This is a genomic window from Lachnospira hominis (ex Liu et al. 2021) (genome assembly GCF_014287955.1).
GTDB classification, from domain to species: Bacteria; Bacillota; Clostridia; order Lachnospirales; family Lachnospiraceae; genus Lachnospira; species Lachnospira hominis.
This window is the reverse complement of the sequence record NZ_JACOPD010000009.1, coordinates 1-57,671: the sequence shown is the minus strand read 5'-3', so window position 1 is coordinate 57,671 and position 57,671 is coordinate 1. Positions and strand designations below refer to the sequence as shown.

At 33.7% G+C, this 57,671-nt stretch carries 50 protein-coding genes and 1 other annotated feature (1 of these 51 running past the window's edge); of the genes, 3 read left to right on the top strand and 47 right to left on the bottom strand.

Features of this window, described 5'->3' with window-relative positions:
- From rpoC to rpmG, 9 genes are all read right to left on the bottom strand, one after another.
- A protein-coding gene (rpoC, locus tag H8S01_RS11820; RefSeq protein WP_186837299.1) for a DNA-directed RNA polymerase subunit beta' crosses the window boundary here: on the bottom strand, positions 1–121 show its start. 3,566 nt of this gene lie to the left of the window's left edge; 121 of the gene's 3,687 nt are visible here — the first part of the coding sequence; its start codon is at positions 119–121; its stop codon lies off the left edge, out of view.
- Between the two features lie 20 nt (positions 122–141).
- On the bottom strand, positions 142–4,038 hold the full coding sequence (locus H8S01_RS11815; protein ID WP_186837298.1) for a DNA-directed RNA polymerase subunit beta: 3,897 nt from the start codon (positions 4,036–4,038) through the stop codon (positions 142–144).
- 291 nt (positions 4,039–4,329) lie between these two features.
- Positions 4,330–4,695 carry a 50S ribosomal protein L7/L12 gene (gene rplL / locus H8S01_RS11810; protein ID WP_186837297.1) on the bottom strand — a complete coding sequence of 122 codons (366 nt, stop codon included), beginning with the start codon at positions 4,693–4,695 and terminating at the stop codon, positions 4,330–4,332.
- 72 nt (positions 4,696–4,767) lie between these two features.
- A complete protein-coding gene (gene rplJ, locus H8S01_RS11805) occupies positions 4,768–5,262 on the bottom strand; it encodes a 50S ribosomal protein L10 (protein ID WP_021865579.1) in 495 nt (164 codons plus the stop codon).
- A gap of 66 nt (positions 5,263–5,328) precedes the next feature.
- Positions 5,329–5,479, bottom strand: a sequence feature (ribosomal protein L10 leader region).
- 64 nt (positions 5,480–5,543) lie between these two features.
- Positions 5,544–6,239 carry a 50S ribosomal protein L1 gene (rplA, locus tag H8S01_RS11800; protein ID WP_186837296.1) on the bottom strand — a complete coding sequence of 232 codons (696 nt, stop codon included), beginning with the start codon at positions 6,237–6,239 and terminating at the stop codon, positions 5,544–5,546.
- A gap of 138 nt (positions 6,240–6,377) precedes the next feature.
- Positions 6,378–6,803 carry a 50S ribosomal protein L11 gene (rplK, locus tag H8S01_RS11795; RefSeq protein ID WP_021865796.1) on the bottom strand — a complete coding sequence of 142 codons (426 nt, stop codon included), beginning with the start codon at positions 6,801–6,803 and terminating at the stop codon, positions 6,378–6,380.
- Positions 6,804–6,893: 90 nt separating this feature from the next.
- Positions 6,894–7,433, bottom strand: a complete 540-nt coding sequence (nusG, locus tag H8S01_RS11790; RefSeq protein WP_021865797.1) for a transcription termination/antitermination protein NusG — start codon at positions 7,431–7,433, stop codon at positions 6,894–6,896.
- Between the two features lie 15 nt (positions 7,434–7,448).
- On the bottom strand, positions 7,449–7,652 hold the full coding sequence (gene secE / locus H8S01_RS11785) for a preprotein translocase subunit SecE (RefSeq protein ID WP_021865798.1): 204 nt from the start codon (positions 7,650–7,652) through the stop codon (positions 7,449–7,451).
- Between the two features lie 23 nt (positions 7,653–7,675).
- Entirely contained in the window at positions 7,676–7,825 is a 150-nt protein-coding gene (gene rpmG, locus H8S01_RS11780; RefSeq protein ID WP_022262710.1) for a 50S ribosomal protein L33, read from the bottom strand.
- Between the two features lie 338 nt (positions 7,826–8,163).
- Here rpmG and H8S01_RS11775 point away from each other — a divergent pair, with 338 nt between their 5' ends.
- Complete coding sequence (locus H8S01_RS11775) at positions 8,164–9,429, top strand: hypothetical protein (RefSeq protein ID WP_186837295.1); 1,266 nt, start codon at positions 8,164–8,166, stop codon at positions 9,427–9,429.
- Between the two features lie 76 nt (positions 9,430–9,505).
- Here the strand turns inward: H8S01_RS11775 and H8S01_RS11770 are convergent, their stop codons facing one another.
- The 4 genes from H8S01_RS11770 to H8S01_RS11755 form a co-directional block, all read right to left on the bottom strand.
- A complete protein-coding gene (locus H8S01_RS11770; protein WP_021865800.1) occupies positions 9,506–10,228 on the bottom strand; it encodes a hypothetical protein in 723 nt (240 codons plus the stop codon).
- Between the two features lie 74 nt (positions 10,229–10,302).
- On the bottom strand, positions 10,303–10,671 hold the full coding sequence (locus tag H8S01_RS11765) for a molecular chaperone (RefSeq protein WP_186837294.1): 369 nt from the start codon (positions 10,669–10,671) through the stop codon (positions 10,303–10,305).
- 92 nt (positions 10,672–10,763) lie between these two features.
- Complete coding sequence (locus H8S01_RS11760) at positions 10,764–12,155, bottom strand: AMP-binding protein (protein WP_186837293.1); 1,392 nt, start codon at positions 12,153–12,155, stop codon at positions 10,764–10,766.
- A 169-nt stretch (positions 12,156–12,324) separates the two neighbouring features.
- On the bottom strand, positions 12,325–13,011 hold the full coding sequence (locus H8S01_RS11755; protein ID WP_186837292.1) for an MgtC/SapB family protein: 687 nt from the start codon (positions 13,009–13,011) through the stop codon (positions 12,325–12,327).
- 115 nt (positions 13,012–13,126) lie between these two features.
- Between H8S01_RS11755 and H8S01_RS11750 the strand changes: the two genes are divergently transcribed.
- Both H8S01_RS11750 and H8S01_RS11745 read left to right on the top strand, forming a co-directional pair.
- Positions 13,127–14,302 carry a CgeB family protein gene (locus H8S01_RS11750; protein ID WP_186837291.1) on the top strand — a complete coding sequence of 392 codons (1,176 nt, stop codon included), beginning with the start codon at positions 13,127–13,129 and terminating at the stop codon, positions 14,300–14,302.
- A 75-nt stretch (positions 14,303–14,377) separates the two neighbouring features.
- On the top strand, positions 14,378–15,556 hold the full coding sequence (locus H8S01_RS11745; RefSeq protein ID WP_186837290.1) for a CgeB family protein: 1,179 nt from the start codon (positions 14,378–14,380) through the stop codon (positions 15,554–15,556).
- On the opposite strand, the gene H8S01_RS11740 is transcribed toward H8S01_RS11745, so the two are convergent.
- The 34 genes from H8S01_RS11740 to H8S01_RS14495 form a co-directional block, all read right to left on the bottom strand.
- Entirely contained in the window at positions 15,553–16,710 is a 1,158-nt protein-coding gene (locus H8S01_RS11740; RefSeq protein WP_186837289.1) for a CgeB family protein, read from the bottom strand. The two genes, H8S01_RS11745 and H8S01_RS11740, sit on opposite strands and share 4 nt — an antisense overlap.
- Positions 16,710–18,653, bottom strand: coding sequence for a glycosyltransferase (locus tag H8S01_RS11735; RefSeq protein WP_186837288.1), 1,944 nt, complete (start codon positions 18,651–18,653; stop codon positions 16,710–16,712). Before H8S01_RS11735 ends, H8S01_RS11740 begins: the two co-directional genes overlap by 1 nt.
- Positions 18,654–18,689: 36 nt before the next feature.
- Positions 18,690–20,204 (bottom strand): DUF4422 domain-containing protein, encoded by a 1,515-nt coding sequence (locus H8S01_RS11730; protein WP_186837287.1) that lies wholly within the window; start codon positions 20,202–20,204, stop codon positions 18,690–18,692.
- 7 nt (positions 20,205–20,211) lie between these two features.
- Positions 20,212–20,652: a hypothetical protein gene (locus H8S01_RS11725; RefSeq protein WP_186837286.1), complete on the bottom strand. Its 441-nt coding sequence runs from the start codon at positions 20,650–20,652 to the stop codon at positions 20,212–20,214.
- Position 20,653: 1 nt separating this feature from the next.
- Positions 20,654–21,685 carry a glycosyltransferase gene (locus tag H8S01_RS11720; RefSeq protein ID WP_186837285.1) on the bottom strand — a complete coding sequence of 344 codons (1,032 nt, stop codon included), beginning with the start codon at positions 21,683–21,685 and terminating at the stop codon, positions 20,654–20,656.
- Positions 21,675–22,760, bottom strand: a complete 1,086-nt coding sequence (locus tag H8S01_RS11715) for a glycosyltransferase (protein WP_186837284.1) — start codon at positions 22,758–22,760, stop codon at positions 21,675–21,677. Before H8S01_RS11715 ends, H8S01_RS11720 begins: the two co-directional genes overlap by 11 nt.
- Positions 22,761–22,778: 18 nt before the next feature.
- The gene (locus H8S01_RS11710; RefSeq protein WP_186837283.1) at positions 22,779–25,340 is read right to left on the bottom strand and encodes a hypothetical protein; all 2,562 of its coding nucleotides are present in this window, start codon (positions 25,338–25,340) and stop codon (positions 22,779–22,781) included.
- 61 nt (positions 25,341–25,401) lie between these two features.
- Positions 25,402–26,577 (bottom strand): glycosyltransferase, encoded by a 1,176-nt coding sequence (locus tag H8S01_RS11705; RefSeq protein ID WP_186837282.1) that lies wholly within the window; start codon positions 26,575–26,577, stop codon positions 25,402–25,404.
- A gap of 11 nt (positions 26,578–26,588) precedes the next feature.
- Positions 26,589–28,952: an adenylyltransferase/cytidyltransferase family protein gene (locus H8S01_RS14170; protein ID WP_243204367.1), complete on the bottom strand. Its 2,364-nt coding sequence runs from the start codon at positions 28,950–28,952 to the stop codon at positions 26,589–26,591.
- A gap of 89 nt (positions 28,953–29,041) precedes the next feature.
- Entirely contained in the window at positions 29,042–29,971 is a 930-nt protein-coding gene (locus H8S01_RS11695; protein ID WP_186837281.1) for a hypothetical protein, read from the bottom strand.
- 447 nt (positions 29,972–30,418) lie between these two features.
- Complete coding sequence (locus H8S01_RS14165) at positions 30,419–31,465, bottom strand: FkbM family methyltransferase (protein WP_186837280.1); 1,047 nt, start codon at positions 31,463–31,465, stop codon at positions 30,419–30,421.
- A gap of 28 nt (positions 31,466–31,493) precedes the next feature.
- The gene (locus tag H8S01_RS11685) at positions 31,494–32,816 is read right to left on the bottom strand and encodes a glycosyltransferase family 2 protein (RefSeq protein WP_186837279.1); all 1,323 of its coding nucleotides are present in this window, start codon (positions 32,814–32,816) and stop codon (positions 31,494–31,496) included.
- A gap of 3 nt (positions 32,817–32,819) precedes the next feature.
- Positions 32,820–33,842, bottom strand: coding sequence for a polysaccharide biosynthesis protein (locus H8S01_RS11680; protein WP_186837278.1), 1,023 nt, complete (start codon positions 33,840–33,842; stop codon positions 32,820–32,822).
- Position 33,843: 1 nt separating this feature from the next.
- On the bottom strand, positions 33,844–34,968 hold the full coding sequence (gene wecB / locus H8S01_RS11675) for a non-hydrolyzing UDP-N-acetylglucosamine 2-epimerase (protein ID WP_186837277.1): 1,125 nt from the start codon (positions 34,966–34,968) through the stop codon (positions 33,844–33,846).
- Between the two features lie 14 nt (positions 34,969–34,982).
- Complete coding sequence (locus tag H8S01_RS11670) at positions 34,983–35,834, bottom strand: dTDP-4-dehydrorhamnose reductase family protein (RefSeq protein ID WP_186837276.1); 852 nt, start codon at positions 35,832–35,834, stop codon at positions 34,983–34,985.
- Between the two features lie 2 nt (positions 35,835–35,836).
- A complete protein-coding gene (locus H8S01_RS11665) occupies positions 35,837–37,051 on the bottom strand; it encodes a glycosyltransferase (protein ID WP_186837275.1) in 1,215 nt (404 codons plus the stop codon).
- Positions 37,032–37,487 carry a hypothetical protein gene (locus H8S01_RS11660; protein WP_186837274.1) on the bottom strand — a complete coding sequence of 152 codons (456 nt, stop codon included), beginning with the start codon at positions 37,485–37,487 and terminating at the stop codon, positions 37,032–37,034. Before H8S01_RS11660 ends, H8S01_RS11665 begins: the two co-directional genes overlap by 20 nt.
- A 9-nt stretch (positions 37,488–37,496) precedes the next feature.
- Positions 37,497–38,687 (bottom strand): glycosyltransferase family 2 protein, encoded by a 1,191-nt coding sequence (locus tag H8S01_RS11655; RefSeq protein WP_186837273.1) that lies wholly within the window; start codon positions 38,685–38,687, stop codon positions 37,497–37,499.
- A gap of 23 nt (positions 38,688–38,710) precedes the next feature.
- On the bottom strand, positions 38,711–38,878 hold the full coding sequence (locus H8S01_RS14500) for a glycine radical domain-containing protein (RefSeq protein WP_186837331.1): 168 nt from the start codon (positions 38,876–38,878) through the stop codon (positions 38,711–38,713).
- Between the two features lie 126 nt (positions 38,879–39,004).
- A complete protein-coding gene (locus tag H8S01_RS11645; RefSeq protein ID WP_186837272.1) occupies positions 39,005–40,324 on the bottom strand; it encodes a glycosyltransferase family 2 protein in 1,320 nt (439 codons plus the stop codon).
- A 465-nt stretch (positions 40,325–40,789) separates the two neighbouring features.
- Positions 40,790–42,112 (bottom strand): nucleotide sugar dehydrogenase, encoded by a 1,323-nt coding sequence (locus H8S01_RS11640; RefSeq protein WP_186837271.1) that lies wholly within the window; start codon positions 42,110–42,112, stop codon positions 40,790–40,792.
- A gap of 26 nt (positions 42,113–42,138) precedes the next feature.
- Positions 42,139–43,320, bottom strand: a complete 1,182-nt coding sequence (locus tag H8S01_RS11635; RefSeq protein WP_186837270.1) for a glycosyltransferase family 2 protein — start codon at positions 43,318–43,320, stop codon at positions 42,139–42,141.
- 479 nt (positions 43,321–43,799) lie between these two features.
- Complete coding sequence (locus tag H8S01_RS11630) at positions 43,800–43,958, bottom strand: hypothetical protein (RefSeq protein WP_186837269.1); 159 nt, start codon at positions 43,956–43,958, stop codon at positions 43,800–43,802.
- Positions 43,959–43,966: 8 nt separating this feature from the next.
- Positions 43,967–45,859 carry an aminotransferase class I/II-fold pyridoxal phosphate-dependent enzyme gene (locus H8S01_RS11625; protein ID WP_186837268.1) on the bottom strand — a complete coding sequence of 631 codons (1,893 nt, stop codon included), beginning with the start codon at positions 45,857–45,859 and terminating at the stop codon, positions 43,967–43,969.
- A gap of 2 nt (positions 45,860–45,861) precedes the next feature.
- Entirely contained in the window at positions 45,862–46,683 is an 822-nt protein-coding gene (locus tag H8S01_RS11620) for a LicD family protein (protein WP_186837267.1), read from the bottom strand.
- 29 nt (positions 46,684–46,712) lie between these two features.
- Positions 46,713–48,920, bottom strand: a complete 2,208-nt coding sequence (locus tag H8S01_RS11615; protein ID WP_186837266.1) for a hypothetical protein — start codon at positions 48,918–48,920, stop codon at positions 46,713–46,715.
- 42 nt (positions 48,921–48,962) lie between these two features.
- Positions 48,963–50,090: a radical SAM protein gene (locus H8S01_RS11610; RefSeq protein ID WP_186837265.1), complete on the bottom strand. Its 1,128-nt coding sequence runs from the start codon at positions 50,088–50,090 to the stop codon at positions 48,963–48,965.
- A 244-nt stretch (positions 50,091–50,334) separates the two neighbouring features.
- The gene (locus tag H8S01_RS11605) at positions 50,335–51,231 is read right to left on the bottom strand and encodes a LicD family protein (protein ID WP_243204369.1); all 897 of its coding nucleotides are present in this window, start codon (positions 51,229–51,231) and stop codon (positions 50,335–50,337) included.
- Positions 51,221–53,014 carry a glycerophosphodiester phosphodiesterase family protein gene (locus tag H8S01_RS11600; protein WP_186837263.1) on the bottom strand — a complete coding sequence of 598 codons (1,794 nt, stop codon included), beginning with the start codon at positions 53,012–53,014 and terminating at the stop codon, positions 51,221–51,223. Before H8S01_RS11600 ends, H8S01_RS11605 begins: the two co-directional genes overlap by 11 nt.
- Before the next feature lie 31 nt (positions 53,015–53,045).
- Positions 53,046–53,978, bottom strand: coding sequence for a sugar phosphate isomerase/epimerase family protein (locus tag H8S01_RS11595; protein ID WP_186837262.1), 933 nt, complete (start codon positions 53,976–53,978; stop codon positions 53,046–53,048).
- A gap of 18 nt (positions 53,979–53,996) precedes the next feature.
- Entirely contained in the window at positions 53,997–55,091 is a 1,095-nt protein-coding gene (locus H8S01_RS11590) for a sugar phosphate isomerase/epimerase family protein (RefSeq protein WP_186837261.1), read from the bottom strand.
- The gene (locus H8S01_RS11585) at positions 55,088–56,461 is read right to left on the bottom strand and encodes a Gfo/Idh/MocA family oxidoreductase (protein ID WP_186837260.1); all 1,374 of its coding nucleotides are present in this window, start codon (positions 56,459–56,461) and stop codon (positions 55,088–55,090) included. Before H8S01_RS11585 ends, H8S01_RS11590 begins: the two co-directional genes overlap by 4 nt.
- Positions 56,458–57,369, bottom strand: coding sequence for a LicD family protein (locus tag H8S01_RS11580; protein WP_021866372.1), 912 nt, complete (start codon positions 57,367–57,369; stop codon positions 56,458–56,460). Before H8S01_RS11580 ends, H8S01_RS11585 begins: the two co-directional genes overlap by 4 nt.
- Before the next feature lie 128 nt (positions 57,370–57,497).
- On the bottom strand, positions 57,498–57,671 hold a 174-nt coding region (locus H8S01_RS14495), incomplete at its 5' end, for a flagellin (protein ID WP_279287882.1).

The following is a 57,671-nucleotide window of genomic DNA, read 5'->3' as shown; positions in this document are numbered from 1 at the left end:
CCGGCTTGGTAACCTCGCCGTGAGACCATTCTAAGATATTTTCTGGAGAAGCAAGTTTTATCTGAATCTTATCAAACTTCATAGAATTGTTTGATGGCTGCTTGTTTGATTCTTCTGTCATTTTCGTGCTCCCTTCTAAAATTAATACTGCTCTGAATTACCGTCGCCATAATCCTCATCAGCATCGAAAAGTTCATCGATATCATCATCGCTCTCTTCGTACTGAGCTTCACCATTATCATCGACAGTCTGAGTCATATATCCTGAACTCTTGAGTTCGTTCTCATCATCTTTGCTGTTTCTGTGGTATCCACCGTCATCAAGAACTTTCTTGAAATCTGTAACTTCATAATCTGCACTCTCAAGAAGTTTAACTTCGTTATTGTCATGGTCAAGTACACGAACATCAAGTGCAAGAGACTGAAGTTCTTTCAGAAGCACCTTGAATGATTCAGGAATACCTGGCTCAGGGATATTTTCACCCTTAATGATTGCTTCATATGTCTTAACACGTCCTACGACGTCATCAGACTTAACTGTAAGAATTTCCTGAAGTGTATATGAAGCACCATAAGCCTCGAGGGCCCAAACCTCCATCTCACCGAAACGCTGTCCACCGAACTGTGCTTTACCACCAAGTGGCTGCTGTGTAACAAGTGAGTAAGGACCAGTTGAACGTGCATGAATCTTATCATCAACAAGGTGATGGAGTTTGAGATAATGCATGAATCCGATTGTTACCGGATTATCAAAATATTCACCTGTACGTCCGTCACGAAGTCTTACTTTACCATCACGTCCAATCTGAACACCTTTCCATTCAGCTCTGTGAGCCTTATTCTTATCAAGGTAATCAAATACTTCAGGAACGAGCTGGCTCTTATATTTAGCTGCAAACTCATCCCATTCAAGGTTAGCATAATCATTAGCAAGATCAAGTGTATCCATGATATCATTCTCGTCTGCACCGTCGAATACAGGTGTCGAAATATTAAATCCGAGAACCTTTGCCGCAAGGCTTAAATGAATCTCAAGGACCTGACCAATGTTCATACGAGAAGGCACACCAAGTGGATTAAGGACGATATCCAAAGGACGTCCATTTGGAAGGAATGGCATATCTTCAACAGGAAGTACTCTTGAAACGACACCCTTGTTACCATGACGGCCGGCCATCTTATCACCAACTGAAATCTTTCTCTTCTGAGCTATATAAATACGAACTGACTTGTTAACACCTGGTGCTAACTCATCGCCATTTTCTCTTGTAAATGTCTTAACAGCAACTACGATACCGTATTCACCATGAGGTACTTTGAGTGATGTATCTCTTACTTCTCTTGCCTTTTCACCGAAAATAGCACGAAGAAGTCTCTCTTCTGCTGTAAGTTCTGTCTCTCCCTTAGGAGTAACTTTACCTACAAGTACATCACCGGCACGAACTTCTGCACCGATACGGATAATACCATCTTCATCAAGATCCTTAATTGCATCATTAGCAACTGAAGGAATATCTCTTGTGATTTCTTCTGGTCCGAGCTTAGTATCTCTTGCTTCTGTCTCATATTCTTCAATATGGATAGATGTATATACATCATCTCTTACAAGTCTTTCACTGAGAAGTACAGCATCCTCGTAGTTGTAACCTTCCCATGTCATGAAACCGATTAACGGATTCTTACCAAGTGCAATTTCACCATTAGAAGTTGAAGGACCATCTGCAATAACATCGCCCTTTACAACTCTGTCTCCCTTAAATACGATAGGACGCTGGTTGTAACAGTTGCTCTGGTTGCTTCGTGCAAACTTAGTAAGCTTGTATTCACGAACTTTGCCATCATCTTCTTTTACTGTAATCTTATTAGATTCTGCTGAAATAACTTCACCATCAGCTTCCGCAACAACACATACACCAGAGTCAATTGCTGCCTTATTTTCAATACCAGTTCCGATTACAGGAGCTTCTGTAGTAAGAAGTGGTACGGCCTGACGCTGCATGTTTGAACCCATGAGGGCACGGTTGGCATCATCATTCTGAAGGAACGGAATCATTGATGTAGCAACTGAGAATACCATCTTAGGCGAAACATCCATCAAATCAATAAGACTCTTATCAAATGCTGAAGTTTCTTCTCTGTAACGTCCTGAAACTGTGTTATTAACGAAATAACCATTTTCATCAATCTCAGCATTAGCCTGTGCTACATGGTAATCATCTTCCTCATCAGCTGTAAAGTAACGCACTTCATCTGTAACTCTAGGATTCTTAGGGTCAGACTTGTCTACAATACGGTAAGGTGCTTCTACAAAGCCATACTCATTGATTCTTGCATAAGAAGCAAGTGAGTTGATAAGACCGATGTTAGGTCCTTCAGGTGTCTCAATCGGACACATTCTTCCGTAATGTGTGTAATGTACATCTCGAACCTCGAAACCTGCACGGTCTCTTGAAAGACCACCAGGACCGAGTGCTGAAAGTCTTCTCTTGTGAGTAAGCTCACCGAGAGGGTTATTCTGATCCATGAACTGTGACAGCTGTGAACTTCCGAAGAATTCCTTAATAGCTGCTGTTACAGGCTTGATATTAATAAGTGACTGAGGTGAAACACCACTTAAATCCTGTGTTGACATTCTCTCACGAACTACACGTTCCATTCTTGAGATACCAATTCTGAACTGATTCTGTAAAAGTTCACCTACAGCACGAATACGTCTGTTTCCAAGGTGATCAATATCATCCTTTGAACCAACGCCATACTCAAGATGCATATTGTAGTTAATTGAAGCTAAAATATCTTCAACTGTGATATGTTTAGGAATTAAATCGCCGATATTCTTTGAAATTGCTTCCTTAATATCTTCAATATCACTGTTTTCAGCTAAAATCTGGCTTAATACAGGATAAAATACATATTCATTAACGCCGAGTTCTTTTGCTTCTTCATCGCTGATATCAACCCATTTTGTAATATCAACTGCCATATTAGAAAGGATCTTAACACGCTTATTTGTAATAGTGCCATCATTACCCTTAACTTCTACTGACAAAAATACTGCCGGAACAGCTGCATCCTGAATCATCTGTGCAGATTCTCTGTCAAGCTTGTCACCGGCTTTAGCAATAACCTTGCCATCTACAACAACATCATCTGCAAGAATCTGTCCTGCTATTCTATATTTAAATGAAAGCTTTTTATTAAACTTATATCTTCCGACCTTTGCAAGATCATATCTTCTTGGGTCAAAGAACATTCCTGAAATAAGTGACTCTGCACTATCAACTGATAATGGTTCACCAGGTCTTAATTTCTTATAGAGTTCAAGAATACCCTCCTGATAATTAGTAGTAGTATCTTTCTCCATAGTAGCAAGGAGCTTAGGCTCTTCGCCAAATATATCAATAATCTCAGCATTTGTGCCAAAGCCAAGTGCTCTGATTAATACTGTGATAGGGACTTTCTTATTTCTGTCAACCTTTACATAGAACACATCATTAGCATCTGTCTCATATTCAAGCCATGCACCACGGTTTGGAATAACCTGACTGCTGTAAAGGAAAATCTTACCATACTTATCTTTCTGTATATCATAATAAATACCAGGTGAACGAACTAACTGGCTTACAATTACTCTCTCTGCACCATTAATTACGAATGTACCAGTCTTTGTCATAATAGGAAGATCGCCCATGAAAATCTCATGTTCGCTAATGTCTTCACTTTCCTTGTTGTGGAGTCTGACTCTGACTTTAAGAGGTGCCGCATATGTAGCATCTCTTTCCTTACACTCTTCAATAGAATACTTGACTTCATCTTCACATAATGTGAAATCTACAAATTCCAGACTAAGTCTACCATTATAGTCTGCAATTGGAGAGATGTCATCAAAAACTTCTTTTAAACCTTCATCCAAAAACCACTGGTAAGAATCTTTCTGCACCTCAATGAGGTTAGGCATTTCAAGGACTTCTTTTTGTCTTGAATAGCTCATTCTAAAACTTTTACCCGACTTCACTGGACGTATTCTGTTTTTCTCCATTGACATTTTCACCCCTTGTGCTTATTTTTCCTAATTTTTTCACATTATAAGTATGCAGGCTAAGACTAAGCACAACATACCACAATAGTGCATTGTCCATAATACCATAACATGGTATTACTGTCAACAATATTTCAATAATTTTTTATAAGTTTTTAAGCAGCAGATATGCTGTATATACGCTTCATTTTAGTAAAAAGGAAAAAGCCCCGGAAAATGCAAGCATTTCCCGGAGCTTCCGCCTCTATACATGCACTGCAATATGCAGTTATTAATCCAATATGGTTATAATTACTTAAGAGTAACCTTAGCACCTTCAGCTTCAAGCTTCTTCTGGATTTCTTCAGCTTCTTCCTTAGAAGCACCTTCTTTAACAACCTTAGGAGCACCATCAACTACTTCCTTAGCTTCCTTTAAGCCAAGTCCTGTAATCTCACGAACAACCTTGATAACCTTAACTTTGTTTGCACCAGCTTCTGTAAGCTCTACGTCAAACTCTGTCTTCTCCTCAGCTGCTGCTGCACCAGCACCTGCTGCTGCAACTACAACGCCTGCTGCTGCAGAAACGCCGAATTCTTCTTCACATGCCTTAACTAAATCGTTAAGCTCTAATACTGATAAACCCTTAATAACTTCAATGATTTCCTGTGTAGTCATTGTAATAATCTCCTTTTTTTTAATTCTGTTTTTTGGTTTCAATGAACCTTAATTTAATATGTCCGCAATCAATTAAGCAACTTCTTCGTTCTTTTCAGCGATCTGCTTAATAACACGAGCAAAGTTTGTAATAGGTGACTGCATGCTTCCAAGTAACTTTGAAAGAAGTTCGTCTCTTGAAGGAATGCTTGCGATTGCATTGATTCCTGCAGCATCATAGTATGTGCCTTCAACAACACCACACTTTAATTCAAGTGCATCTGCAGTCTTAGCGAAGTTGCTAAGAATTCTTGCAGGAGCTGTTGCATCTGTTGCACAGATAGCGATTGCATTAGGTCCGTCAAGCTGTTCTGTCATTCCTTCGAACTGTGTACCAGCAATTGCTCTCTTAACTAAAGTATTCTTATAAACCTTGTATACGACACCTGCTTCTCTTAACTGCTTACGAAGCTGTGTATCCTGCTCTACAGTTAAGCCGCGATAGTTTACTAATACAACGCCTGCTGCGTCATTTAAGTATCCTGAAATCTCGTCTACGATTGGCTGTTTAAGTTCTACCTTTGCCATGAATAATTACCTCCTGTTAGATTTTTAAAGTATGCACAAAGCACACTTTTCTGCCCAAAAGGAATTAGTAAAATCTAAAAGTCCTTCCATCTTTTGCAAGACAGAAGGACTGATTAAACATAATCAACACATCTAAAATGTGTATACATCCTCGGCAGGCGTATTACCTTTAACCCTTACGGGACCATGCTGTCTTAGGCAAAATATTTATTATATAACAGCTTATGCTGTCACATACGTATGATAGTATACTATCAAATATATCGGTTGTCAATCATTTTTTAGCCAACATACTTAGAAGGGTTAACCTTAGCACTAGGACCCATTGTAGATGAAAGAGCGATGCTCTTTAAATACTGACCTTTAAGTGATGATGGTTTAGCCTTAACGATTGCACCCATAATAGCCTGGAAGTTGTCCGCTAACTGGTCTTCAGTGAATGAAGCCTTACCAATTGGCACGTGAATGATGTTAGTCTTATCAAGTCTGTACTCAATCTTACCAGCCTTGATATCATTAACAGCTTTTGTTACATCCATAGTAACTGTACCAGCCTTAGGGTTTGGCATTAAGCCCTTAGGTCCGAGTACACGTCCAAGACGACCTACAACGCCCATCATATCAGGTGTAGCAACTACAACATCGAACTCAAACCAGTTTTCGTTCTGAATCTTTGGAATAAGTTCTTCTCCGCCTACGAAATCTGCACCAGCTGCTTCAGCTTCATCAGCCTTAGCACCCTTAGCAAATACAAGAACTCTTACTTTCTTACCAGTTCCGTGTGGAAGAACAACTGCTCCTCTGATCTGCTGTTCAGCATGACGTCCGTCACAACCTGTTCTGATATGTGCTTCAATAGTTTCGTCAAACTTAGCAACTGCACTCTGCTTAACTAACGCAATAGCGTCTGTTGCTTCGTATAATGTCTGGCGGTCAATTTTCTTGGCTGCCTCAACGTATTTCTTTCCTCTTTTCATTATAAAAAAACCTCCTAGTGGTATTATCGGAAGGGTTTGACTTTCCTCCCACGTTTTACGATTACAAAGAGTTATATCCAACTCTTAACTATACATATGAAATATTACCGGATTCCCGGCAAATGTAGCATTGCAGAATTAGTCTTCTACAACGATACCCATACTCTTAGCAGTTCCTTCAATCATAGAAGTTGCAGCTTCGATTGATGCAGCATTTAAATCAGGCATCTTGAGTTCAGCAATCTTCTGAACTTCTGCTCTCTTAATTGTAGCAACCTTTGTCTTGTTAGGAACACCTGAACCTGACTTAATGTTGCAAGCTTTCTTAAGAAGAACTGCAGCAGGAGGAGTCTTTGTAATGAAACTAAAACTTCTATCTGCATATACTGTAATAACAACAGGGATGATTAAATCACCCTGATCAGCTGTCTTAGCGTTAAACTGCTTTGTAAATTCTACGATATTTACACCGTGCTGTCCGAGTGCAGGACCAACCGGTGGAGCTGGTGTTGCCTTACCAGCAGGAATCTGTAATTTGATATAACCTGTTACTTTCTTTGCCATTTTAGGCACCTCCTAAATAAAAATGTGGTAATTGGCGACACTTGCCAATATAAACAAAGTGTCTCCCACGTCCGCGTTATGCGAACCTTCTTACATCAGTTTTACATCTGTAAAACCAATCTCGACCGGAGTTTCACGGCCGAACATCTCAACATTAATTGTAAGACACTGCTTACCTTCATTAATGCCTGTGATTTCCCCAACAGTATCTTCCCAGGCACCTGTAAGAATCATAACCTGGTCGCCGACTTTACCGTCAAACTTAACTACAGGTTTGTTCTCGTTTTCACTGCCTGGCAGTGCAATACCAAGTGCTTTAATCTCTGTAGGGGTCAGTGGTACTGGTTTAGATCCGGGACCAACAAATCCCGTAACTCCTCTTGTGTTACGAACTACATACCAGCTGTCATCATTCATAACCATGTTGATTAAAACATAGCCAGGAAACATTTTTTTCTGAGCAGACTTTTTTGAGCCGTTCTTAACTTCAACAACAGTCTCAAGCGGTACAACCACTTCAAGAATCTGGTCTTCAAGATTTCTGTTTACCACAGTCTTCTCAATGTCTACCTTGACTTTATTCTCGTAACCGGAATAAGTATGCACTACATACCATTTTGCTTCGTCCATTTAATCACCTTTTCCTTACTTTACTAAGAATTCAATACCAATACGTGCGATAAAATCCACAATTGCTATTATTACACCTAATAATACGGATGCAGCTACAACAGCAACTGTCTCTTTTGTAAGGGACTTACGGTCAGGCCAGATGATTTTTTTAAACTCTGCTTTAAGACCTTTGAACCAGTTTTTCTTCTGTTTTGTCTCTTTAACAGTTTCACCCATTGTCTCTACCTCACTGTGCTGGTTTACTTTGTTTCCTTGTGTAATGTGTGTGACTTACAGAACTTGCAATACTTCTTTGTTTCCATTCTGTCAGGATGTGTTTTCTTATCCTTTGTCATGTTGTAATTACGCTGTTTACATTCTGTACATGCCAATGTTATCTTAACGCGCACAACTTCCACCTCCAATTTTTTCTAGTTTTTTTGCAGGTGTATTAAATACACCAATTGGCTTTTTTTAGGCATAAAAAAAAGACCGCTTCCATAGCCAGTCTAATATAGCACAGTATTCAAGAGTGCGTCAACACTTTTTTTATGTTTTCTCATCCTGCTTCATATAAAATACATCATATTATCCCAAAAATCAAGTAAATAATAAAAATTTACTATTAAGTTTTTGTTGCCCTGTCCCGATTAATACTATATAATATATTAAAGAATTTTTTGGAAAACGGATTTTCCATAATCTCATATATATATATTATTATTAGCAGACAAGGAGGTGACTGTTGATGATTAGCAGTGCATACAGCTATTATATTTCCCAATATGGCTGGAAATCTAATTCTAAATATGATACCCATACAAAAAACCAGTTAAAGAATTCATATGGCAGAGTTTTAAAAACCAACAGTCAGACACCTACATATAAGGTTGATTTCTCCGTTGCCGCACAAAAATATGCCATAGATTTAAAAGAGCATGCAAGACAGCTTTGTTATATTGCAAAAGATTTATCAGATGATAAAAGTGGCGAGATGACATTCAAAAAATCGGCATCTTCAAGCAACCCGGAAGCTGTTTCGGCTGAATTTATAGGAGATTCATCATCTGATTGTGAACCGCTTGAAATAAGTGTCAGCCAGCTTGCAACCCATCAGGTAAACACCGGAAATTTTTTGCAGCCTAACCAGAAGCTTTTAAAGCCGGGAACATATTCTTTTGATTTAAATATCAATAACCTTACATATGAATTTGAATTTAACGTATCAGAAGATGAAAATAATGATGATGTTGAAAATAAAATTGCACGTCTCATTAATCGTTCCAACATCGGCCTTAATTGCGAAGTAAAGACTGACAGCCTTGAGAACAAGGGACTTGTAATAACATCTGATGCAACAGGAATATCAGGTATTCATTCGACTATTTTCAGCATAAAATCCGATAACAGTGAGCTTATAAATACTCTCGGCATGGACCGGGTAAGCAGCTATCCTTATAATGCAATTTTTTCTGTGAATGGCAGCGAGCAGTATTCACCTTCCAATGAATTTATGCTCAACAAAACATTTTCCGTCAAATTAAAACAGACAACCGACGAACCTGTAACACTCAGTCTCAGCACTGACGACAATTCCATTGCAGACAGCATTGACGAGTTAATATCAGGTTACAATGGTCTTGTCAATGTCACAGAAAGCGACAATAATAAAATTTTTGAGGGAAATGACCGATTAAAGCTGGAATTTTCAAGAATAGCATCGAAATACAGAACCACTTTAAATAATAATGGCTTAAAAGTCGAAGATGACGGCTCTGTCAGTGTTGACAGACAGACTGTGATAGAATCTGCACACAATGGCACAATTGATAATATTTTTAATGAGCTTAATAACTTCAAAGCAGCCCTTATGAAAAAAGCAGAGGATATCTCAACCAATCCTATGAATTATGTAAACAACAAAATCGTTGCATACAAAAATCCAAAATATGCTTTTAACGACCCATATAATCTTTCTGCTTACAGCGGAATGATGTTTAATGATTATTGTTAGTATATGAACTCTTTATGAAGAGTTTTTGAAATTCCACACAAGAAATAAGTGGCTGTCATGCGATAGCCACCTATTTTTATATCGTCTCTTTTACAAAATCAACGACTTCCATATTCTTTTTAATTATATTTTCATCATGCTGCATATCAGACAAAGTCATCCAATAATAATGTCTTTTATTAACAATAAAATCATCATTTTTTTCATTTTCCGGAAATTCACTAATCCTGACTTCATAAAGGCGATGATTATATATCCTATTCTCATTATGACTAACAGAATATTTTTCCTGAATTCTTGATGTCACATAACTACATTTAATGTCAGCCTTATCAACTCCCAAATCAGCTGAAACATTATCAACTATAACATCTTCATTATTTCTATCTTGTGTTTTATAATTCAAAAAAAGTTTACAATCCCATTTTTCATCATAATAAAGCAAATATCTTTCTTTTATTCCACTAAAAGAATCTTTTATGACTATAAGTGAGTGATTATGCTGTATCATATCAAGCCCTTCAATTTTTTCAAACAAAACTTTGTGATTGTATTTATTTTTTATCATATTAAAAATATCCCAAACTGTTTTAATAAAGTAAACCACTCCTATAATACAGAAAACTGTTTTCAGCACTATACCTGATATTCCCAGCAAATCACTATAATTTGCTGTAAATACTGACAACAAAAATGATATTGCCGCTATCATCGTATCAATTCCAACATTATTACCAATATACTCTCTATCTTTCTCAAGTAGTAATTCCAAATCTTTTCTATCTATCAATAATCTCATAAAACATCCTTTGGGGCTTTTCTATAATATTATCACAAACAATAAAACATTTCAAATACTTTATTACTTATATTTTATTTTTGTGATATAACTTTCCCAGCCTGTGCAGAAAATGTATCAACAAAAGCTTTAAGTCCTTTAAGAGCCTCAACTCTCGCAGCATCATCATTAGCATTATTGGCTGCATTAAGTGCTAAAACGCTCTTATTTACCTCTTCTTTGTTAATTACTACACTGTCTTTATTGATAAGATCTTTTGTTCCATTATACACTTCAACAATCCAGTTAAGCCCGTTCAATGTGCTCTTCATATATTCATCCGTATCCGGCTGTCTGTGACCGTTAAGCTCTTCCATAAGATTATTTAATGCATTGCTTATCTTTGCACAGTATGGAACTGCCACCTCAAGTGCTTCTATCTGCTGTGTACGTAAATCTTCCATGATTATAACTCTCCTTTATTCTTCTTAAAATATAACAAATAACTGTCATATTGTATCTACATGAATGTTATATCGGCAAAAAGAGAAAAATCTTAAGCTTCATCTATCACTTTCTCAAGAGCCTCTTCATCAACACTGCCATCATCCTTTCTTGGCAGTTTCATATCAAGAAGAACAACCTTTTGTATTTCCCATCTGTAGCCTTTCTTATCATTATACTTGTCTATCTTACGCTTAAATCTGTCAACTTTTTCACTTTTGTCGATAGCAGATATTACCGCAATCAGCTTCTCATCATAAAACATTATATAGCTTTCTGCAATTCCATTAATTGATTCTATTTCTCTGTTTATGACATTTCTGCATATTTTTTCACCTGTAGGAAGACTGATAATTGCCGGATTTCTCTTTGTAATAACAAGTCTTCCACTGCTGTTAATTCTTCCATAATCTCCAGTATGAAGATAACCGCCTTTTAACTTTCTTTCTGTCTGTACCTCATCATTATAATATCCCTTCATGACACATCCGCCACTTAGAAGAATTTCACCATCATCAGAAAGTTTAAGCGTATTATCCGCAAACGGCTCATATGAACCATCCTCATCATAATTAATTGCAATACAGCCTGTACTTTCAGATGTTCCATATACAGAACTTACATTAATATCTCTGTCTCTGAGGCATTCATACAGATGATACGGACATGGTGCACCACCTATTATTATATTTTTCAAATTGTCATTGAATCCTTTTATCTTCTTCAGATACTCAGCCATTGATGGATTGGCCGGAAGAATAGTTGCATCATAATAGTATGTGTCAGCATCTATATGCCTCAGTCCTCTTCCGACACATATACATGCACCACAGCTTAGCGGCCATATAAGGCAGTATAACAATCCAAATATTTTACTTAATTCAATCTGTGCCAGAACCCTATCATCTTCAGTGCAGTTGCAATGGGCATTTATATAACTAATGGCACTCATTATATTATCTAAAGTAAGAACAACCGCTTTGTCACACTCGTTTTCACCTGCCGTAAATAATAAAATATTTCCTTCTTTTACATCATCCGCATTATATGTCAGTCCATCAACATTATCATTTTCAGCACCATTAATAATTATTCCATTGGCGTCTGATAAAATATACTGGTTTGTAGAACAAAGCACATAATCCGCATCTATTTTCTCAATCATTTTAAATCTGATATCATGCGGAATAAAAAAATCGACAAGTGCCGCATCTTTTCCGGCAAGAACCGTTCCGAACAGATTAACAATCCATCTGTATGAAGCCGGTCCGTAAATGGCAATTCTATTACCGTCAAAATGCTGCAAATGAAGTGCTTTTTTTACCGAATCATCAAATAATTTTCTATAGCTGACTTCAAATGTATCATATAAAACAGCTGTTTTATCATTATATTTATCTGCAAGGCTTTCAAGAAGCTTATAAAAAGATTTATATTGTGCCATCTTTGTACCCCTTTCTCTTTATATGCACATTTTTTGCACGTTAAAAATTCGCTGTGTATATTAATTACATTAACAATTAATCACATTAATAAGTGATTTTATTATACCCCACATCACTGTAATTTTGCAAACATATAAGAGATACTATTTTCTGATGCATGTGTTTATGCTACATTTCCTCCGCAATAATGCAATCAGGAAGCTCCTGCACCGATGCAAGCACAAGTGTCCTTAATGAAGGATTCGTAATCTTTAGCTGAAATGTTGCAAAATATGTTCCACTTGAACTGTCTTTTGTAATCTCCAAGTCCAATATCTGATACCCGCTCTTTTTAGCGTAAAATATAAGCTCCCTTATAAAAACTTTTGAATTATATTCAACATAAAAATTCATATATTTATTGTATTTAAGAAAATTCTTATCAACAATAGAAAAAACTCTGAGACTAACGACAATAAGAATCCCGGCAAATATTGCACCATAATAAAAACCCGAACCAACCGAAATTCCAACTGCTGCACAGCACCACAGACCTGCCGCCGTAGTGAGTCCCTTTACCTGATGCTCTTTTGTCACAAGTATAGTTCCGGCACCCAAGAATCCAATTCCGCTTACAATCTGTGCTGGAATTCTTGCCGGGTCGGCAGACGGATAAATCGTACATATATATTCGTTAGTTACTGCTGCAAGAGCCGAACCCAGACAGACAAGCGTATACGTACGAAGTCCTGCCGGTCTTTGCTTCCGTTCCCTCTCAATACCAAGAAGTGCACCAAGAATCAATGCCAGAATAAGACGCACAAATACCGACACGCCATTAAATTCATTTAAAAAATCTATATTCTCCAAAATCACAATATCACCACCTTCACATCAACTCGTGGGTTGCCCCGCCACTTATGTTCTGCTAAAATATATATACAGAATAACTTATATTTTGCAATAATACAATGAATGGATGATACAATTTATGAAAATATTTTTCTATAAATACGGAAGCATATGCGAGCCTGACATATCTGATTCTTTCAGACGGCTTGGATTTGAAGTCATAGACGAAGACATGGAAATATACAATAAAAATCTGCTGCCATCACAATGTGTCGAAACAGTATCAAAAAAGCTTATAGACGGTCAGTTTACATTTGTCTTCACAATAAACTTTTTCCCATGGCTGTCGGACTTATGCGAAATAATGCATTTAAAATACATTTCACTTATCGTTGACAGTCCTGTTCTTGAACTCTACTCTTATTCGCTAAAAAATGACTGCAACCGCATATTTTTATTTGACAGGTGTCTTTACAACGAATTTGAGCCTTTCAACCAAGGACATATATTCCACGTTCCGCTTGCTGCAGACGTCAACAGAATACAAAATGTTATTAAAAATGCATCTACATCCGAAAAAGCAAAGTTTGCAAGCGATATTTCATTTATCGGCTCCACTTATCAGGAAAAATGTCCTTTCAACCGGTCAGAATTAAATGATGCCGACCGTGGCTTTACTGATGGTATTATTGAAGCACAGCTTAAAGTATATGGTTACAATTTTATCGAAGAACTGATTACTGAAGATTTTGCCACAAGATTTCTTGAAGCAACACCCGGTTCATACCGTTTTCCTGAAAGCTACAGGCAGAAAAACCGTGCACTTGTTGCACAGCAGTATATAAGTGTAAAAGTCGCCGAACAGGAACGCCTTCGTGCTTTACGCATGTTATCCGACAACTTTAATGTAGACATCTACACCGGAAGCGACACTTCATCCATGCCGCATATACATAACCGCGGTTTTGCAAAATCTCTCACAGAAATGCCAATAATCTTTAACCAGAGTAAAATCAATCTTAATATAACAGCAAAATCAATCCGTTCGGGACTTTCTTTAAGGATTTTCGACGTTCTTGCCGCAGGAGGATTTCTGATTACCAATTATCAGACAGAACTTCCCGAATTTTTTGAAATCGGAAAAGACCTCGTTGCATATGACAGCTTCGACAGCCTGAAAGAGCTTTGCAGCTATTACCTTGCACACGATAATGAACGTGAGGAAATCGCCCGCCACGGATTTGAGACCGTAGCACGTCTTCACACATATGACACAAGAATATTGCAAATGCTTGATATGGCATTTCCGGGATAAAGATGAAGCAGTAAAGCCATGCAGAAACAGTAACAACCATAAACACAAAACACTTAAACTATAGAGGAACACACTATGAATGTACTTATTTTTGAATGGAAAAACTTCGGAATTGAAGATATCTGCGATGCTTTTAAAGATATGGCTATTAAATATAAATGTATTTCTACAGAATTAATGCGTGAAAGAAAAAATGAAGAATTTGATAATATTTTTGAAAATGAAATGAGTATTAAATACGACTGTGTATTTACATTTAATTACAGCCCGGTAATATCAAACTGCTGCCGTCGTTTTAATATTCCATATATTGCTTTTATATATGACAGCCCGCTTGTATCTTTATATTCATACACTGTTATAAATCCATGCAATTATATATTTATTTTTGATAAGGCTCTCTATCTTGAACTCAAAAATGCAGGAATTAACACAGTCTACTATGCACCGCTCGCAGTAAATACCGACAGGATAACAAGACAGCTTAACGAAGCAGACACCAATCCTGCAATCTCAAATTTATGTAATAAATATAAATGTGATGTTGCATTTGTCGGTTCAATGTATAATGAAAAACACAATTTATTTGACAGGCTGAAAAACCTGCCTCCTTATGTTTCAGGATATCTTGATGGAATAATACAGGCACAGCTGAAAGTATACGGATATTATTTTATTGAAGAATTATTAAAACCCGATATTATTGATGCTTTGCAAAAAAGTGTCCCGGCCGAACCAAATAAAGACGGCGTAGAAACAACTTCTTACCTCTACGCATACTATTTTATTGCAAGAAAGCTTGCAGAACTTGAAAGAAAAGATTTGCTCGGTGCAGTATCAAAGCAGTTCAACACACACCTTTACACTCCTAATGCAACACCTGAACTGCCTGAAATAATCAATTGCGGTCCGATAGACTATTATAACCACATGCCATATGTATTTAATAACAGCCGCATAAACTTAAATATTTCACTCCGTTCAATCCGCTCCGGAATTCCTCTGCGAGCCATGGATATCATGGGCTGTAATGGTTTTCTTCTGTCTAATTATCAGGCAGATTTTTACGACTTTTTTGTTCCCGGAGAAGATATGGCAGTATTTGAATCAAAAGAAGATTTAATAAATAAATGTGATTATTATTTAGAACACGATAATGAACGCCGGCAGATTGCTGCCAATGGTTTTGGTAAAGTAAATGAATTCCATACATATAAAGTCAGATTAAAAGAAATATTCGATGTAGTGTTCTAAAACACCACACCGAATATTTTTTTCCATGCACATGAATAATCAAATTGCTCAATTATCTTTTTTTGTCCATTTTCCGCAATTTTCATTCTCTCATCTTCATTTTGCAGATAATATTCTATCTTAGACATCAAATCATTTCTGTCATAGTACATTACAACCTCTTTTCCCTCTTCAAAACATTCCGCAAGTTCAGGCTGCCAGTTTGAAATAAGGAATCCACCTGCTCCCATTATATCAAGAGCTCTCAGGCTTATTCCCGATTGTATGCTTCTAAGTGTTATATTAAGATTAATCTTTGAAGAATTAAACATAACCGGCATCTGTGTGTTGTAATCAAGATATCCTCTGTTCTCTACATGATACAGCATATTATCAGCAGAACCTGTATAAAGAACAACCTGATATTTTTTTGCAATAAAATTTAACAATTCGATTCTTTCAATTGATGTAGCTTTTTTTCTTATTAAATCAAGCAGAATTTTTTCATCGGACAGCTTGATTTCACTGTCCATATTAAAATCAACCAGCTTCAGTACGCTCTCTATAAATGATTTTGGTAATGCTTCTTCAATTAAATCACACCCCTGAAATAATAACTGTGCTTTTATTACCGCATCAACAAAACCTTTCTGATAATCATTAATTCCACTTATCTTATCAAAAAAATCCCTGTCACTATATAAGCTTCCCAGAAAAGATACATCTGCTTTATATTTGTTTTTCTGTATTTTTGATGTTTCTATCTGTTTGGTCACTCTCTTAGTATTTACTGCAAGCGGCATATGAAATATATTTTTAGCCCCTGTACTTCTAAGATTCTCCACTTCTTTTTTATCAAAATGAAAAATATAATTATACGGACTGTGAATCATTTCTGAATATGTCGTGTAATTAGGACTATCTGAAATCCATGCAATATATTTTATTTTTCGCAGGAATGATATTTTCGCAAGAGCAGGTATATAATTCATTGTAAATATACAATCAAAATTATCTTTATCAAGAATTCTCACAATATAATCATTAAATCCTTTATCCGCAACATAACTGCTTATAGGATATGACACCTTGACAACATCATGTCCTTCAATATCAAGAGTCTCTTCAATATCATATGCCATTGTCTCATTCCACGTATAATACAATATCTTCATTATTTTTCAATTTCTCCCAGTATGTTCATAAAATAATCAGAACGATTATCCCATGTATGTTCGCTTAAAGCTTTCTTATACGCATTTTTCTCAATATATTTCTGAAGATTTTCATCCTGCAAAACTGTTCTTATCTTATCCGGCAGCTTATCAATATTATCAAGATTAAATGTAACTATATTCTCTCCCGCTACAAAATGCCTGTTTATATAAGAGGTTTCATCCGTAACACAGACAGAATAATTAAGCATTGCATTGGCAATTCTTTCAGTCATGCCGCCTTTATGCCATGACATAACATTAAGAGAAATACGGCTTTGTGCCATAATGTCAAGCCCTTTTTCAAAATCAATATCATCATGAATAATAAGATTTTTATTATCTGCATACGGAGATTTTTTCCACGAATCACCAAAAACATCAACATTTATACCTGATTCTATAAGAGTTTTTATAATTTTTTCTCTTATATAAAAAGTTACTGTTCTCACAGCTTCAAGAGATTTGTGAAGCGTAACAACAAATTCATGCTCTGTTAAAGTTATTTTCTTTTTTTCAAGCACTGCCTCTAGTGCTTCCTCCGCACGCTGATTAGGATGATTTTTCAGCTGATTCACCATATGCCATGATATTTTTCTTATATTATCAGGAAGATTTTTTATTACATCTAGTCTCTCTCTGTAATCATTATATGTTGCAATAAAAGATATATCATATATTTTTTCTGTTTTGCCATTTTCCGTTTTTGTAAGATTGCCAATAAGACCCGCAGGTGGAAAGTGCCAGCTTTTTTTCACATACGGATAATATTTTGTTATATATTCAGAATAAGTCTCATCCTGCTGCAAAACATACAAATCATTAACCGGCAGCATAAGACTCCAGCTGACATAAAGAGGATGGTCAAATACATAATTAAACTTAGGGCATTTAAATAAATTGCCAAGTAACTGACCATTTTCTAGTCTCTCCGTATATAGACCTGTCTGCATGCCAATTACGCATCTGTAATCATTCAGAATTATTTTTCCAATATTCTCTGTTGTATTATCATCATCAATATTTAAAAGCAGAACATTAATTCTTTTATTTCTGAGTGCCTGGGCAAATTCTAATGCAAATGAGTTTAATGTTCCATTACATGTTTTTAATCCGTAAAACATAAGTACAGGATTCATATTTTTATCAATTGCATTAAAACATTCTGTTCTGCCAATCATATTCTTTGCACAATCTTCAAAATATGTTTCTATACCATAGTTTTTTGCCTGTATAAACCAGTTTGACAAAACATCATTAAACATACCCGAATTGCGAAGTTTTGAAGCATATTTTCCAAGAATATAGGCATATACCAAAAATGTTTCTTTAAAAACAGGATATTTATATTCATCAGAATATATTGGATAAAATTTATCATGGCAATTATAATTGCATGCTCGTATAAATAATTCATAATCCTCATTGCATGCGAGACTAGAATTCCATCCACCTATTGAACTCAACATATCCCTGTCAGCAACAAGATATGAAAATGCATCTGTTCCTGCATTATAATAACTTTTCAATTCATCATCTGAAACTTCGATTCTATCAGTCAACAGACATTTCTCAATGATACCTTCCTGAAGAATCTGGCTATCCGTCAAAATCAGCACACGCCTGTTTGCTGCATATTTTACAGACTCATTTTTTATCTGGGCCATATTTTCAAAAATCTGTGAACTGATATCAACAAATCTGACTTTATCCAGCAATAATGTATTGTCATCCTCCCCATATTTTCTGCATAATTCATACGCCGTCCCATCAACGGCATCTACGAGTATGACTTCAATATTATCATTATAATTTAACTGCCTGCAGACACTCATCAATGTTTCATAAAAAGAAGATGACATCTCAGATTTTATAACAATTATACTTAAATTTTTTTCATCCATGAAATTCACATTATCTCCTGCATAATATACATTTTACTATCTACAGATAATTTTTCCGTAAAATGTATCTTTGTCTATAATATTTTTTTGTTTATATTGTCTGTCACTCTGCAATTTATACAGCCAAGTATCTTTTACTACGTCATCCCATATTTCTTCGCGATAAACTCTATCTGCATTTTCTTTGAAGAATTCACAATTTTTATTATTATCAGGGCATTTATCCACATCATTACGTACATAATCCATATGTTCACATGCTATATTAATAAATTCATCCGTCATATCCTGTGACAGCAAATCATCTTTAAAGCTAAAATATGTATCAATCGACTCCATTACAAATCCAAATAACGGAAATCCCGCCGGTCCTTTTAAAAATGATTTATCACATATTCCTTCATGTTTTAATGAAACAAATTCTCCTGAATCAATAAAATCATTAATTCTTTCATCAGCAGCAAAACTCTCCGGGCTTATCCACACGCCTCCGTATCTGTACAGAAGTTCCATTGATAATCTCTGTGCCAATATATCAAGTGGCATTTTTCCGGAATTGACCTTATCAATAATTATATTGGAAAATGTAACATACTGCTGGCAATCAGCAAGTGTTATAACATGAAGTTTATATTTATTGCTGTCAATATTATCACGGATACTTTTTATACATTTCTTTACAACTTCTGGTGATTTCTCCTCTCCATCCCACCAGTATGTCCACACAGGAATACGACCATCAGAACATACTGACTGATTTATCTTTTCCGGCTGAACTGTCGGACTTAAATATTTTTTTAATATTCCTGCTGTTATTTTTTGATAAACATTCCGTATTGCATTATTAAGACTGGATTTTTTATCAAGCTCGTCCGAATCCATCATTTTTACATTCTGTTCTTTTACTTTATATTCATTTTTTATCAGCCATACTTTTATAAGACGTTCTGATAAGAATCCAAATATACGCTTCTGATAGTCATCTCTGTCGGATATGTCTACTCTTTTTTCAACTTCAAAAAGAACATCAAATAGCCATTTACAATAATCATCAAAAATATTTTTCCTTGTAATTATCATATTACAAAAATTAAGTAATTTTGATTCAGCCATTATATCAAATGCTTCCACATATTCCGGATACTTTTCGCTTATTACATCTCTGCATATATCAAAATCTTCTTCATAATGATTAGCCGCATACTGCTTTCTTACATTTTCTTCCTTAACCATTCCACATGTCGGAACAATTATATCGTAATCATTTAAAGTCTTCTCTATATATTCTTTTGTAAGCATGCGTCCTTTTTCAAGAAAAAATCTCCTGTAATGGCATACACCTATAATATCACATTGATTATTTTTCCAAAGCCAGTAAAGTCCCGTAAGTTCGCAATAATTTCTATTTTTTAATGAAATATTATCTCCTGTATCGTCACCTGTATATCCAAGGTCCTGTGACAAAGCTCTGCCAACATGAAGAGTTCTATATAAGTCATCACTTATACCCGGATAATTTTTATGTGTTATCACCCACATCTGTGTATCCATTATTTTGTCACCTCCATGCAAGAATTCCAGTCACATTATTAACATTAAGTTTCCTTTTATTTTCCCAATTTTGCAGATATACATCATCTGTTTCATAAGCAAAAATACACTTACAGTTCGATTTTACAAAATCAAAAAGATTCTTTCTTTCTAAACCTTTAATTTTTTTATCAAGAAATACAGCTAAATCATATTCTGCATCGGATAATCCGGCTATATCTTCCGTCCTTATTATTTCATCATATATTGTATTATACACTCCGTAATTTTTTGAATTTTCCAAATCAATACCTGTAATAAAACACTTATTTGGAACATCAGAATTAAGAATTGTTCTTGACACACCACCTATCTGCCTGTAAAACAGGCCTATATCAAGAATCTTCTCCGGCTCTGTCTGTCCAAGGACATTACAATACATATACATTATATTTTCATTATTAATCATATTACACCCCTGTTTTTCTGCATATATTTATAACATTATAAAAATCCGTTTCTGATACATCCACATTTAACAGACTTATCAACAGTTTCTGCATTTCGTTAAATTGTCCTTCGATATATTTATTCAATGCAGCTTCCGGCATAAGCTTATTAAATATTGATTTTAATTTTATAAATTCACTATATGGCGGCTTGTCAAAACGGAACGCCAGCGTTTTTATCATTCCCAGATACCATGTGTCAAGCATGTCAAATTCAAGTTCATCCCTATATAATTTAAGAAAGCCTCTTCTTATATACTCATTATATTTAAGTTCATTTATCTTCATTAAGTCGAGATGATAATCATCATTTTTTTTAAGAACAGTTGACTGTGGATTTATATAATAATGATAAAATTTCTTATCTATCAGAGAAATTTTTTTCACATATAAATAGACAATCGAACGCCAGAATAAATCCTCATATGCAATTTTTTCAGGAAACTGTATATTATTTTCAACCAATATGCTTTTCTTAATAACATCAGTCACGCAGCCATAACCTATACATCCCGAAACTATAAATTCACCCCTTTTAGATTGTGTATCAACTAACAACCGCTGGATATTCCCACTTGAATTACAATCCATCTTTCCAATTCCGTCATCACGTATATAGTTACAATGTACAATATCACCTGAATAATTCATTATCTCTGATAACATAATCTCATACATATCAGAATCTATCCAGTCGTCACTGTCAATATAGCCTATATATTCACCACTTGCATATTCAAGTCCAACATTTCTTGCTTTACCCTGTCTTCCATTTTCATCGCAATGAACGGCAATAATCATATCCGGATATTTTTTTTCATATTCCGTAATTATTTTCCATGTACAATCTGTTGAAGCATCATCCACCAGAATTATCTCATATATTGTATTGTCAAGTGTCTGATTAATTAAAGAATCGATGCATCTTGCAACATATTTTTCCACATTAAAGCACGGCACAATAATACTTAAATCTACTTTACTATTTCCCATTTTTAAGCCTTTCCGCAGCTTTTGAATAGCCATTACATTTTTTATAATATTCCTGTGCTTTTTCTGTATTTCCCAGACATTCATATATTACCCCGATATTATAATACGCAAGATATGAATTAGCACCTTCAACACGGCTTTCTTTGTATTCTGATGCTTTCTGAAATTCATTTACAGCTTTGTCAAACATTGCGTTTTTCATATATATAAGCCCCATAAGGAATTTAAAATCCGCACTGTTTCCAAATACATCGTAAATTGATGTGTACGATAATGCTTCCTGAACTTTTCCACAGTTTAACATTGCATATCCATATGTTTCAACCATATCTATAACATACTCAAGTTCCGGTTCCAAATCGAATGAAAGTCCCTTTGAAAAACACTCACATGCATTATTATAATCTTTTTCCATATAATAACTTTTTCCCAACTGATAATAAATATATGGAATCTCTTTTTCATTATTCTGTGTTATGCCACTATCAAAATTCTTTTCAAGCTCAGCAAGTCTTTTTTTCAATAGTTTTATATTACGTAATGCCTTTTTCTTCTTCTCATCATCATTAAGTGCATATCCAACATGCTTAATAACAACAGCGGATAAGAACGTATCTGCCGGTTTTCCGTCAGCCTTAACTATCTGCTCATGTATTTTCCCTTCTACTTTGTAATACTTCCTGTTAAATGCTCTTGTTATCCAATCAATATTTTTTGAACCATCCACCAATACATTGATGCATTTTATGCGTCCGGCCCTTTGAGGTTCATTTTCAAGCTTACTATTTAATTTTTCAAGTACAGTTTCGTCAGATAGCAAATATTCATCACAGTCAAGAATCAATATATTGTCATTGGCCGCTTTTGACACTGCAAACTGCTTTGCTGCTCCAAAATCATCAATCCATTTAAAATCATATACGAACTCTGTGTATTTTTTGGCAATTTCTTTAGTTTTATCTGTAGACCCGGTATCTGCCACAACTATCTGTACTTTCTTATCAGACAGGCATTGCATACATTTTTCTATATGTTTTTCTTCATTCTTTGCAATAATACATACTGATAAATTCATATAAGCCACCTTCTAAAATCAACATTTTATTAACGAATTCATAACAAATTCATGTACTTTTTCACCACATGTTCCAGGATTTAATGCAAGAGAATTCACATATTCCTGCTGCCGCTCTAAAATTCCATTCCAGTCACCAGACACCATTCTATCTAGAAATTGTTCTGTTGAAAGATATATACTCTCTTTCTGGCAGAAATAACCATTACTGCACATTTTCTCGAATCCATCCGAATTTTTCTGTTTTCTTTCTAAATCAGCATCTGAAATTTTAATGTAAAATTCCCGGCAATTTCCCGACTCAATATTTTCAGTATTAATATCATCAACATTAATAACTGCTGCTTTTCCATCATATGTACGCTGCACTATAAATTCATAACTATTAAGTGCCGCAAATGCACCTGTGCTATAAGAATATTCCGGATTATATCCATTAAAACAGCCGTTTGAGTTATCAAGAAAATGCGTGTTTATCGCACTCTGCTCATCAGTGATTTTATTTATTTTTATAAATGTGTCTGAAAATGCCGGAATAAGCACAATATAGTTTCCAACATTTAAAACAGCTTTGAATAAACACAATTCTCCGTTTTCTGTATTCCAGTATTTTTTTATAAGTGATGTTTGAATTTTGATTACCCTACAATCAATTCCATCATTTGTTATTGCAATAATATTGTTAATATTATCAAGGAGATACAATCTATTTTCATCGGCTGTTATATAGGTATATACATATTTATCTACGCCATTTTTATGCAATTCACTCTCACCGGTATTGACATTATATTTTAATAAATAATCCGAACAGCCTGTTACTATCCATAAATACCCATTAAAATATACGCAGCTATAAGCTATATTTCCATATGCCGCTGTTCCAAGATTTTTATACAGATTTAAAATTGTTATCTTATCAACCGTCCATTCTCCTGTCAGAGTATCATATTTCCATATATCAAATCCCTCATAAGGCAAAAACACAAGAAAATTATCACACAATTTCATTTGTCCCAATGCTCTCGCATCATATTTTTCATTACATATAAATGTTTTATAATTAGTACCATCATATTTTGTAATATAGTCACTGTATACTGATGCTATATATACATCATCATGCTGTGTACATATATATCCATATGGCTGCTGCCATCTGTGTTCGGAATTATCAATCACTTCCCCTATATAATTACTATCTGTATCCTTGAAATTTGTAATATCAAATCTGAATATCCCACTAAATGAATCTGCAACAAAATACAATTCATTTTCTTTAACAACCATATTAATAATTCTTAGATTTCTTTTTTCATTTTCAGAAAATTCATTAAATATTAAATCATTAAATATAAACACCGGCTTTCCGGCAGCACTGAACATATTAATAACCGAGCTTCCATCCGAGCCTATATATCCGTCGCTTATAGCAATCGTATATGCAATATCAGGTGTAGTATCAAACACACCAATTTCATTATCCATAAAATATCGTTTTAATTCTATATAACTTTCATAAATCTCTATCCGCATTGACTTAATCGTTGCTTCAGTAAGCGGATGCGGTCTCCAGATTAAAGCAATATCTTTTCTTTGTGCTATAAGTTCAAAAAAATGCTGTAATTTTTTTATAAGAACACCTTTATAACACAAAATGTCGCCTATTGTTGTATTAAGCATTAAAACTTTTCTATTATTTAATATTTTCTTCCATTCATCAGGAATATTCTTTTCGTTTTTACACTTATTAACTACTGAATCAATCTTAGGGGAACCAAGTGGAATTATTTTATCGTAGTAAAATACTCCGGTACAAGAACGCTTAAAAAATTCAGACTGTACAATAAAATAGTCCATATTTTTATAAACAGGAAAATACTTATGATTTTCCGAAATTGCCCCGGCCGTTACATAATAAGGAATATATATTAATTTATTTACATATTTTTTTAGTTCATCAGAATAATATGCCGGGTGGATTCTCGTTACTGTATTACTGCCGTCATATGGATAATGTATGTATGCAGCATCCGGTTTTAACTCACGTATGCTATAAGTCTGATACGGCGTAATTGGGACATATGATGGAAATTCATTTCCGTCATACGCAAGATGCCATTCATTTTTTCGTTTATCAAATTCAAAATATGGTATCGGAATCACATCACACTCACATCTGTCATCATCTTTAGCCGCAAGCCAGACGCTCTCAAGTGCATCCCACATCTGGGCTTTATATGGAAGAAATACAATTCTGTATTTTCCTGCAATTTTCCCAATTAAACTCTCAACATTATTAATTAAATCATCAATTAATTTTATTTTATATATTCTTTCACTTGCCGGATTAATAAGAGACAATTCATACAAAACTTCACAATAATTTTCAAGAAGCGGAACAATATTTTTATCATTGCAATCACTGTTTTCAATGATATTTCCAATATTGACTGCATATTCCTGACATTGTGTTAAAGAATTAATATATTCATTGTTATTTAATACATGCAGATTAATATGAATATTTTTCACGTTCTGTATTATTTTTAAAATTTCATGTTTTGTATGAATATTCATATAGATTTTTAACCTCCATGTTTTATATTTATTGATTAATTTCCAAAATTAATCACATAACTTATTCTATACACGCAAGAATCTGCTCCGTTATCTGTGTCCATGTATATTTATCAGCAACTTCATTAAAACCATTTTTAATAATCTCTTTTGATTTTTCCGGATTATCAAGATAGTTTTTTATTATTTCAGGAATACTGTCCAACTCATTCAAATCATAAAATACAATATTTTCATCATCAGTGAAATTATCTTCGAGCCATTTGCTTTTATCTGTAAGAGGAAGTGAGCCTTGCAATAAAATATTAAATATTCTGTCATGTGTTCCATCTTTAAACCACGGCATAATATTAAGATTAATCTTTGCCTTTGCCATAACCGGAAGTGTATCTTTAAACGGTATTCTGTCATTGATAATATGTACATTGTCAAGCATAGCAGCAGGATGATTCTCCCATCCACGCCCCAGAAGCCATATATCAATACCTGAATCTGCAATCACCTGTACAATCTGCTTTCTATAATACATTCTCGCAAGCCAGTCAACAGGCTCTGCAAACCTGAAGAGCTGTATCACCTGTTTTTCAGACATAATCAATCTCATCAAATCCATAACATCAACCACTGCCTGCTCTGTAGACACTTCATTCCTGTCAGTCATATAATCTGCAAGATTATGATAAAACATCTTTATAAGTTCATTATCACTAAACATCTCATCTATCTGTTCAAGATATATATGTGGTTCATAAAAAGTTCCTGAAAACAAAACATCATATGGTCTTTTTTCGTAATTTTCCAAATCAGGCTCACCCATATATGTACCGGCATGAGGCATAAATCTTACATCAGCCACACTCTCACCAAAATATTTTTTTACATATTCCACATGATTTCTATCACAACAAAACTGTATGTACCTCCTAGGATGTCTTAACATTGTTGGATGAAATCTTAATGGGTGATCCATAAGAATATTAATTGCCAATGTATTCATGGAATCCCACAGTTCAACAAATATCCTGTCCTTTATTCCCAAACCATCAAATGCTATTGCCGCATCAGCTTTTTTTTCAAGGAACGAATTAAATCTTTCAAATGAATGTTCTCCTGATCGTGACATATCACGCAAATCAAGTACAAAACATTCATGATTCTTTTTATTTAATTCCTCAACAATTCTATCTGTAAAATAATTAAACGACTCTACATCTGAATAAAATAAAACAAAACGCATTACTTTAAAAATCACTCCTCGTATAAACCATACTCTTTTATCTTTGCATTAATAGCTTTCTTCAGCTTCGTAGAGCTTGTACTCTGTGTATATGGGAAAAATACCATTGTTGAACCATGCTCTTCAAGAAACTCCTTCTGAGCAATCCAATACGCATCATGCTCATAATCACTTCCTGAAAACTGAACATCAAAATGATACACTTTATACATATCCTGTGTTCCACAAAAATTAAGCGGAAGCTTTACAGCCTCATCAACATAACGGCATGAACGCACCATTTCAATTCTTTCTTCAAACGGAACAAACGGCTCAGCCTGCTTATTAAGCCTTACCCCCTCATCTGACACGACCCCGACAATCAGATAGTTGCACTGTTCTTTTGCTCTTTTAAACATATTAAGATGTCCGATATGAAAAAGGTCAAAAACACCAGCTATATAACCTATATTATACGGTTTTTTCTCATTTTCTCCATCAGTGCCAGTATTTCCTGAATTCTCAGCAATCATGCCTGCCGCACGTTTTTGTGCAATCTCTCTTCTTTTATTCGGATATTCATTTGAAGGGTCATATATATGATACTTTGAAATCCCCATTTCCTTTAACTGCTTTACAACACCATAATATTTTTTTATACAAATAATCAAATGAAGTTCATCAGAATCTATATCTCTTAAAACATCAGGAGAATTAACCGGTACATTATCCATCATTGTTCCCCATTTCGACTGATTGTTATCTATAATCGAAAAAATATCGTAACAACCTGCAAATTCATCAAGAAATCTTTTTGTAAAATTGCCCGAACCAAAAAGAACAAGTTTTTTATTATTTCCATCTTTCGTTTTATCGTCAAGTCCTTTGAAAATGTCAACAAATATTTCCTGATAATCAGAGGCACTGTAATTAATCTTTTCCCTGTTACTGTAGACTACTCTTGCGTCACACGTTCTTTCCTGTTTATAAAGCTGTAATTCCTTTTCATTACGTAATTCGCTTGTAAATCTGTAGGATATACGCTGCCACAATTCTTCAAGCTCTGCAAGGTCGAATCTTTCAAGTACCTCTTTTCTTGGAATCAGTCTTTCAAATTCCATATCAGCACCATCATATATAACTGTTACTGAACGATAAAATATAGCTTTAGCCGGACAGTTTTCAAAATAAAACTCCTGGTCATAAAATATAAATCTTTTCTTCGGTTCTTCTATCGTCTCATCATAAAAACAGTTAAGTGCCACCATATCAATATATCCCTTTGAAAGGATAACTCCCATATCTTTCCCATTGGCACTATTCCTGTCCTTTTCATTCACAATATCTGTATGCTCGGATGATGATAATATCAATTCATACAAATCATTCAATGCATCAAAAAATGCTTCTTTATCTTTCTTTGCAATTTCTCTTAACGCAACCAATGCAACAGGCTTGTCTACGTATGGCATTACAAATTTGTCGTTTTCAATCTTAGATTGAACGACACTAATACCTCTTCTCCGCAATTCATCAAGATTATCCTGCATTTCATACAATTTCTTCATTCCTTCGGAATATACAGCCTTTTTATAAACGCCCCTTATTCCATCATGCTCATATATTCCTGTAACCAAAGCATTTTCCTCTCCACGGTCAAGTGAAAGCGTTACATGCATCGTCTCATCAAACTTTCCATCAGGACTACATTCAATAAAATATGAGTTAGCCATTGTATGAAATAAATCATTATCAGCCAAATCCTTATACATAAAACGCTCATCCAGAAAAACACTGTCAGGATAATTATAAAAAGGGAAATATCTGATTGCCAGATCTTCAACCGGTGTATAACCATCAGCATATATAAGCTGTGCCTCTTTCAAATTCGGCATAACTGAATAAAACTTGTCATTACAAAACCCTGCCATACATAACATATCATTAAGTTCTGCTCTGGAATAACATCTTCCACCTATATCTTTCTTATCCGCTGCTGTTATTCTTCTATAATCTTCAATTCCATCAAAACTATGATTAGTATATGGATCTCTGTCCCCACAAAAATACTTAATTCCGAGCCTATTCTCTGTTCCTAATAGAAGCCTGCCATCATCCTTTAAATGATTCCTGCAAAATGTAAGCAATTCTACCGGCGATTCACTCTCTTCTAAAACATCAACACCAATAATATAATCAAATTTTTTAACATCATCAATATTTTCATTTCCCTTTTTTATGTTACATAATGTTACATTTCCTTTATTTTTAAGAAATGATTCTATTTCTTTGTCTTTATTTATCAAATACAAATATAAAATTGCTGCATTTTCCTTAAAATTGTACCAGACAAATATTCCTGTTGAGAACTTTGCTACTATATCTTCAATCTGCATCTTAATGCCTCCGTATAAACCTAACGCCTTTAAAGCTATTATACTCTAAAGGCGTTTACATTAGCAAATATTAATTCTATTTTATAAAATTACATTAATCCATACTCTTTTAAAAGCTGTATCTGATATTCCCTGTCAGATGCAGATTTCTTCAAATCTTCTGTTCTTTCATCAGATAACAGCAATGTAATCAACTGATTAACAATATCTCGTTCTTCTCTACGTCCTTGTTCTCTTCCCTCTTCAAGCCCTTCCTCGAATCCTTCCTCTCTCGCATCTTCCCTCTCAAGTTCCAGCTGCCTGTCAAACGTATAATCAAGCTTCATACTCTTTGTCACCTCATTCCTTCGTTTTATCAGGAAATCCCTTAATATATTATGCTCTATGCAATAATCTATTGCCATTTGTATATCAACAAGCAGGTCTTCATCCGTTCTTCCATAATGCAATTCCCTTACCTTATTTACAAAAATCATGTACTCATCAAGCCATCTGCAAGAATGTCTTATCTCCTCATTCCTGCCATTATTGATATTATACACCTTGCACTTTAATTCCAGTCTTGGATCATCAGTTGCCTTCTCATATGCATCTGATAGCTTTAACTCCTGTACCTCCGGCTGCTTCTCTTCTCCATTATAAAAGACTACAAACTGTGGTACCGGAATCTTTACAAGCTTTCTTCCATACAAATTGCGTCCTATCTTTCTTTCCCTGCCTTCTCCGCCTCTTCCGCTAAGCATATCCGATAAAATTGTCGTAAAATATATCAGGCTTCTCACAGGCATATTAGGACACACTGTTGACTGATGTTCATATATGCTTAGTCTTGCATCAACCACAAATGCTGCATCATTCCTTACAGTTAGGGATATTCCTCCGTCAAGCGTCTTAATCTCGACATCATCCGGGTTGTCATACGACGAACCATTCATTACATTATAAAGCTGAAGTGCACGCTTCTTGTCTTCCATAAGCATGCTGAACACATCACTCTTATACTCTCTGTTACCATTCATAATTCCTTCTCCTTATCTTATCCGATAAAGCAGGAATATGACTAATATTTTAAGCATTGAATATACACTTATGCAATACATCCCATGCTGGCTAAACACTGTTGCATCCTGTAAAACACAGGCATGAACCATGTAAATATAATAATCCTGCTTTATACCTTATTTTAAAAGCAGAATTTCAATGAAATACAGACAAAAACCAAGATAGACAGACCCTGTACCGCCCCATTGCCATGTGCCTGAAAATGATACCATCAAAATATAGAATACCATCAATTATACAAGCCACACAACAACCGTACAGGTAATATAGAAAACTGCTTTTTATTAAAATATCACAGAATTATAAATATTGCAATAATATATATTGAACTACAAATTCAATTTGTTAACAAAGTCAAATATATCTTTTTCAATTATTCTATAATAACTCTATCATTAAATATGTCATTCGCAATACAGCACAGTTTCATTAACAAGATTTGTATAATGTCTTAAATACATTTTATAATCAGAATTAAGCGATAATATATATTCAGGAATTTCAAATATATCTTCCGGCTTATGATATACACAAATAGCCAGCTTAGGTTTATACCTGCTAATTGTTTCTGCACATCCCTTTAATGCAGCCAGCTCAGCTCCCTCTATATCCATCTTTATAAATGTGGGTGCTTCATGTGCCTTGAAGAAATCATCAAGTTTTATTACATCAACTTCTATATCGCCGTCATTACTTATCTTGGTACTGCTGCTGTTTGAACTAAAATATAATTTTGAATTATTATCATATACTCCATAATTATATATGTCCCAATTCTGATATCCACCTTTTTCAATTATTTCTTTACAATGTGCATATTGATGTGGTTCTGGTTCAAAAGAATATATCTTTTTATACTTACTATTACCATATTTAAAGTATTGTATCATTGTATAACAATCAAAGCATCCAACATCTGCTATTACTTCATCATCACCAAATCTAAAAACATCATAATATTGATTATCCCGTGCGTTACCATACTTACCAAGATAACTTCCAAAATCAAGAATATGTTCAACGCCAAGCTGCTTTAATTCCGTTTTTATTGGTCTGGCATAAACCATTGAATCTACTATAAATAACGCATCCGGATATTTTTCTACCGCTTCTTTCCTTGAAAGCACAGGTATTCCCATTATCATCTTCTCTTGTGAATTTCTATCACTAAAACATTCAAATTTAACATCATTCAAAGTCATTTTTATACTTTTTCCATAATAACCTGCTCCATCAAGTATAAGCTTTCTTCCTTCCCTTATATATGATTCAATATCTTTTCTTAATTTATCCATTACATCTATATTATCCACAGTAATTCGTGTTATATAATTATAATCATATGTAAGACCATTCATAACACGTGCCATATAAATATCTCTAGATAAATCATCTTGAAAGCTACCATATACATCATTGGATAAATTTAATATATTTTTGTAATTAATCATACTACACATTCTCCAGCTTATTAATTCATTACTTCCAAATGACAATACTTTTATCTGGCACACCATTTTTCTTCAACTGCATTTCTATTTCTTCTGAATGCAATTTATTGGCAACCACATATTTAACATCTAGTTTTTTATTAATAATATCAACAGGTGCTTTTACTTCTATTCCACTTATTTTTCGCCCCCATAATTTACTGTTATTATCAATCAAGGCAATACAGTCATATCCATACTTTTTGCAAAAATTAAGTGCTTCCATTCCATATACACCGCACCCCCATATCACATTTATTTTTCCTAATTTGCTTTTTATTCTATCTGTTTTCGCCTGTATCATTGCAAGATATTTATCAGTATATGCTTCCTTATCGTCCAGCAAAAAAGTAATCTGTTTCCATGTAGTCTGATTCATATCAATTGATTTTACAATTCCATTGTTCAAAGCTATAAATAGTTTTTGTTTTATCCATTGATAACATTGATCAACATCTTCCTTTTTTACACCTGAACCATTTAAATCAATCAATACATTATACTGTGACCACAAATCCAATCCCATCTTCTGATATATCAGTTCAATCTTTCTTCCTGTCATTCCATTTAATTTATTGTCCAACAAATGCTCAAATTCCTGCTTTACAAACTGTAAAATCTTTGGACTTACTGAAGAATTTGTCATGTGCCCGAATCGATAATAGTACAATTTTTCCGGTATATACATGCATCGCTTTGCATAATATAACAGCAGCTGCTGAAATCCTATATCCTGAAATGACGCTCCAGCAGATTCATTAAACATAACATCGTTCTCTATAAGGAATTCACGATTGTAAATTCCTTTCCATACATTAAAATCATGAAAATATAAATATGTACAATCTAATGGTTGTATAACTTTATTGTAAAATTTATTTGTATTTTCATCAAATAATTTTGCAGGCTTATATAAATAATATCCATCAAAATCATATAAAAATGTGAAATCAGCCTTTACGAAATCCAAATTATTATCTTCTGCACGATTGTATAATATATCAAACATATTTTCATCAACATAGTCATCTGTTTCAACAATTCCTATGTACTTTGCATTTGATTCCTTTATTCCAAGATTTACCTGATAACCATAACTTCTCTTATCACTTAGTATCACACGTACCCTTGAATCATTTGTTTCGTATTCCTTTAGACGTTCATAAGTTCCATCTGTTGAACCTGCATCCACACAAATAATTTCTATTTCTTTTAATGACTGATTAAGAACGCTCTGTATACATTCATCAATGTATTTTACAACATTTAAAGATGGCATGATAACAGATACTAATGGTTTTCTATCCTGCATCTTCTATCTCTCCTTATATATTCTTAACTCATCCTGTACATATTCCAGTGACATCAGCTTTTCTTTTACTTGTTCAAGATTTAATATCTGTGTATTATCAGATGTAAATTCATCCAATAACTGCTTTTCTGTTGTTCCTTTTTCAAAATACTTCTCATAATTCAGATCTCTGTTATCAGCCGGGATACGGTAAAAGTTTCCCTTATCCTCTGCGTGAATTGCCTCCTCTTTTGTCAACAACGTCTCATATTTCTTTTCGCCATGACGTACTCCAATATAATGAATAGGTTTATTATATCCAAATAACTCACTAACAGCCTGTGCTAATGTTCCAATTGTACATGCTGGTGCTTTTTGAACCATGATATCTCCTGCTTTTCCATTTTCAAATGCAAACATTACTAAATCCACCGCTTCATCCAAACTCATCAAAAATCTTGTCATCTCCGGATCTGTAACCGTAAGCTGTTTTCCTTCTTTAATCTGGTCTATAAACAACGGAATTACCGAACCTCTTGAGCACATTACATTTCCGTATCGCGTTCCGCATATAATTGTATTATCTGTTGTACGTGACTTTGCAACAAACACTCTTTCCATCATCGCCTTACTTATTCCCATAGCATTTATAGGATATGCAGCCTTATCAGTAGAGAGACATATAACCTTTTCTACGTTATTCTGAATTGCAGCAGTCAAAACATTATCTGTTCCTATTACATTCGTTTTTACAGCCTCCATTGGAAAGAATTCGCAAGACGGCACCTGCTTTAATGCTGCTGCACTAAATATAAAATCAACTCCGCTCATTGCATCCTGCACGCTTCTTATATCACGCACATCACCTATATAAAATTTAATTTTACTATTATTATATTTTTTTCTCATATCATCCTGTTTCTTTTCATCTCTTGAAAAGATACGAATTTCTTTTATGTCTGTCTCTAAAAAACGCTTTAATACGGCATTTCCGAATGAACCTGTACCACCTGTTATCATTAATGTTTTATCTTTAAAATAGCTCATTTTATTTTCTCCAAACTGTCTCATTTATAATTTTGGTATAACTCTGTATTACACGAACAACTACTGACGATACATTATCCACTTCATAATCCGGTACTTTTGCACCAAAATCTCCTGCTCCTGCCATCTTAGTAACCATATCAACGGCCTGCAAAACCTCATTTTCTCCAATACCGCCTATAACAAAGTCACCCTTGTCCAAAGCTTCAGGTCTTTCTGTCGAAGTTCTTATGCATACCGCTGGAAAATGACCAATCGCTGCTTCTTCAGGCATCGTTCCGCTATCTGATACAACACAAAATGCATTCTTCATTAATGCACTATATTCTGTAAAACAAAATGGAGGCATTGGTCTTACAAAATCATGAAAAATAACATTCCTTTCCTTTATATATTTCTCACTTCTTGGATGCATAGAATAAATAACCGGAATATTATATGTTTCTGCTAATTGATTAATCGAATTTACTAACTTTTCAAAGTTCTGTAGAATATCTATATTTTCCTCTCTATGGGCTGATAAAATAATATATTTTTTCTTTTCCAATCCTAATCTTGATAACACATCACTTTTATCAATCTCTTCCTGATGTGCATTTATTACCTCTTTCATTGGCGAGCCCGTAACATATATGTGCTGCTTGCAGACCCCTTCTGCCAGAAGATATCTCCTGGCGTGTTCTGTATATGGAAGGTTAACATCCGATATATGATCTACAATTCTTCTGTTAGTTTCTTCCGGAAGATTTTCATCAAAGCATCTGTTTCCTGCTTCCATATGAAAAATCGGAATTTTCAGCCTTTTGGCTGCAATTGATGATAATGCAGAGTTAGTATCTCCCAAAATAAGGAGTGCATCCGGCTTAACTTTCTGCATGATTTCATAAGATTTTTGTATAATATTTCCTAATGTTTCTCCCAGATTATCCCCTACCACATCAAGATAATAATCCGGTCTTCGTAAATTTAAATCGTCATAAAAAATATCATTTAATCTTGCATCATAATTTTGTCCAGTATGTACAAGCACATGTTCAAAATGTTTGTCAGCCAACTTTATAATTTCAGACAAACGTATTAATTCAGGTCTAGTACCAAGAATTGTCATTAATTTAATCTTTTTCATACCTGCCTCCATTATCATACTTCATAATTTTTATAAATATCTTTATGCTCTTTCATCCATTTTCCCATATCACAAATCATTTCTTCATATGTAGGGATTTCATACTTCTTCTGTCTTGTATTAATAATTGATTTATCACATTCAAATGAAGTGTTCTTCTCTATTTCAATTCTATCTTTTCTACAATACTGATTAAACAACTGAAGGAGTTTATATTTTGATATTTTTTGATTATTTGACAAATGATACAACCCTGTCTGCTGTAAAACAGCATCTTGTTCAATTACCTTCGCCAGCTGTAATGTTGTCACTCCTGACCAGATTGCTTTTTCAAATCCACTAACCTTACCTTGCTGCTGCATAAACCAATGATATAATCCAATTCCATTGGACTTTAATTCCGGACCAATAATGGAAGTTCTTAATGTCAGGTTTTTATTATCAATAACCTCTCCTAACAACTTACTTCTTCCATAATATGATGTCGCATCAGGAATATCACTTTCTGTATAGCTTCCCTTAGTTCCTTCAAATACACAATCTGTACTTAAATGTATTAATTTCTTGTCCGTATTCTCCAATTGTTCTGCCAGCCAATGTGGAAATTCACTATTAACATAAATTCCTTCCGATAATTTCTCATCTACAAATTTATTTAATTTACCGATACAATTTATAACCACATCATATGACTCTTCTTCAAGAATTCCTTTAACTTTTCCTTTATCACTAATATCACAGACTTTTGTCTTACATACACTGCTTTTCTGTCTGGCAACACCTATTACCTGATGCTTTTTCTCCATAAGGTATGTTCCAATCATGTGACCAGCCATTCCATTAATCCCAAATATTAAATATCTCATACTTATTTCTCCATCATTACTTTTTTATATAACTCAATATGCCTGTCTACATACATATCAAATCTATACTTTGATTCTACAATCTTTCTTCCTAAATTACCCCTGTAAATTATTTCATCTTTGTTCTGAATCAAATCCACCAGTTTTTGTTTTAAACTTGAGGCTGAGGCATAATCAGCTGCCACCCCACATTCAGGTGCTTCTGTTATCTCTTCTACAGTTGTATTCTTAAAACAGACTACAGAACATCGCTGTGCCATAGCTTCAATTGCCATTAACCCAAATGATTCTGCAAGTGATGGCATAATAAATACATCAACAACATTCCAAAACCTTTTCATTAAAATGTCATCATTAACCCAGCCCAATTCAATTACATTATACTTTCTATGTATATCATCCGGCATTTTTGCACTTCCAACCGTAATAATTGTAATATGTCCTTCTATATTCAAATTCCTTAATGCATCACATATATACTTTCCACCTTTAATTGAACCTTCTTCAGCACGAAAACCAATCACTATATCTTTTTTATCAATTGAAAAGAAATCTTTATCCTCTCCCTTTTTCTTTTCTTTATCGTCCAGCTTAACTCCAAACGGAATTGTATGAATTTGTTTAAAATGCTTTGTTAACGGACTATTTTGAATATACTCTTTCATAAATCCACATGATACAACTATATGTGGATTTATACTCTTTAACAGTTCCTTTTTCATTTCCCACATAAAATGTGTATTATCCGGCTTTGCCGCATATCCATATCCATCTGTATTAATACAGTTTTCACACCCACTTTTCCATTTGTCACATGTTAGTGGGTAAATACAATCTCCTGTCAATATCCAAGGATCATGAAGCGTCCATATACTTCTATGACTATTCATCAATAACTCATAATCATACAAAGAAAACATATGGTTATGAATTATATGATAATGAATCAAATCAGCTTCTTTTACATTTTTCATTCTTTCAAAAATAGCTGCATTGGGATAAATCAAATGGCTAATTTGATTTATTTTCTCATATTCTTCTAACTGCATCTGTACCAACGTATCTTTAATAATTTCATAAACCGTTCCTGTATTACTAAGCTTATGTAAAACATTCTGAGTTGCATATATTCCTCTTTTATTCAGTTCTAAATGTAAATCATAACCATTAAATATCCGTCCCGGTAAATCTGTATAATTAACTTCCACTACTTTCATATTTTCCTCTTTTTATCAAAGCTTCAGCAATTTCCTTTATATAATCACCGACACATGATTCATCAGAAATCTCTCCTGTTAATATAACTTGTTCAAGATATTCTTTTTCTTTCTTAATCTGACATCGTTTTATTAATAAAATTTTCTCATCTGCCTTATCTTTAATGTCATTATAGCTGCATACATACCTAAAGCCTTTTTCACGAAACATATCAACCAGTTGAGCATTATTCTGTTTTATGGCAACAACAATTACTGTTTTATTCTTATCAAGTTCTAACACCTTTTCAAATGGTATGCATCTTATATCTTTTACAATATATCCTTGTTTCTGAACATTCCTGTCACCAAAACATATAATATTAAGGTCTCTTCCTACAAGTTTATAATAGGTTGATATTCCATACCTCCCTACACCATAAATACATACGTCCATTTTTCTCACCTAAAACAAATGTTTTCTATCACTTATCTTCTTATATAAAGTCAATCCAATCTGAGCCTTATTTAACGGATGATATATTGCATTTTTTATTTTTTGATAATCTTCCTCAGTTTTTTCATATCTAAGTAATGACTCCAACAATTCATACAAGAAATAATATTTATTTAATTCATCCGGTTTTTCATTTATCAAAATATTTTTAATGCCCGACAAAACCCTACACTCAAATTCTTCCTGTGCATTTAATGATGTAATGCATTCCTGTATTAATTCGTCCGCTGAGTCTTGCATTACTTTTTGAAGTTTTTGTTCTAAATCAAGCTTACAATTGCTGCTATTTAATATACCTATTTCGGATGAAAGAGCTTGCAAACGTTTTCTTGTTATGTAAACCATTGTATCCAGATTCCATGCATTCCATCCTTTATACAACTCCATATTATCTGTATAAAATATATTATACATCTCATGCTCATAGCCATAAAACTTACCAATTGATGCATTCATATTATCCGACTGATAATTCATAAAATCATATACAGGCTCACTCATGACATAAACACTATTCACATCATTTGCTATTTGAATGTTAAATAAATAATCTGCACCATAAATATCATTTCTAAATGGATGTTTTAATGCTAATTCTGTTTTATATAGATTTGCCTGATTAGCTGATAATTTCATTCTATCGAAATTTATCCACGCTTTTCTCACTTCTTCTTTTGTTGAATAAAATTTATTTTCCTTAACACAATTAATCCAATGTGCAAAATCATACTCAATTATGTGCTGATTTTCATCGCATTTATGCATTAATACCGGAGTCCATATAATATCAGGTTCATATTTCATAGCATACTCTGCAATCTTTGTCAAAATATTATCCTGAAATTTATCGTCTGAATTAATAATGTAAAAATATTTTCCAGAAGCTGCTTTGATACCATTATTATAACTTGCAAAAATCCATTGATTTTTTTGATGAATTACTTTTACACGCGCATCTTCTCTTGCAATCTCATCAATAATAGCTGGTGTCCTGTCAGTTGAGCCGTCATCTACAATTATGTACTCTATATCCTTAAATTCCTGATCTAATACACTTCTGGCAACATTTCTAATGTATTTTTCATTGTTATAAACTGCTGTAATAATACTTATTAGTGGCTTGCTCTCCTGCTTATTCATACTTTCCTCCTACACAGTCTATATCACACACTGTTTTTATTTTTCTCGGTTCTCATGATAATCTCATTCTGCAATTCTTTGTCCAAATTAACAAAATAAGCACTATATCCCGATACTCTAACCACAAGGTTTTTATATTTGTCTGGCTCTATCTGAGCTTTCTTCAAAATTTCACTATCTACAACATTAATCTATTTTTTATAGCGCCAGGTACTAATGGTTTCCAAATAGCAACAACTTTGCACTTTATGTACCAAAACCTATTTTTTCATTTATTTATCCACTTCATGCTTTTACTCTCAATTATCCATCAACCTTTATAACTTGTAATATCCTAAATCATTCTTTAATGAATAAATTGTCATTGACAATCTTGCATATTTCTTTATCTGATCTTTTATCTGATCCTCAAAAAAAACGGAGCCTATAATAATAGCGTCCATATATATATTATTCAGCTCTTTTATATTATAAATATTATTTTTTTTTTCCAGTTCATTTGTTCTGGTCTGTATATATATAAATTTGCATTTAAAATCACCTAATGTTTTTCTAATTATATCCAGATACAATTTACAATCATCACTGTTTCCATAAATTCCTATCACTTGATACTCATCATATAATTGAGAGATCAAATGTAAATTACCAATTGTATCATGTATATACGTATATATTTTATTATTATATTCCTCTTCTTTTTTCAAATTATCATCAACATAATAAAAACAAAATTGCATATCTAATAATATTGATAAATTACATATATTAATGTCTATACTTTTTATAAATTTTAATATTTCATATATATATTTTTTCTCCAAGCTTATTTTATTTTTTTTACATTCCTGTAAAGCCTTTCTTATTCCTCGAATTCCTATCATATAATATAATTTCATCAATTTATCGCTACTATTTGTTATTACACTCTCATAAATATTTATTTTATTCATTATAGATGTCTCTGTTACTTTAGATGTCATAATAGAATTTTGTCTATATCTTCTATGATAAAATATATTATCAATTATCTCCATCTTAGGATTGCATCTAATTATTTTGTGATAAAAATCCACATCTTCATACATTGTTTGTTCTAAAAAAAACAATGTATTCTTTATAAGAAAGTCTCTTAAATATATTGTAAATGGAATATTCAATAAAGAAACCTTATAATAGTTTTCTTCAATAAAATCAACTCCATTTAACACTTCTCCAATTCTGTCTATTTTTTTATGAAACATATACTGTTCAATATTTTCTCCTTCAATATTTCCCAATATATCCGCTTCAAAAGTAAGCATATCCAGTTTATTTTTAGATGCCAAATTATAGCAATATTCGAGTGCATTTTTTTCAAGAATATCATCAGAGTCAATAAAATATATGTATTCACCTTTGGATATTTTCAGTCCAATGTTTCTCGCTGCACCTGGTCCACAATTTTTTTGACTAATTACACGTATATTAGAGTGACTTTCAGCATATTGATTAATTAATTCCAAACTGCCATCTGTAGAGCCATCATCTACTATTATCACCTCAAATAAGTCTATTGTTTGATTCAATATACTATCTATACATTCTTTTAAATATTCTTTTGTGTTATACACAGGTATAATTACACTTATCTTCATTTTATAATCCCATCAATCATTATCATAAATTATTCACGGCAATGCCGTGAAAGTGGCTGAAAGCCACATAGTTTCTATATTTTAACTGAATATTGCTATTAACTTATTAAGTGAATGAAAAAAGAGTGTCCAATTGTGGCAAAAGCAATACATTCAGCAAGATATATAACATTCAAGCTGTGTAGCAGTTGTCCTTATACGGATGAGTTCTACGAGACTCTATCTAATATCAGCAAACTGCAGGTGCAGCTAAAATAGCAACTATTAACGAACCTTGGCAGCTGGATAACTACTCAAAATCCCGCCATAGGGATTTTATGCCCTTTTGGAGGTCAAAAGAGATTAGTTGAAGCTGCATGTATCAAATTTAGAGATTCATGGCGTAGTTTCTGATTTAGATACTATTTCATGAATAATTCAGAATTATTATAAACTTCTGTTGCGTCAATTACATAGATCTTTAAATCACAATCGCCACCAATATATATTGCTCTGCTTCAAAAATTCTATATCATATATCCCCTTCACATCAATAAGAACTTTCTTATGCCCTTGATATTTTCCAAATATATTTTCTATATTTTTCACCCTGTCTTCAACAAACTGTTTATGTGCAACAGCCAAAATAATACAGTCTGCGTTTTTAATATCATTTATTGAATATAATTTTATACCATATTCAATATACGCATCATCTTTGTCAGCCCATGGATCAACTACTTTAGGTTCTATTCCATATGTTCTTAGCTGTTTGATTATATCGTACACTTTGCTATTTCTTATATCTGGACAATTCTCCTTAAATGTCAATCCTAAAATAACCACATTAGCAGTTCTAGGAGCTAATCCAACTTCAACCATTTTTTTCACTGCTTTATCTGCAATGTACATTCCCATACCATCATTTACTATTCTTCCATTTAAAACTATCTGACTATGATAGCCTAATCTTTCTGCTTCATATGTAAAATAATATGGATCAACACCTATGCAATGTCCTCCGACCAATCCCGGTCTAAAACCGAGTGCATTCCATTTAGTATTCATCCCATTTACAACTTCATTAGTATCAATTCCCATATGGTCAAATGCCATTGCAAGTTCATTCATAAATGCAATATTGATATCCCTTTGACTATTTTCAACTAATTTAATTGCTTCCGCTGTTTTTATAGACGAAACTGGATACGTCCCTGCTTCTATCACGATATCATATACTGACTTAATGACAGACAATGCAACTTCATTACAGCCTGAAACTATTTTTTTTATGTTTTCAAGGCGATGTACTTTATCACCTGGATTAATTCTTTCTGGAGAATATCCTACCTCAAACTCCACATTAAATTTTAGTTTTGATTCTCTCTCAAGTATTGGTATACATACATTTTCCGTACAACCAGGATAAACCGTTGATTCATATACTACAATCGAATCTTTTACCATGTTTCTCCCAACTATTTCTGATGCAGAAATAACTGGCTCCAGATTAGGCGTATGATCATTATTAACTGGAGTCGGTACAGCAATTATAAAAAAACTTGCTTCATGTAATTTTTTTTGGTCATTTGTAAATTCTACTTTTGTATTTTTTATTTCATCATTGCCAACCTCGTTAGTAGGATCTTGTCCTATGTTATATAGATTAATTTTCGCTTCACTTATATCATATCCAATTACATCAATCCCTTTTTTGGCAAATGCTACCGCAATTGGCATTCCTACATATCCCAATCCTACAACAGCAAGCTTCTTTTTCTTATTTAATAAATCATCACATATTGACATATTTGATATTCTCCTTATATCAACAATTATAATTTTAAAAATTGTTTCCTTACTTCATCTGGCAATAAATCAGGTGTAATACTATTTTTTTCAATAGAAAGTATCTTATTTTCATCAATGTTCATTTTTTTTAGCAAATCTAAAACAGACAATACTGTTGCAGCACTAAATATAGCAATAACAATATAATCATATTTATTAGCATCTATATATTTTAATTTATCAGCATCATTTGAATCGACATTTTCAACAATATTGCAATAATTGCTCATTCTAATGTTTTCTATAAACCTATTTGCAAATACTCCCTTTCCATATATAACAATATTATTATTTTTTTTTATTTGCGGATATATCTTGCATTGTTCAATTTCAAATAACGCATCTGGTATATCCATCATCATATGGTGAACTAACTTATACAGCAAAAATTCTTTTGAACAGCCATCTATTTTATTATATCTCTTATATGCATCTATTAAATGTAACGCTAACATTTTGTATCTGATATCATCGCCGTTCTTTGTTTGCCACAAAATTGAAGTCTTTCTTACGCAATAATGATACCAACATCTAGACTCTATATAAATACTTTTCATATCTAAAAGCATTGGAAAAATTACCGCATCATCTACATTCTTTTTAAGCGCCTCATTGCAATTACTTTGATGTTTTTTAAACAACTCTGTTTTTACTACTTTATCACACTGCGACATGTCAATAGGTTGTTCATAAAAAGGATACTTTGATACCTTATTGCAAAATGCAATCCAAAATTCATTTTGGTTATATTGGCCTTCTGCTAATTGTATTGGTTGAGATTCAATAAATCCATTGAATTCTTTTTTCATACCATAAGCAATAATATCGGGATGCCTTTCTTCTATAATTTTTACAACTTGTTCGTATGCAGTAGCTTCGATCCAATCATCAGGATCTAAATTAACAGCATAATCCCCATCTGCAAGATTTATGCCCGTTTTTCTGGCACTTACAATCCCACCATTTTCCTTATGTATAACAGTTATCCGTTCATCTATATTTGCATATTCATCACATATAAATCCACTATTGTCTGTAGAGCCATCATCAACTAATATAATTTCCAAATTTTTATAGGTCTGATTAATCACACTTTCTATAGCTTTTTTTATATATTTTTCAACATTATACACAGGAATAATTACCGAAATTTTTATGCTATTCATAATATCTATTTTCCTTTTCTATTTAGAAACATATATATTCACAACTCTCTGTCGTGTCATAATTTCAAATTGATTAGTTAAAACAAATCTTCCTGTTTTTTCTATAACATCGTGAGATTTTGGCAATATATATATATATAATCCATATCTTACGCGGGCACCTGTTAAGACTTTCACATATATTATTAATTACTTTTTTAAATACATCTCTGCCAAATGGATTAAACAAGTAAAACCAATTATACCCATCCAGCTCTTCTTTTACTAATGCCGCATCTCCGTGATAACAATTCATTTTTTTATCATTTAATTCATTACACATTTTTTCAGCATTTGATTTAAGTATTTCATAAACATTATCTGCATACTCTACACCGCCAACTTGACTAAAACCATAATCCAAGAAAGACAAAAGTGCCGAGCCTTTCCCACATCCAAAATCAAATATTGCATCGTTCTTTTGTGGAATGCAGTGGCATTTATCCAGAATATCGAGGTTTTATGCTATGATAGTAGTCTGCATACCACGCAATAAATCTTCCCGAATATCCATACCCATAAATAACAATCGTCTTGTCCATACATGAACACATTAAATTATCCAGCTTATCTCTAAATTCTTTTAATTCTTCTAACATCCGCTCTCCTATCTTAATGCCCTTTTCAACTGATAAATCACTCTTTCCATAATATCTTTTGGTCCAATTGTAATTCTTAATCTGAGGGCATCTTTATCAGTAAATAATCTTATAAGTAATCCATTTTCTTCCATATAAGCCCGCACTCTTCCAGCATCTGCATTATCAAGCTTTATAAAAATAAAATTAGACTCTGACTTATATGCCTTTACCCCTGGAATTTTATTTAATTCAGTATAAAACCACTCTCTGACTGAATTTGTCTCTAATTTCATTTTCTTATAATATTCCGTGTCTTTAATTGCTGCCACCGCTATTTTCCTGCTTATCCCACATGCCCTGAACAATGGTAAGTCCAGGCATATCGTACGTCTTAATGGGTAACTGCATAATCCATAACCAATACGTATGTCAGCAAGTCCATAGAATTTTGAAAAGGTTCTTGTTATTACTACATTGCTATATTTAGTAATGATTTTTTTCTCAAACTTATTATCATCATTTCCATATCCCCAATATGCTTCATCTAATAAAATAATCGAATTAGTATTTTCTCTTATCACTTTTTCAATATCATTGTATGATATTCCACATCCAGTCGGCATCTGTGGAGATGTAATAATAATTACCTTAGGATTATTTTCTTTAGCCTTTTGGAGAAGATCCTCTATATTATACTCATATGTATCTTCTTTTTCACATACCTCGTATGTAATACATTTTGCGAATTTGGCATCTGCAACACTCTTATAATAACTCCAGCCAGGTGATGGAATTAAAACTATATCATTCTCATTAAGTAATATGCTTCCTATTGATTTAATAACTTCTGCTGAACCATTATGTATAAAAATATTATTAGATGAAATTCCTAATGATGAGGATAATGTCTCAACTAATTCATCATTTCTTCCCAAATCATATAAATACAAATCTTCCATTGTAATATTTTTCAATACTTCCAGACATTTAGGAGATGGCTTGAATAAATTCTCATTTAAATGAAGCCTTCCACTTTTCTGTACCGTTGGCACTGAATGATATGACTTAACTTCCGAATATTTCGAAAACACTTTGATAACTTCATTAGACTGATCAAGATTCTCATTCATAAACTCTTCAAAAGAATTATCAAACTGCTTGAATTCTTCTAATGTGTCAAATTCCAATACCTTGTTTTTTTCACGTTCAACCTTTTTTAATTTTAATTCATCAATGTGTTGAATATGGAAATCATCCATTAACATATTCCTTGTATTCATGTCATTCCATTCTTCATTCATATATTTAACAAATGTATCAGAAAACTTTCTGTCAAAAAAGCAGTCCCCTATTGTATACCACGCTTTTCCACCACCTCGTTTAATACTTGTTATATAGCCATCTTTATCTTCTTCTAATACGCAATATTCATCGCAGTATTCTTCTGAATACACACATGAATAATATGGCGAATAGACATATTTATGAAACACATTATCTGCATAGTAATTATCAGAACATAAAATATAAGAATTTTTCATATAATTCTGTGCTTTATATAGTGACGCTATGTTATTATATTTATCATAATCATCATTGTGAATTAAAATAACCCCATATTTGTCTCTCAAATATTGAAATTTTTCCTGCATAAACCCAGTTACAACTATAATTTCCTTAACTCCGGCTTCCTGTAACTGTCGAATTTCTCTTTCAATAAGTATCTCACCTTTAACACGGAACAACCCTTTAGGAAGAACATTAGATAAAGGCATGCATCTTGCACTATAACCAGCAGCCATAATAATTGCATTATCAACCTTGTATGGTTTCAATTTATTTAATTCTTCTTCAGTAAGTAAATTTTCTTCTTTATTTTCTGCCTTATATTGTAATTTTTTAAATTCTTCGTAAGTCATAACTACTCCTCTCCAAATTCAATCAACGTTGCAAGATGCTGGGGTTTTCTTTTATCTACTGGAGGTGGTGTCATATAATCATCACCATACATGTATCTGAGAAAACCGTCTGTATCCTTCGGTGCAAAAGCTACCATATCTTCAAATTTTATTTCTTCATAGTCTGTAAGCCATGAACGAAGGTATCCTTTACTTTCTTGTTTCCAATGCCAGCCTGTTGTCCTAACATATTTTGTTTCTATTCCAGCATACATTTGTGATAATTTATCATACTCTTTGGCAACAAGTCTCATCGGAATTAATGCAAGCAGTTTGTATGCTATTTTTTTTAATATATTTTTTTCATATCTAGCACCAACAACAGAATAACCTATTTTTCTTGCTATAAAACTTCTAAGATTAAATATCGACTTTGAAAGCCCTCTTTCCGGCATATTATCGCATGGAAAAACATCTAAAAATATGCCATTCCTGCTTTTTATCATCTCATGATCACTTCTAAAAAACTTTGTATTATTTTTTAGGACTCTGCCATACTCCCATCGATATCCCGGATCGGTATGATATGTCTGCCAAAAATATTTCTCTCCAAATTCATTCTGACACACTTCACAAAACTTATCATAATCTTTTCTTAACATTCTGATATCTATATCATCATCCCATGGAATGAAGCCTCCATATCTGACCGCCCCCAGCAATGTTCCGCCATCTAATTCATAGATTATGTCATATTTTCTACATATTCTATCAACCTCTTTAAGCATTTCTAATTCTACGTTCTGTATCTTTTTAAAAGTCTCATCATTATATTCAAAGCTCATATTTTACCTCAATATTTCTCTGTATAATATTATATTTCTAACTCTATCTCTTTCCCACCGATAAAATCATTATCAAAATAAAATCCTTCAAGAATATTTTTCGATATATTACACATACCGTTCAACATATTAAAAAATAAAATATCTTCCAAGCTTTCTGTTCTATCTGACATTGATTTTATGCATTCACTGCAATTGACAGCTAATATTGTCTTATAAATACTGATATAATCATTAATAAAGTCAACTGCGCCACAATTTACTTTTTCCTTAACATTGAAATTTTTCTGGCTCTTTCTATCAGGCTGGCATACTGCATTTCCTCTGTCATCAATATATCTGATCATACCATGTGGAGCCGTAATAAATGTTTCTATATACATATTCTTATTACTTGCAATACTTTTTTCTGCAGTATAATCATCACCATACTGAAAACACCCATCCATTGTTATTTCATTGTTATAAATATTATCTTTTGACAAACATGCATAAAAGCAATACCCTTTAGTCTTAATTCCAGTTAATCGTTGCAGATAATACTGATTTGTTCCATAATATCCCAAATCAACTGTTCCATAAGATAATTCCTTTTGCATATCACCATCTGATGTAAGATAAGCAAGATAATTTTTTCTTTCTTTTTTAGCCTGTTCCATTATTTTATCTTTGTATGGCTGAATCCACTTTAATATGTTCTTACTGTCCCCCACTGCATTAATCTGTCGGTCATTATATTCCAATGTTTCATCTGTGACGATTATCTCAAATCTTGATTTCATATAATCAGCAAATGTTCCTACATAAGGGAAACTTACAACTCTATTAAAGTCATCTTCATTCTCCATGGTTGATATATATATAAGCCTTCGTGATATCGGAAGATAACACCAGTCTTGCTTGTATCCATCATCTAATAATTCTGTGACAATTTTGTAATTTTTTTCAAGAAAATATCCATCTCTAGCAAAGAATAATAACTTATCTATTTCATCTTTTCTTGAATTGTAATAAAGCCATATAAGAAATTTTTCAAGTAATGGTCCATAGATACAATATCCATAACTTTCACTATCATCGAATGACACTTTCCCCTTAGTACTGCATAATGCAAATGGACTATTAAACAGATTTGCAATTACCAATCCAAGACATATACTGTCTGATACCGTATTAACATATGATACTAATTCTGCCATAGATGAATTCATAAGCATATCTTTAGCACTCATAATATAATATGAATCAATATCATATTTTACAGAATTCTCAATGTCACCTATTTTATTGTCACCTATATGCAGACACTTAACATCCCTGCTGAACATTTCAGAATACTCTTTCCATATTGTGCCTGATACCTTATCATATTTCTTCTCACATGATATCCATATATGTTCATTACATGGTGGTGTTATTCCACATTTACCTAATATACAATTAATATCATCTAATGTATAATACATATCGCTCACAAGATAAACTTCTTTCCCTGATGTCACACAATACTCATATAAATCTGTAATATCTTTTCTTGCAATGCATAAATCTAAATCTATATCTTTCTCCATCTTCATGATATCCGATATATTCTCATCTGTGAGATTCATACATGACTTCTTTATCTGTTCATATATTTCGTTAATATTTGCGTATGGCCCACATTGTGCAGCAACTTGTGCCCTTATATAGGCAATTTCACAATCTAATTTTAATTCCGCTCTTACCTTTTCTCCTAACAGTCTGAATACATCTTCTGATGAAAAAACTTTTCTCATTATCAATGTATCAAATATATCAAATGAAACAACATCTGCTCTGTCTATTTTATCTTTTAACTCTTTATACGAGCTTTCCCAATACCCATTTCGTTCATAACTTGTATCTTCATCTGACAAACAAGCTAATCTTCCGTCTGCATAATACACTTGAACTGTAACATCATTTGCAATTCTTTTGTATATTATCTCATAGTTAGATGGGTCTGAATTAATAATAATTGCATCTACATAATTCTCTACATTCTTTATAGATATTACTTTAATTCCACATAATTCTTTTCCAACATTACTTTCATCCCTATCCAAAATTCCAGCAATATTAAAGTCAGTTATCCCTGGGAGAAGTGTTGCACTACGCCTTCCCATTCCATATATTGCTATTCTCTTGTTTTTTATGCTGCTAAAATTATGTCTGAAATTTTCAATTTCTATATCATATTTAGACTTCTGTTCCATGTATATAATCCTTCTAATTTAGTATGTTTCATTGTCTGATATTTACATCTGTTCTGCTGCTTTTACAAATTCTGTATTGTCATTACCACAACCACCACATATCTTACAAAGCTTCACAAATCCTTTTGCCATATTACCATTACTGTGTTCTAGTATTGCTTCTTTTGCTCTGTCATCATCATCAAGTGTTCTTAAATCAATATAATCATCTGATACATTTTTTAATAACTTTGCCTTATCAGCACTCCAAGATACATGGCAATAATAATACTTTCCATCATTAAGTCCATGAAATATTGGTCCGCATGAAAGCATATGTTCTCTTACTTTATCAAAATCATACATTCTGTTATTAACCGGGAATCCAAAATCACACCATCTAAGAGAACGATTTACTGAATATCTTAAACCAGCATCACTTACTATCTTTACAGCCGAATCAAATCTTTTTTTATAATCTACTACATCTGTGTAGTCACTGAAATCATATTTAACATTATACTTTTTTGATATTTCTATAAGCTGTTCATTCGGCAGTAATGTTCCATTAGTGATAATCCCAATATTACCTATTCTATTACCATACCTATCACCAATCTGTCTTATCATGTCTGCAAGTTCACCATTAATAAGCGGTTCTCCACCAAGAATTTCATATGCAACAATATAATCCACGTGTCTGAACAACAATTCTAAATCCTCTAATATATCTTTAGCTGTATAATCTACATGTTCCTTATAATATGGCATGAACATATTACAATGCTTACATTTTAAAGTGCATCGTGATGTTATTGTACTATGTACTTCCATTAAACAGACTTTTTTCTTATAATTCCAAAACCACTCAGTAAGGAACTGCTCCATTGAGCAAAAATCTTTTCCTGACTGTAATCCAAATTTTTCAAGGTCTTCCCCAACTAAAGCGGCATTCCTGTTAGCTGTCATAATTACTATTTTATGATTCTTCAAATCACCCTTAACATCACTAACATGCTTTACTGATATGCCTTTAAACTCACAATTACATTTTTCTTTATTACTATCTACAATGTACACAATGTTAAAATTATTTTTAAAAAATTCTATATTATCATGAGCTACTTTTCCAAACCCATATATAACCAATTCACTTATATCTTTCCAATCATCTGTTAATTTACTTTTCATATCTATCACCTAATATTTTCCATTAAACACAGTTTATCTTAATACATATGCAAAAAGAGCCCTGCATACAAATGCAGGGCTTATACACCAATCGCTATATTGCTACGATTCTCCGATATATTATTCAAGCGACTCCATTCGCACACCGGTAATAAATTACAACTAAATATTTATTACACTATAATTCCTAATTATATTTAATATATCGGCTTATTTTCTATTTTCTTAACCTTTGTTTTTTTATTTACACCTCATACCCATTCTCCAGCAAAAACTCTTTCTGTTTCGCATAGAACGGATAGTTATGTGAACTTGTGTTACAGACAGGAACTTTATAGTCACCATAAAGCATTGTAAGAATATCATCATATCCACACGGAACCGCTATATCCATATCCTCAAACTTCATATCCACCGATGAATCATACCATTCTTTGTTATAGCCAAAGCCGGCATCGCCCTGTGCATTACGTGCAAGAAATGTAAGTTTATCACTTTCTTCTTCGTTAAACATAGCTGCAATGCTGTCTGCAAGCCGCCATATCTGACCTCTTAAAGTATTATCACGAACAAATTTCACGTTATAAATCTGCTCAATCTGCCCTAAATTATCTTCCAGTTCCTGTCTGGGAATCTCATAAAATCTTATCGCAATATCGTACAATGCAACATACATATTAAGCTGAAGTCCGGCAAGTTCTGAATCTCTCGGCACATAATCAAGCGGATAAATATCGATTCCTGCAACATACGGACATCCAAAGAACTTTTCCTGCACCGAAGCCGGTATTGGAACTCCTGTATAATCAGACACACTCATAAACGGCTGACCGCTTGTATCTGAAAAATAAAATCCATTATATACATAATCCGTATTATTTTCTTTCTTAAACGCTTCAATAAGACGCATATAATCCGAACGTTTAAGGCATATGTCAATGTCATCATCCCATGGTATGAAGCCTTTGTGTCTTACTGCCCCAAGTAGTGTCCCGTAATCCGCAAAATAGGGTATGTCATATTTTTTGCATACACTTATGACAAATGAAAGAACTTTCATTTCGACCGCCCAGACTTTTTTCATCTCTGCACTGATACAAAAACCTTCACGTACTTCCTCTTTAAAGAAATCACTGTTCATCAAGATACCTCTCCGGCATATTTGTAAATATATCTGTAGCCCCATAAAACCTGTATTTATTAAGGTCAGGTTCTTTCAGCGGTCTTCCATCCTTAAAGAACGGTTCTTCACCATTCCATGCACGCACAGGCATGCCTTTCATATGTTCGGGCAGTTCAAACACAAGTCCGCCTATATATGGATGAAGTGCTTCTGCACCTGTCTTTTGTGCCATTGCTATACAATCTTCTAACGAGCCAGCTAAAACTCCGGTTTTTGCATCTTTATCTATCTTTTTGATGCAGAATACCGAATCTGCCAGAAATGAAGACCATACAATATATTTTTCCATTCCATATGATTTTACCAGTTTATAAGCATCATCCTCTATTCCCTCATAGCGTACTTTGCTCGTTTTTAATTCTATATTAATTAACAGTCCGTTGTTTTCACAATATGGTTTTAAAAGTTCGAGAACCTCCGTCAAAGTTGGAATCTGTGCATATCTGCCGTCATTTGATGTTATCTTGAAACTTTTGAGTTCATCAAGTGTACAATCTTTTATATCTTTGTCAATTCCCGTAACACGTCTTGCATTTTCATCATGAAATACAACTATTTTCTTATCCTTACTAAACTGTATATCCAGCTCAATACCTGTAATTCCTTTAAGCTCGGCCGCCGCTTTGAAGCTTTCGAGCGTATTTTCAGGATAAAGCGTGCAACAGCCCCTGTGTGCCCACACTCTTGGTTTTTTTATATCTTTGCCAAACAATTCTTTCTGTTTTTCCTCGACCTGTGGTCTGTTCCACTCGATGAATTTTTCCATAACATCTGCTGTTGCTATTGAAATTTCACGATTTGTGCAGACTTCTGCCCCTGTCCATATTGATATCTTCTGGCACTTGCTATCCGAGCTGTTAGCTCCGTTTATCTTTTTTATATTATTTACATTATTTATAAACTTCTTCAACTCATATTGCAGTCCTGAACCCTCATAAGCATATTTGTACACTTCTTTTTTATTCGGGTCTTCGTATCTTATCTCAAATTCTTTTGTAAGCCACCATGGTGACTTGGCAAGAATATATCCGTTTGTTCCCGATATGAGAAGCTGGCCTTCTGTCTTTACACCAAGCCCTGTCTTTACTTCAGCAGATTTACCACCAAATGAAAAAACTGCCTTTGTATATGCATCAACACCGTTTACAGCCCGCATTGAATGGAATCTTACGTCATCGTAATCGCACCCTAGAAGTTCAAACACCGGCATACATACATAACTACCAAACTCAAGGAAACTTCCGTTGTAATCCTGTGCCATATATTCTCTCGTATTAACAGGAGTAAGTCTGGAAAATGCCGCCTCAACATCTATGATTCTTCCTATTTTTCCACTCTTTGCAGCTGCCATCATGGCATGAAATCCCGGACAGTAAGCAGTCTTTACAGCTTCCATAAATACAACATTATTTTCTTTTGCAAGGCTATACAGTTCTTCCGCCTGTGCTTTTTTAAGCACTGCAGGCTTCTCGCAAAGAACATGTTTTTTATTATTTAACATATATTTTGCATACTCATAATGTGTCTCATGCAAAGATGCAATATACACAGCGTCTGTAAGCATAGTAAGCTCCTCAAGACTATCTGTATAATTTTCTATTCTGTGCTGTATTGCAAATTTTTCTGCACTTTCAGCCTTTGGATTATATACACAGCTTACATATGCACTTTCAATCCCGGCAAATGCCGTATCTGCAAACCTTGACGCAATTCTTCCAGTTCCGATTATTCCGATTCTCATAAGTTTCTACTGCCTTTCCGCTTCAAGACCTCTAGTCTTCATTTTCTATTCTTTCAGCCATATATTCTCCAATAGAACATATTGTTTTTAAAACACTTGCAGACATTCCCTTCGGAAAACTGTTCATTGTAGGAAATGTCTCAAAGCTGAGCGTTCCATCAAATTTAATATGTTTTAGACCTTTATAAATTCTGTCCCACACCTGGCCTTCTGATTCATTCGTGCCAAATGTATATGGCATCTGATGTAAATCACCAATAGCATCATTTTCATGAATATGAAGAACTTTCAGCCTGCTGCCAAGTTTTGTTATGAATTCATATGGATCTCTTTTTACAAGCTGGAGATGTCCCGTATCAAGACAGAACCCGAATAATTCCTCTCCCGCATAATCATTTAACGTATCAAGATACCATATGGCATCATCAGGGTCAGCACACACACCCTCAACGAGTCTCTGTCCGATACCCTCATAAAGATTTTCAAAGCAGATTCCGACATTGCACTGCTTTAACAGTGGAATGAGCATCTTAAAATACTCAATATTTTTCGCACGTTCAACATCTTTTCCATACACATACTGCATTTTAAACGGATGAACAACCATCCACGGAACACCTAAAAATTCCGCTATCACTATGTTTTTAGGTATTACATTCCCCTGCATATATTCATTCTGTTTTCCTCTTCCAAGAACATTTACCGGATAAGGTGCGTGCATCTGTGACGGACTAATTCCCGCCTTTTCCATTGCAATCCTGTAATCATTGAAATATACAAGCAAATCTTCTACTGAAGCATCAAAAAATCTATTAACATTACCAGCGTATAAATCTGAATTTTTCAAAAATGTATCTATACTCAGGTCAACTTTTTCAAATCCGGCATCTTTAATAAACTGAAAGCCTTTATCTACCGGCATATCAGGAAGGATTCCTTTTGTCTGTACTCCTACTTTAAGCATTTTTCACCTCACAACTTACTACATATAATAATGGTCCCAATAGCATCTGTATTCAACGCCCATGCTGTCAAGCTGTGCACCGATAGCATCATAATACATATTGCAAATCCACACATTTCGCTCACTTTCCGGAACATTAAGGATTTCATCAGGCGATTTCACAGGTATTCCCCATCTTTCCTGACCCTGGATTTCAGAATTATTATCTACAAGAAATGCAGGTGGATACTTATCTCCCCAGTTTTGCATATAATTAAGTGCCATTCTTCCGGCCCCAAAAAGAATAATTTTCTTTCCGTCAGCCGCAAGATATTCTTCAGTCTTAAAACAGCTCTCAATCCACTCTTCATACATTGCCTCAAGAAGTTCTGCCATTGATTTATGAAGCTTTGCCGGTGTTCTTTTAAATGTGCCTTCAACATTAAATACAAATCTTCCGTCAAATCCTGTTCTTGACAAATCGCCTATTATATTGCCCCAGTCTGTTGAAAGCAGTCCTCTTCCTGTCGTAAATGTATATGGCATCTGATGATAATCGCCTTTTCCGTCGTTATCGTTAATATGCATTATACCGGTCTTTTTACCGCACACTCTAACCATATCCCTCACGTTTATACCAAGAAGATTAGCATGTCCAACATTGATACAGATTCCAAATTTATCACAGCCTGCAAGCAGATTAAGTTTATCTGTAAGTTCCACAAGCCTTGAACCTTCAGAATAATCATTATGATAGAATCTGCCATTATCATTCGTATAACCATTTTCTATAAAAACATTAACATCTGATGCAGCAATTTCATTGACACATTCGTCAATAATCTGTTCCAGAACAGACGCTTTTTTCACATTTTCTGTATCAATAACAATATATGCATTGTATCTGTCTGCAACAGACATTGCATCCTTAAATATCTGCGAAGCATTTTCTTTTAAAAATCCTTTATCTGTAAAATCACACAGACTGATTGCAATTCCGTCAATATTTCCACCATTTTCAAGAATCATATCTGCACTTTTACAACCAGTATAATCCAGTTCAAAATCCTCTAATCCAGCTTTAATTACGCCATGCAAGTCCATTCCGTCAACGTACTTAATTCCTGACTTCATTTATCTTCCCCTTTCCGTTGTCTAGAAATCATCAATTTTTTCTTCTGCTCCATAAATTTTTCAACAAACTCAGACATTATAGTCGATTCACCCGCCGTAAGCTTGTAATCCTTCTTATCTGTCCCATTTATCTTGGAAACAAAATCACTTATTTCATATCTCAGCCCGTCTCCCTGGAATCTAGGCTCAAAATGCTCAATCTTTGATGAATCCTCATATCTTACATCAAATTTTTTCATAAGCCACCACGGAGATTGTGCAATTATATATCCTTTTGTTCCTGAAACAACAAGCTGTCCTTCTGTTTTTACGCCAACGCCTGTCTTCACTGTTGCAAATCCGTTGTCATAGCGTATATCAGCCTTTGTATACAGGTCAACTCCATTGCCATCATATATACTGTCAAAAGTAACTGATGTGTAATCTTTTCCCATCAGCTTAATTACCGGCACAAGCACACTTGGTCCAAACTCCAGAAATGCACCACCATATTCTGCATCTGTACGTTCTCTTGAAAGCGGGTCTGCAAGTCTTGTAAATGATGCTTCAACGTCAACTATATCCCCGATTTTTCCACTTTTTGCGACATTGATAAGCTGCTGGAATCCCGGACAATATGCTGCTTTTACAGCTTCCATGAGAACAACGCCTTTTCCCTTCGCACTTGTATACAATACTTCACTCTCTTTTTTGGTAAATGAGAGCGGTTTTTCCGAAAGCACATGTTTTCCTGCTTCTATCGCTTTTTTTGCATATTCAAAATGTGTTTCGTTAGGTGAAGCTATATACACGGCATCTACATTTTCAAGAAATTCTTCATAATCGCCTGTATAGCACTTTATTTTCTCGCGTTTTTCAAATCTCTTTGCACTCTCCTCTACCGGATTGTAAGCACATTCTATTGTAAGCCCACTTACATATTTTGATTCCGATATAAATCTTGGTGCGATTCTTCCCGTACCTACTATGCCAATTCTTACAATTTTGAACTGTTTTTTTCTAAGAAATGTTGAAGAAATATTGGGCGTTCTCTCAAGATAGACTACTTTACAGAAGGCATTAAGATAATCAAATGTTCCTACCCAGTCTGAACCAACAGTAAATATATCCGCACCGTATTTTTGAATATCTTCAATTTTCTGCCCATCATGATCTTCAACAATAATCATGTCGGCAAATCCTGTTTTTTTGACATTCTCTATACGCTCAATTATAGGGTCAACAACATTAACCTTACCCCTTGCTTCGTCAAAATGCTCAGTTGTAACGCCAACTATTAAGTAATCACCCAACTCTTTTGCTCTTTTTAAGAGATTATAATGTCCCTGATGAAATAAATCGAATGTTCCGTATGTAATTACTGTCTTCATATCTTTATACCCATCTGGCTGTAAAGCTCCCTTTTCTGTTTTTTATAAAATGGGTATTCATGACTGCTGTTAGCAATTATCGGAGTCATATAATTTTCACCGTATTTTTGTTTTAATATCGCATCGTATCCAACCGGAACAGGAATCGTTGTATATTCAAAAGGCATCTCTATTGCTTCGCTATAATATTCTTTTGGATATACATCCAAAGGTCTGGGACCCGCATGGTCAGGCATAAGTGCAATCTTTGTTGACTCTTCTTCTGTATACATCATATTAAGTCTGTCAATCAGTCTCAGCAGCTGATTTTCAAGAGGTTTACTATAGTCAAACTTTACATTAAGCATCTGCTCTACTTCAATTGCAGCTGCCTTTATTGTTTCATCATCATAAATATTTTCTTCTATATTAGCAACAAGTGCTGACACAATCTTTATAATTTCACATGTATATTCATCATCTTCCTGCGTCGGTGCAACATAATCAACAATAAATATATCAAGTCCTATCACCCATGGGCATCCATGGTATTTTTGAAGATGTTCATCATCAAATCGTATTCTTTTGCCATTAACAACTCTCGTTATAAGACTATTCCACCATTCTTCGGTATATATAGTTACCAAATCAAGTTCTGTTGTCTCTTTTGGAAATACTTCACAAAACTTTATATAATCCTGACGTTTCATAGTTATATCCATATCATCATCCCATGGGATAAAACCTTTGTGCCTTACTGCACCAAGCAGTGTGCCCCAGTCAGCAAAATATGTTATATTATGTTTTTTACATATCCTATCTATCTCATGCAGCACTTCAAGCTGTGCTGCCCATACTTTCTTCATCATGCTTTCAACGTAAAAGCTGTTGCGGATCTCGCCCTCTAAAAAATTATCAGGTACACGCATATTTATCACTCCATACACTCAATTTTCTTAACACGTCTTAATTAGTTCTCTTCTTCTATCCCCAGTGTCTTCATAAAGTAAAAAAAGCTGGCTTTAATAAGCCAGCTTTAATAAACAAAATATACTTTTTACTGGAGAAGTGAAAGTACGCCCTGTGTCTGCTGATTAGCCTGTGAAAGCATTGACTGACCTGCCTGAGCAAGGATATTGTTCTTGCTGTACTCAACCATTTCACTAGCCATATCTGTATCACGGATACGTGATTCAGCTGCCTGTGTATTCTCACTTGTTGTGTTAAGGTT

What these genes read in the sequence shown, in the direction of transcription:
- H8S01_RS11815 (WP_186837298.1), bottom strand. Translation starts at nt 4,038, where the DNA reads ATGGAGAAAAACAGAATACGTCCAGTGAAGTCGGGTAAAAGTTTTAGA.
- rplL (WP_186837297.1), bottom strand. Translation starts at nt 4,695, where the DNA reads ATGACTACACAGGAAATCATTGAAGTTATTAAGGGTTTATCAGTATTA.
- rplJ (WP_021865579.1), bottom strand. Translation starts at nt 5,262, where the DNA reads ATGGCAAAGGTAGAACTTAAACAGCCAATCGTAGACGAGATTTCAGGA.
- rplA (WP_186837296.1), bottom strand. Translation starts at nt 6,239, where the DNA reads ATGAAAAGAGGAAAGAAATACGTTGAGGCAGCCAAGAAAATTGACCGC.
- rplK (WP_021865796.1), bottom strand. Translation starts at nt 6,803, where the DNA reads ATGGCAAAGAAAGTAACAGGTTATATCAAATTACAGATTCCTGCTGGT.
- nusG (WP_021865797.1), bottom strand. Translation starts at nt 7,433, where the DNA reads ATGGACGAAGCAAAATGGTATGTAGTGCATACTTATTCCGGTTACGAG.
- secE (WP_021865798.1), bottom strand. Translation starts at nt 7,652, where the DNA reads ATGGGTGAAACTGTTAAAGAGACAAAACAGAAGAAAAACTGGTTCAAA.
- H8S01_RS11775 (WP_186837295.1), top strand. Translation starts at nt 8,164, where the DNA reads ATGATTAGCAGTGCATACAGCTATTATATTTCCCAATATGGCTGGAAA.
- H8S01_RS11770 (WP_021865800.1), bottom strand. Translation starts at nt 10,228, where the DNA reads ATGAGATTATTGATAGATAGAAAAGATTTGGAATTACTACTTGAGAAA.
- H8S01_RS11765 (WP_186837294.1), bottom strand. Translation starts at nt 10,671, where the DNA reads ATGGAAGATTTACGTACACAGCAGATAGAAGCACTTGAGGTGGCAGTT.
- H8S01_RS11760 (WP_186837293.1), bottom strand. Translation starts at nt 12,155, where the DNA reads ATGGCACAATATAAATCTTTTTATAAGCTTCTTGAAAGCCTTGCAGAT.
- H8S01_RS11750 (WP_186837291.1), top strand. Translation starts at nt 13,127, where the DNA reads ATGAAAATATTTTTCTATAAATACGGAAGCATATGCGAGCCTGACATA.
- H8S01_RS11745 (WP_186837290.1), top strand. Translation starts at nt 14,378, where the DNA reads ATGAATGTACTTATTTTTGAATGGAAAAACTTCGGAATTGAAGATATC.
- H8S01_RS11740 (WP_186837289.1), bottom strand. Translation starts at nt 16,710, where the DNA reads ATGAAGATATTGTATTATACGTGGAATGAGACAATGGCATATGATATT.
- H8S01_RS11735 (WP_186837288.1), bottom strand. Translation starts at nt 18,653, where the DNA reads ATGGATGAAAAAAATTTAAGTATAATTGTTATAAAATCTGAGATGTCA.
- H8S01_RS11730 (WP_186837287.1), bottom strand. Translation starts at nt 20,204, where the DNA reads ATGGATACACAGATGTGGGTGATAACACATAAAAATTATCCGGGTATA.
- H8S01_RS11725 (WP_186837286.1), bottom strand. Translation starts at nt 20,652, where the DNA reads ATGATTAATAATGAAAATATAATGTATATGTATTGTAATGTCCTTGGA.
- H8S01_RS11720 (WP_186837285.1), bottom strand. Translation starts at nt 21,685, where the DNA reads ATGGGAAATAGTAAAGTAGATTTAAGTATTATTGTGCCGTGCTTTAAT.
- H8S01_RS11715 (WP_186837284.1), bottom strand. Translation starts at nt 22,760, where the DNA reads ATGAATTTATCAGTATGTATTATTGCAAAGAATGAAGAAAAACATATA.
- H8S01_RS11710 (WP_186837283.1), bottom strand. Translation starts at nt 25,340, where the DNA reads ATGAATATTCATACAAAACATGAAATTTTAAAAATAATACAGAACGTG.
- H8S01_RS11705 (WP_186837282.1), bottom strand. Translation starts at nt 26,577, where the DNA reads ATGCGTTTTGTTTTATTTTATTCAGATGTAGAGTCGTTTAATTATTTT.
- H8S01_RS14170 (WP_243204367.1), bottom strand. Translation starts at nt 28,952, where the DNA reads ATGCAGATTGAAGATATAGTAGCAAAGTTCTCAACAGGAATATTTGTC.
- H8S01_RS11695 (WP_186837281.1), bottom strand. Translation starts at nt 29,971, where the DNA reads ATGAATGGTAACAGAGAGTATAAGAGTGATGTGTTCAGCATGCTTATG.
- H8S01_RS14165 (WP_186837280.1), bottom strand. Translation starts at nt 31,465, where the DNA reads ATGATTAATTACAAAAATATATTAAATTTATCCAATGATGTATATGGT.
- H8S01_RS11685 (WP_186837279.1), bottom strand. Translation starts at nt 32,816, where the DNA reads ATGCAGGATAGAAAACCATTAGTATCTGTTATCATGCCATCTTTAAAT.
- H8S01_RS11680 (WP_186837278.1), bottom strand. Translation starts at nt 33,842, where the DNA reads ATGAGCTATTTTAAAGATAAAACATTAATGATAACAGGTGGTACAGGT.
- wecB (WP_186837277.1), bottom strand. Translation starts at nt 34,968, where the DNA reads ATGAAAAAGATTAAATTAATGACAATTCTTGGTACTAGACCTGAATTA.
- H8S01_RS11670 (WP_186837276.1), bottom strand. Translation starts at nt 35,834, where the DNA reads ATGAGATATTTAATATTTGGGATTAATGGAATGGCTGGTCACATGATT.
- H8S01_RS11665 (WP_186837275.1), bottom strand. Translation starts at nt 37,051, where the DNA reads ATGAAAGTAGTGGAAGTTAATTATACAGATTTACCGGGACGGATATTT.
- H8S01_RS11660 (WP_186837274.1), bottom strand. Translation starts at nt 37,487, where the DNA reads ATGGACGTATGTATTTATGGTGTAGGGAGGTATGGAATATCAACCTAT.
- H8S01_RS11655 (WP_186837273.1), bottom strand. Translation starts at nt 38,687, where the DNA reads ATGAATAAGCAGGAGAGCAAGCCACTAATAAGTATTATTACAGCAGTT.
- H8S01_RS11645 (WP_186837272.1), bottom strand. Translation starts at nt 40,324, where the DNA reads ATGAAGATAAGTGTAATTATACCTGTGTATAACACAAAAGAATATTTA.
- H8S01_RS11640 (WP_186837271.1), bottom strand. Translation starts at nt 42,112, where the DNA reads ATGTCAATATGTGATGATTTATTAAATAAGAAAAAGAAGCTTGCTGTT.
- H8S01_RS11635 (WP_186837270.1), bottom strand. Translation starts at nt 43,320, where the DNA reads ATGAATAGCATAAAAATTTCGGTAATTATTCCTGTGTATAATGTTGAA.
- H8S01_RS11630 (WP_186837269.1), bottom strand. Translation starts at nt 43,958, where the DNA reads ATGTTAGAAGAATTAAAAGAATTTAGAGATAAGCTGGATAATTTAATG.
- H8S01_RS11625 (WP_186837268.1), bottom strand. Translation starts at nt 45,859, where the DNA reads ATGACTTACGAAGAATTTAAAAAATTACAATATAAGGCAGAAAATAAA.
- H8S01_RS11620 (WP_186837267.1), bottom strand. Translation starts at nt 46,683, where the DNA reads ATGAGCTTTGAATATAATGATGAGACTTTTAAAAAGATACAGAACGTA.
- H8S01_RS11615 (WP_186837266.1), bottom strand. Translation starts at nt 48,920, where the DNA reads ATGGAACAGAAGTCTAAATATGATATAGAAATTGAAAATTTCAGACAT.
- H8S01_RS11610 (WP_186837265.1), bottom strand. Translation starts at nt 50,090, where the DNA reads ATGAAAAGTAAATTAACAGATGATTGGAAAGATATAAGTGAATTGGTT.
- H8S01_RS11605 (WP_243204369.1), bottom strand. Translation starts at nt 51,231, where the DNA reads ATGAACAGTGATTTCTTTAAAGAGGAAGTACGTGAAGGTTTTTGTATC.
- H8S01_RS11600 (WP_186837263.1), bottom strand. Translation starts at nt 53,014, where the DNA reads ATGAGAATCGGAATAATCGGAACTGGAAGAATTGCGTCAAGGTTTGCA.
- H8S01_RS11595 (WP_186837262.1), bottom strand. Translation starts at nt 53,978, where the DNA reads ATGCTTAAAGTAGGAGTACAGACAAAAGGAATCCTTCCTGATATGCCG.
- H8S01_RS11590 (WP_186837261.1), bottom strand. Translation starts at nt 55,091, where the DNA reads ATGAAGTCAGGAATTAAGTACGTTGACGGAATGGACTTGCATGGCGTA.
- H8S01_RS11585 (WP_186837260.1), bottom strand. Translation starts at nt 56,461, where the DNA reads ATGAAGACAGTAATTACATACGGAACATTCGATTTATTTCATCAGGGA.
- H8S01_RS11580 (WP_021866372.1), bottom strand. Translation starts at nt 57,369, where the DNA reads ATGCGTGTACCTGATAATTTTTTAGAGGGCGAGATCCGCAACAGCTTT.